The organism is Acinetobacter bouvetii, assembly GCF_902753875.1.
Classification (GTDB): domain Bacteria; phylum Pseudomonadota; class Gammaproteobacteria; order Pseudomonadales; family Moraxellaceae; genus Acinetobacter; species Acinetobacter bouvetii_A.
In genome coordinates, this window is sequence record NZ_CADDTS010000048.1 from 230687 (window position 1) to 288357 (window position 57671).

At 41.5% G+C, this 57671-nt stretch carries 53 protein-coding genes and 1 pseudogene (2 of these 54 running past the window's edge); 21 read left to right on the top strand and 33 right to left on the bottom strand.

Features of this window, described 5'->3' with window-relative positions:
• From FB6_RS14685 to ureE, 14 genes are all read right to left on the bottom strand, one after another.
• A protein-coding gene (locus FB6_RS14685; protein WP_174560659.1) for an outer membrane protein OmpK crosses the window boundary here: on the bottom strand, positions 1–149 show its start. 571 nt of this gene lie to the left of the window's left edge; only the first 149 of its 720 coding nucleotides appear in the window; the start codon lies at positions 147–149; the stop codon falls past the left edge of the window.
• A gap of 124 nt (positions 150–273) precedes the next feature.
• Positions 274–1632 (bottom strand): nucleobase:cation symporter-2 family protein, encoded by a 1359-nt coding sequence (locus FB6_RS14690; RefSeq protein WP_174560660.1) that lies wholly within the window; start codon positions 1630–1632, stop codon positions 274–276.
• A 30-nt stretch (positions 1633–1662) separates the two neighbouring features.
• The gene (gene uraH / locus FB6_RS14695) at positions 1663–1989 is read right to left on the bottom strand and encodes a hydroxyisourate hydrolase (RefSeq protein WP_174560661.1); all 327 of its coding nucleotides are present in this window, start codon (positions 1987–1989) and stop codon (positions 1663–1665) included.
• A complete protein-coding gene (gene uraD, locus FB6_RS14700) occupies positions 1986–2489 on the bottom strand; it encodes a 2-oxo-4-hydroxy-4-carboxy-5-ureidoimidazoline decarboxylase (protein WP_174560662.1) in 504 nt (167 codons plus the stop codon). Before uraD ends, uraH begins: the two co-directional genes overlap by 4 nt.
• Before the next feature lie 143 nt (positions 2490–2632).
• A complete protein-coding gene (puuE, locus tag FB6_RS14705) occupies positions 2633–3595 on the bottom strand; it encodes an allantoinase PuuE (RefSeq protein ID WP_174560663.1) in 963 nt (320 codons plus the stop codon).
• Between the two features lie 112 nt (positions 3596–3707).
• Positions 3708–4826 (bottom strand): hypothetical protein, encoded by a 1119-nt coding sequence (locus tag FB6_RS16620; protein ID WP_174560664.1) that lies wholly within the window; start codon positions 4824–4826, stop codon positions 3708–3710.
• 52 nt (positions 4827–4878) lie between these two features.
• Positions 4879–6579, bottom strand: a complete 1701-nt coding sequence (gene ureC / locus FB6_RS14715; protein ID WP_174560665.1) for an urease subunit alpha — start codon at positions 6577–6579, stop codon at positions 4879–4881.
• 33 nt (positions 6580–6612) lie between these two features.
• The gene (locus FB6_RS14720; RefSeq protein ID WP_174560666.1) at positions 6613–6924 is read right to left on the bottom strand and encodes an urease subunit beta; all 312 of its coding nucleotides are present in this window, start codon (positions 6922–6924) and stop codon (positions 6613–6615) included.
• A 9-nt stretch (positions 6925–6933) separates the two neighbouring features.
• Positions 6934–7236, bottom strand: a complete 303-nt coding sequence (gene ureA, locus FB6_RS14725; protein ID WP_174560667.1) for an urease subunit gamma — start codon at positions 7234–7236, stop codon at positions 6934–6936.
• Positions 7237–7552: 316 nt separating this feature from the next.
• Positions 7553–8431: an urease accessory protein UreD gene (locus tag FB6_RS14730; protein ID WP_174560668.1), complete on the bottom strand. Its 879-nt coding sequence runs from the start codon at positions 8429–8431 to the stop codon at positions 7553–7555.
• 15 nt (positions 8432–8446) lie between these two features.
• A complete protein-coding gene (locus FB6_RS14735; protein WP_174560669.1) occupies positions 8447–9013 on the bottom strand; it encodes a HupE/UreJ family protein in 567 nt (188 codons plus the stop codon).
• Positions 9014–9026: 13 nt separating this feature from the next.
• Positions 9027–9641, bottom strand: a complete 615-nt coding sequence (gene ureG, locus FB6_RS14740) for an urease accessory protein UreG (protein WP_174560670.1) — start codon at positions 9639–9641, stop codon at positions 9027–9029.
• An 88-nt stretch (positions 9642–9729) separates the two neighbouring features.
• Positions 9730–10395, bottom strand: coding sequence for an urease accessory protein UreF (locus tag FB6_RS14745; protein ID WP_174560671.1), 666 nt, complete (start codon positions 10393–10395; stop codon positions 9730–9732).
• A complete protein-coding gene (gene ureE, locus FB6_RS14750) occupies positions 10382–10864 on the bottom strand; it encodes an urease accessory protein UreE (protein WP_174560672.1) in 483 nt (160 codons plus the stop codon). Before ureE ends, FB6_RS14745 begins: the two co-directional genes overlap by 14 nt.
• Positions 10865–11125: 261 nt before the next feature.
• Here ureE and FB6_RS14755 point away from each other — a divergent pair, with 261 nt between their 5' ends.
• A complete protein-coding gene (locus FB6_RS14755; RefSeq protein WP_174560673.1) occupies positions 11126–11683 on the top strand; it encodes a hypothetical protein in 558 nt (185 codons plus the stop codon).
• 55 nt (positions 11684–11738) lie between these two features.
• Here FB6_RS14755 and urtE read toward each other — a convergent pair whose 3' ends face one another.
• The 5 genes from urtE to urtA form a co-directional block, all read right to left on the bottom strand.
• Entirely contained in the window at positions 11739–12437 is a 699-nt protein-coding gene (urtE, locus tag FB6_RS14760; protein WP_174560674.1) for an urea ABC transporter ATP-binding subunit UrtE, read from the bottom strand.
• Positions 12438–12447: 10 nt separating this feature from the next.
• On the bottom strand, positions 12448–13266 hold the full coding sequence (gene urtD, locus FB6_RS14765; protein ID WP_174560675.1) for an urea ABC transporter ATP-binding protein UrtD: 819 nt from the start codon (positions 13264–13266) through the stop codon (positions 12448–12450).
• Positions 13263–14336: an urea ABC transporter permease subunit UrtC gene (gene urtC / locus FB6_RS14770; protein WP_174560676.1), complete on the bottom strand. Its 1074-nt coding sequence runs from the start codon at positions 14334–14336 to the stop codon at positions 13263–13265. Before urtC ends, urtD begins: the two co-directional genes overlap by 4 nt.
• 4 nt (positions 14337–14340) lie before the next feature.
• Positions 14341–15981 carry an urea ABC transporter permease subunit UrtB gene (urtB, locus tag FB6_RS14775; protein ID WP_174560677.1) on the bottom strand — a complete coding sequence of 547 codons (1641 nt, stop codon included), beginning with the start codon at positions 15979–15981 and terminating at the stop codon, positions 14341–14343.
• 95 nt (positions 15982–16076) lie between these two features.
• The gene (gene urtA / locus FB6_RS14780; protein ID WP_174560678.1) at positions 16077–17360 is read right to left on the bottom strand and encodes an urea ABC transporter substrate-binding protein; all 1284 of its coding nucleotides are present in this window, start codon (positions 17358–17360) and stop codon (positions 16077–16079) included.
• Positions 17361–17806: 446 nt separating this feature from the next.
• Between urtA and FB6_RS14785 the strand changes: the two genes are divergently transcribed.
• Positions 17807–17965, top strand: a complete 159-nt coding sequence (locus FB6_RS14785) for a hypothetical protein (RefSeq protein ID WP_174560679.1) — start codon at positions 17807–17809, stop codon at positions 17963–17965.
• A gap of 78 nt (positions 17966–18043) precedes the next feature.
• Here the strand turns inward: FB6_RS14785 and FB6_RS14790 are convergent, their stop codons facing one another.
• Positions 18044–18841 (bottom strand): hypothetical protein, encoded by a 798-nt coding sequence (locus tag FB6_RS14790; protein WP_174560680.1) that lies wholly within the window; start codon positions 18839–18841, stop codon positions 18044–18046.
• Positions 18842–19117: 276 nt separating this feature from the next.
• On the opposite strand from FB6_RS14790, the gene FB6_RS14795 reads away from it, so the two are divergent.
• Positions 19118–20533, top strand: a complete 1416-nt coding sequence (locus FB6_RS14795) for a PLP-dependent aminotransferase family protein (RefSeq protein WP_174560681.1) — start codon at positions 19118–19120, stop codon at positions 20531–20533.
• Positions 20534–20569: 36 nt separating this feature from the next.
• Here FB6_RS14795 and FB6_RS14800 read toward each other — a convergent pair whose 3' ends face one another.
• The 4 genes from FB6_RS14800 to FB6_RS14815 are packed head-to-tail and all read right to left on the bottom strand — an operon-like array spanning position 20570 to position 25622.
• On the bottom strand, positions 20570–21682 hold the full coding sequence (locus FB6_RS14800; protein WP_174560682.1) for an ABC transporter permease: 1113 nt from the start codon (positions 21680–21682) through the stop codon (positions 20570–20572).
• Positions 21683–21686: 4 nt separating this feature from the next.
• Positions 21687–22817: an ABC transporter permease gene (locus FB6_RS14805; protein ID WP_174560683.1), complete on the bottom strand. Its 1131-nt coding sequence runs from the start codon at positions 22815–22817 to the stop codon at positions 21687–21689.
• Positions 22814–24607, bottom strand: a complete 1794-nt coding sequence (locus FB6_RS14810) for an ATP-binding cassette domain-containing protein (RefSeq protein ID WP_174560684.1) — start codon at positions 24605–24607, stop codon at positions 22814–22816. The genes FB6_RS14805 and FB6_RS14810 overlap by 4 nt, the downstream gene beginning before the upstream one ends.
• 1 nt (position 24608) lies before the next feature.
• Complete coding sequence (locus tag FB6_RS14815; RefSeq protein ID WP_174560685.1) at positions 24609–25622, bottom strand: HlyD family efflux transporter periplasmic adaptor subunit; 1014 nt, start codon at positions 25620–25622, stop codon at positions 24609–24611.
• Positions 25623–26176: 554 nt separating this feature from the next.
• Between FB6_RS14815 and FB6_RS14820 the strand changes: the two genes are divergently transcribed.
• Both FB6_RS14820 and FB6_RS16750 read left to right on the top strand, forming a co-directional pair.
• A complete protein-coding gene (locus FB6_RS14820) occupies positions 26177–26617 on the top strand; it encodes a DUF2147 domain-containing protein (protein WP_174560686.1) in 441 nt (146 codons plus the stop codon).
• A 296-nt stretch (positions 26618–26913) separates the two neighbouring features.
• Positions 26914–27197: pseudogene (locus FB6_RS16750) on the top strand (transposase); the annotation flags it as partial.
• Positions 27198–27307: 110 nt separating this feature from the next.
• On the opposite strand, the gene FB6_RS14830 reads toward FB6_RS16750, so the two are convergent.
• From FB6_RS14830 to FB6_RS14840, 3 genes are read right to left on the bottom strand one after another with little or no spacing between them, the layout of a single operon-like run.
• The gene (locus FB6_RS14830) at positions 27308–28786 is read right to left on the bottom strand and encodes a sulfite reductase subunit alpha (protein WP_174560687.1); all 1479 of its coding nucleotides are present in this window, start codon (positions 28784–28786) and stop codon (positions 27308–27310) included.
• 13 nt (positions 28787–28799) lie between these two features.
• Positions 28800–29390 (bottom strand): PepSY-associated TM helix domain-containing protein, encoded by a 591-nt coding sequence (locus FB6_RS14835; protein ID WP_174560688.1) that lies wholly within the window; start codon positions 29388–29390, stop codon positions 28800–28802.
• Between the two features lie 10 nt (positions 29391–29400).
• Positions 29401–30957: a DUF2271 domain-containing protein gene (locus tag FB6_RS14840; RefSeq protein ID WP_174560689.1), complete on the bottom strand. Its 1557-nt coding sequence runs from the start codon at positions 30955–30957 to the stop codon at positions 29401–29403.
• A 106-nt stretch (positions 30958–31063) separates the two neighbouring features.
• Here FB6_RS14840 and FB6_RS14845 point away from each other — a divergent pair, with 106 nt between their 5' ends.
• Both FB6_RS14845 and yddG read left to right on the top strand, forming a co-directional pair.
• Positions 31064–31954, top strand: coding sequence for a DUF4198 domain-containing protein (locus tag FB6_RS14845; RefSeq protein ID WP_174560690.1), 891 nt, complete (start codon positions 31064–31066; stop codon positions 31952–31954).
• A 194-nt stretch (positions 31955–32148) separates the two neighbouring features.
• Entirely contained in the window at positions 32149–33075 is a 927-nt protein-coding gene (yddG, locus tag FB6_RS14850; RefSeq protein WP_174560691.1) for an aromatic amino acid DMT transporter YddG, read from the top strand.
• A 242-nt stretch (positions 33076–33317) separates the two neighbouring features.
• Here yddG and FB6_RS14855 read toward each other — a convergent pair whose 3' ends face one another.
• From FB6_RS14855 to FB6_RS14870, 4 genes are all read right to left on the bottom strand, one after another.
• Positions 33318–33656, bottom strand: a complete 339-nt coding sequence (locus tag FB6_RS14855) for a hypothetical protein (protein WP_174560692.1) — start codon at positions 33654–33656, stop codon at positions 33318–33320.
• Between the two features lie 204 nt (positions 33657–33860).
• A complete protein-coding gene (locus tag FB6_RS14860; protein WP_174560693.1) occupies positions 33861–35360 on the bottom strand; it encodes an acetyl-CoA hydrolase/transferase family protein in 1500 nt (499 codons plus the stop codon).
• A gap of 109 nt (positions 35361–35469) precedes the next feature.
• Positions 35470–36639 (bottom strand): thiolase family protein, encoded by a 1170-nt coding sequence (locus tag FB6_RS14865; RefSeq protein ID WP_174560694.1) that lies wholly within the window; start codon positions 36637–36639, stop codon positions 35470–35472.
• A gap of 94 nt (positions 36640–36733) precedes the next feature.
• On the bottom strand, positions 36734–38515 hold the full coding sequence (locus tag FB6_RS14870; RefSeq protein ID WP_174560695.1) for an acyl-CoA dehydrogenase C-terminal domain-containing protein: 1782 nt from the start codon (positions 38513–38515) through the stop codon (positions 36734–36736).
• 720 nt (positions 38516–39235) lie between these two features.
• On the opposite strand from FB6_RS14870, the gene FB6_RS14875 reads away from it, so the two are divergent.
• Positions 39236–39835 (top strand): TetR/AcrR family transcriptional regulator, encoded by a 600-nt coding sequence (locus tag FB6_RS14875; protein ID WP_174560696.1) that lies wholly within the window; start codon positions 39236–39238, stop codon positions 39833–39835.
• Between the two features lie 23 nt (positions 39836–39858).
• On the opposite strand, the gene FB6_RS14880 is transcribed toward FB6_RS14875, so the two are convergent.
• On the bottom strand, positions 39859–40794 hold the full coding sequence (locus tag FB6_RS14880; RefSeq protein ID WP_174560697.1) for a LysR substrate-binding domain-containing protein: 936 nt from the start codon (positions 40792–40794) through the stop codon (positions 39859–39861).
• Between the two features lie 277 nt (positions 40795–41071).
• Between FB6_RS14880 and FB6_RS14885 the strand changes: the two genes are divergently transcribed.
• Positions 41072–42679, top strand: coding sequence for a GMC family oxidoreductase (locus FB6_RS14885; RefSeq protein ID WP_174560698.1), 1608 nt, complete (start codon positions 41072–41074; stop codon positions 42677–42679).
• A gap of 63 nt (positions 42680–42742) precedes the next feature.
• On the top strand, positions 42743–44209 hold the full coding sequence (locus FB6_RS14890) for a coniferyl aldehyde dehydrogenase (RefSeq protein WP_174560699.1): 1467 nt from the start codon (positions 42743–42745) through the stop codon (positions 44207–44209).
• A 170-nt stretch (positions 44210–44379) separates the two neighbouring features.
• Here the strand turns inward: FB6_RS14890 and cysK are convergent, their stop codons facing one another.
• Positions 44380–45378, bottom strand: coding sequence for a cysteine synthase A (gene cysK / locus FB6_RS14895; protein ID WP_174560700.1), 999 nt, complete (start codon positions 45376–45378; stop codon positions 44380–44382).
• A gap of 223 nt (positions 45379–45601) precedes the next feature.
• Between cysK and plsB the strand changes: the two genes are divergently transcribed.
• The 11 genes from plsB to FB6_RS14945 form a co-directional block, all read left to right on the top strand.
• Positions 45602–48106 (top strand): glycerol-3-phosphate 1-O-acyltransferase PlsB, encoded by a 2505-nt coding sequence (gene plsB, locus FB6_RS14900; RefSeq protein ID WP_174560701.1) that lies wholly within the window; start codon positions 45602–45604, stop codon positions 48104–48106.
• A gap of 183 nt (positions 48107–48289) precedes the next feature.
• Complete coding sequence (locus tag FB6_RS14905; RefSeq protein ID WP_174560702.1) at positions 48290–48607, top strand: ArsR/SmtB family transcription factor; 318 nt, start codon at positions 48290–48292, stop codon at positions 48605–48607.
• Positions 48608–48708: 101 nt separating this feature from the next.
• Positions 48709–50433 (top strand): SulP family inorganic anion transporter, encoded by a 1725-nt coding sequence (locus FB6_RS14910; protein ID WP_174560703.1) that lies wholly within the window; start codon positions 48709–48711, stop codon positions 50431–50433.
• A 331-nt stretch (positions 50434–50764) separates the two neighbouring features.
• The gene (gene sstT / locus FB6_RS14915; RefSeq protein WP_174560704.1) at positions 50765–51958 is read left to right on the top strand and encodes a serine/threonine transporter SstT; all 1194 of its coding nucleotides are present in this window, start codon (positions 50765–50767) and stop codon (positions 51956–51958) included.
• Positions 51959–51992: 34 nt separating this feature from the next.
• The gene (locus FB6_RS14920) at positions 51993–52667 is read left to right on the top strand and encodes a YoaK family protein (RefSeq protein ID WP_174560705.1); all 675 of its coding nucleotides are present in this window, start codon (positions 51993–51995) and stop codon (positions 52665–52667) included.
• Between the two features lie 14 nt (positions 52668–52681).
• Positions 52682–53218 carry a DUF2058 domain-containing protein gene (locus FB6_RS14925; RefSeq protein WP_174560706.1) on the top strand — a complete coding sequence of 179 codons (537 nt, stop codon included), beginning with the start codon at positions 52682–52684 and terminating at the stop codon, positions 53216–53218.
• A 426-nt stretch (positions 53219–53644) separates the two neighbouring features.
• Positions 53645–54007: a hypothetical protein gene (locus FB6_RS16630; RefSeq protein WP_254592253.1), complete on the top strand. Its 363-nt coding sequence runs from the start codon at positions 53645–53647 to the stop codon at positions 54005–54007.
• Positions 53979–54917, top strand: a complete 939-nt coding sequence (locus FB6_RS14930; protein ID WP_254592254.1) for a GGDEF domain-containing protein — start codon at positions 53979–53981, stop codon at positions 54915–54917. Before FB6_RS16630 ends, FB6_RS14930 begins: the two co-directional genes overlap by 29 nt.
• A 105-nt stretch (positions 54918–55022) precedes the next feature.
• Entirely contained in the window at positions 55023–56876 is a 1854-nt protein-coding gene (locus FB6_RS14935; protein ID WP_174560707.1) for an ABC transporter ATP-binding protein, read from the top strand.
• A complete protein-coding gene (locus FB6_RS14940; RefSeq protein WP_174560708.1) occupies positions 56876–57325 on the top strand; it encodes a MaoC family dehydratase in 450 nt (149 codons plus the stop codon). The genes FB6_RS14935 and FB6_RS14940 overlap by 1 nt, the downstream gene beginning before the upstream one ends.
• Positions 57326–57433: 108 nt before the next feature.
• Positions 57434–57671, top strand: the 5' portion of a protein-coding gene (locus FB6_RS14945) for a helix-turn-helix transcriptional regulator (RefSeq protein ID WP_174560709.1). The gene runs 791 nt beyond the window's last position; 238 of the gene's 1029 nt are visible here — the first part of the coding sequence; the start codon lies at positions 57434–57436; its stop codon lies off the right edge, out of view.

The window sequence follows — 57671 nt, forward strand, 5'->3', positions numbered from 1 at the left end:
GCCGTACTTTGATCGTCTTCACGGGCAATTAGCTCGTAGTCTTTGCCATACAAACCAGAAATACTGAAGTCTTGCCAAATTGGTTGTGCATGTGCGCCAATTGCAGCACTTGCTAGTACAGTTGCAGTGAATAATTGTGTTAATTTCATAGAAGTTTAGCCCCAAAATAGGAAAAATAATTACAAGATTAATAAAGCAAAAACAAAGCCAAGTTTTTTATTTTTTGATAAAAAAAGCCCATGAGATGCATGGGCTTGTATACGCTAGTGAGGGTTAATGGACTGACTCTGCAATATTCTTTGCTGTAACTGTATGTTTGGTTTTAAAAATATTTAAATGATTGAAAAGAATATTTAAAATAATCGCCATTAAACAGGTTGAACTAATGCCTGAGTGAAACAATGTTTGAACCCATTTAGGGAAATTTGCATAGAATGAGTGATCAATAATTGGAATCATGCCGGCAGCAATCGCTGTTGCCACAATAATCAGATTCTTTTGCTCATTATAATCAATTTTTGCCAATGTACGAATGCCACTTGCAGCCACTGTTCCAAAAAGCACCAATCCTGCACCACCAAGTACCGGAACTGGTATCGCTGCAATTAAACGCCCCATAATTGGTAATAAACCCAAAACCACTAAAATCATGCCCCCTGCTGCCACTACAAAACGGCTTTTGATACCTGTGATCGCAACCAAACCTACGTTTTGGGCAAAGGCACTTTGCATAAATGATCCAAAGATCGGTGCTAGTGCACTTGACAACATATCAGCACGTAAACCATTAGAAATACGTTCTGAATCTACTTTTGTTCCTACAATTTCACCCACAGCAATGATATCTGCTGTAGTTTCAGTCATGATCACTAAAGTTACTATCAGCATGGAAATAATGGCGGTCAATTCAAAAGTAGGTATACCAAAAGCAAAGAAACTTGGAAGCTGTACCCATGCACCATTGCCCACTTTACTAAAGTCGCCAAAACCCATCAAATAGGCGAAAATAGAACCAATCACGATGGCTAAAAGAATAGATAAACGACGGATCGCGGCATTCTTGGTCAGGTTTAAACAGATCACAATACCAAGCGTTAAAAGTGCCAAGCTAATATTTTCCACACTTCCCCATTCGGGTGCCTTATTGTTACCGCCCATCATCCAGCGCACAGCCACAGGCAACAGTGAAAGACCAATAATGGTGATCACGCAGCCAGTGACCACTGGAGGGAAAAAGCGAATAATTTTAGAAAAATAGGGCGCCAGAAAGAAACCGATGAGCGAGGCAACGATCACTGCGCCATATACAGCCGATAAGCCGCCACCGGTGGTGACAATGGCTACCATGGTGGCCACGCCGGCAAAGGAAACCCCTTGTACCAGTGGCAACTGAGCACCAATATATTTCACACCAATGGTTTGCAATATCGTTGCCAAACCACCAACAAATAAAGCAGCGGCAATCAGCAAGCCAATTTGCTGTGCCGATAAACCTGCTGCTGTACCTACAATCAGGGGTGGTGCAATAATTCCACCATACATGGTTAATACATGCTGTAAACCGTATGCCGCACTTTTTGCAGCGCCTAAATATTCATGTTCTGGTGCAATGGTTTTGCTTTCTTCAGTCATTGTTTTTCTTCCCTCAAATTAAAAAATGAATTAGCTGCCGCGATATGTGGAGTACGCAAATGGGCTAATCAGTAAAGGAATGTGATAATGCTGTGCAGCATCTTTGACGTAGAAATGGATTACGACTTTAGGGAAAAATGTTTCCACTTCCAAAGCATCAAAATAAGCAGAAGTGGCAAATTCAAGGCTATATGCGCCGCTATTGAATTCAATTAATGCAAAATCAGCAACGGAAACACGCCCATCGGCATTGGTGAAGGCTTCTGCGAGCAGCTCGCCACTTTCATTAAATAGCTTAATGGCTACATTGGCCGCCGGTTGACCAAGATTCGTATCTAAAATATGTGAACTGATCATGATTGAAGCTCCTGAGATAATCTGAGCAAAGCAATTTCTGCCAGCTGATGATGGACAATACGTTTTTCTGAATCAGCATCATTTAACAGACGATAATTCAGTGCTTGTAGAACTTCCCCGCTATTTAAACCAGATGCTTTAATCAGGAAGATGTAGCCATATTTATTTTCATAGGCAATATTGCCTTTGAGCAAGGCTTCTTCTGTTTCCCTATCTACGTTAATAGCTGCTTGCTCACGCTTGGAAAAATCTTGTTCCAGTTCACTCAGTTCAGCTTGTGCTTTTTTTTCACCAATACGCGGATGTTTGTCTAAAGCGGTTTTGATTTCATCCCAAGTCCAGGTCGAAGCTTGCTGTTTAGCAAGTTCCATTACAGCTTTAACGGACTCAAACGGACGTTTGGCCTCAAGTTGTTGCGACCAGCTGGGTATTTGCACACAGTGCTTTAAAAAGGTAATTGCATCTTGTTGAGATGCTTTATTAAATTCAACGAGTTGCACTATTAAATCGCCTAAAATATTGAATGTTTGTTCAAAAACAATTTTGCAATATCAGTGCCAAACTTTGATTTTCTGGATTTTCTACAAAGAGAGAAAATAAAAAAAGAGAAGCTAAGCTTCTCTTTTTTAAAAATTTTTAGACCTTATTCAGCATGATGTTTATACCAGTGTTCGGCAATATCACCACGTCGGCAAATCCAGACCTGCTCATGACTTTGAATATAATCCAGGAACTTTTGTAGTGCTTTAAAGCGTCCCGGACGCCCTAAAATACGACAATGCATACCAATGGAAAGCATTTTTGGCGCAATTTCCCCTTCTGCATACAGCACATCAAACGCATCTTTAAGATATTGATAGAACTGTTCTCCGCTGTTGAAACCGCCCGGAGAGCTGAACTTCATATCATTGCTTTCTAAAGTATAGGGAATGATTAAATGTGGACGTGTTGCACCATTTTTATCAGACAAGCTGCTCCAAAATGGCAAGTCGTCGCCATAGTAATCACAGTCATATTTAATCTGTGGAAATTCAGCCAGTAATTGACGTGTATTCGGGCTATCGCGACCGGTGTACCAACCAATTGGCGCTTGCCCAAACAGCGCTTCGAGTACACTGATCGCCTGATCCATGTGCTGACGTTCAAGTTCAATAGGCATGTCCTGATAATGCAGCCAGCGCTGGCCATGAGAAACCACGTCATAATTGGCTTCTTTAATGGCTTCTACAATGTAGGGATTTCGAGCCAGCGCCATGCCCACACCAAAAATGGTCATGGGTAAATGACGTTTTTTAAACTCGTTATGAATACGCCAAAAGCCTGCACGCGAGCCATATTCATACATGGAATCCATGGACATATGTTTGGCAGGAAAACTTGCAGCCCCAATAATGTCTGAAAGGAACTGCTCTGAACCTGCATCGCCATGTTCTACATGGTTTTCCCCGCCTTCTTCATAGTTCAATACAAATTGAACCGCGACACGAGCGCCATTTGGCCATTCTACTTTGGGTGGTTCACCATGATAGCCAATTAAGTCACGTGAATAGTCTTGTTGTTGAATTTGGTCAATCAGGTCTTGCCCGCGTAAGTATGTTGCTGTCACATCCATTTCCTAATGTGTTATATCAAACAGTAAAAATCTAGGAAGGATTAAGCAATTTATGCGCCAAAGTATGGTGCATAATAATTTAGCGTGCTTATTTATAGTTCAAAACTTACTTTCTAAATTCACTGACGAGTTTAGCCAACTGTTCCATTCCATCGAATGTCGTTGGGATCTTGTCATCTGAAGAAACTAATGGTGAAAAAATAATATTTTCAAATTTTTCAAAGCCTGCTGCATTTTTCTTATGTAATGCTTCTGAATCTTCCGCATAGTTATGAATAAATTGGCACAAAGCCATTCGTAGCTCTAGCTGCATCATTTGTGATTGGATGGAGCGTTTATCCTGTAGAGTAATTTTTAATAAATATAATGTTATTAAAATCAATGTTATAAATGGAATTGAAACTAACCACATACTCGAAGGTATATTTCCATTGAAATAATAAAATGCTGCAACTAGGACTACAAACTCAGCGAAAGGGATTGTGAACATAGTTGTTGCAACGAATGCATATGTATTTTTTGCTTTATCTAATTCATTCTTTTTTTGCTCATAAAGTTGATGAAAACCTTTATTTAAACCTAGGAAATCATACGTTAATTTAGTTTCATTTAATTTTGTCTCTAATTGTGAAATCGTATTTTTCTTATCTTCAAATGAATTATCCCATTTTTCTAATAAGTCACTTGCTTGTTTTAAGTTGACGTTAAATTCGGATAAATTTTTAATTTCACTTGAATGTAATAGCTCTTTAAAAATTTGAAATGGTAAATCTCTTTCTGCAAATTTTACATACCTACCAAATTGTGGATGTCTTAAATATTTATCACTCACAAAAGTATTTACACTTGCAACTTCTAAAGAGATAGAACCATTCACAGCCCCTAAAATAAATGTAAGCTCAGAAAAATAGATATTGATGAGATTCAAACTTAATTCAAATAAATAAATGAGATCTTTATCTTCTTTGCTATTTTTATAAATCTTAATTGCTTTACTCACTTCTGATACGAAGTTTGATACAGGTTGTTTTCTACTATATTCAATGATTTTATCGAATTCACTAAGGTCCATTTTGATATTTAAAACATGTCTTGCGGTCAAAAAGTGACTAGCTAAATTTGTAATTTCATCAGAATTATTTTCAGTTTCTATTATATTTTTTGCAATTAACTCAACCTGTTCAAAGGTGGACTTAAATTCCTGGCTTTCGAATTTAAAAGTCATCTTCACTCTCATTCCATATTAGCAAAGATGACATCTTGATCTATTTATTCATTTAAAACAAGAAGTAACGCTGCGCCATCGGCAGTACTTCCGCAGGTTCACAGGTCAAATGCACACCATCAGCACGCACTTCATAGGTTTCAGGATGTACTTCCATCACCGGACAGTAACTATTGTGCTTCATATCCTTTTTAGTAATCTGCCGCGTATCTTTACATGGCGAAATCAGCTTTTTTAGGCCTAATTTTTCATGTACCCCATCATTAATTGCAACTTGAGACAAGAAGGTAATACAGGTGTTATGCACCCCACGCGGATATGCTCCAAACATCGGACGGTAATGCACCGGCTGCGGCGTTGGAATGGAAGCATTAATGTCACCCATAGGCGCTGCTGCAATCATTCCCCCCTTAATGATCATGGAAGGCTTCACTCCAAAGAATGCCGGTTTCCACAGTACTAAATCGGCCAGTTTCCCTTCTTCAACCGAACCAATTTCATGGCTTAAACCATGCGTAATGGCAGGGTTAATCGTATATTTCGCGATATAACGTTTTACCCGATTGTTATCTTTATAAGGCGTATCACCCTCTAAAGGCCCGCGCTGCACTTTCATTTTATGTGCGGTTTGCCAGGTACGCAGAATTACTTCCCCGACACGCCCCATAGCCTGTGAATCTGAAGACATCATGGCAATTGCACCCATATCCTGCAAAATATCTTCCGCAGCAATGGTTTCGCGGCGGATACGGCTTTCTGCAAATGCTACATCTTCCGCAATTGCTGGATCTAGGTGGTGACAGACCATCAGCATGTCTAAATGCTCATCAATGGTATTGACGGTATAAGGACGGGTCGGATTTGTTGAAGATGGCAACACATTGGCCTGACCAATGGCTTTTAAAATATCCGGCGCATGTCCACCGCCCGCACCTTCAGTATGGTAAGTGTGAATCGTCCGGTTTTTAAATGCCGCCAAAGTTTCTTCAAGAAAGCCACTTTCATTTAGTGTGTCTGTGTGGATGGCCACTTGTACATCGTATTCATCTGCAACCGTTAAGCAGTTATCAATGGCGGCAGGTGTTGAACCCCAGTCCTCATGAAGTTTTAAGCCGACCACTCCTGCTTTAATTTGTTCTGCAATTGGCTCTGGCTGACTCAGGTTGCCCTTACCCAATAAACCGATGTTCATCGGCAGATCATCAATTGCTTGCAGCATGGTGGCTATATGCCAAGGACCTGGAGTCACGGTCGTTGCCGATGTCCCAGCCGCAGGACCTGTACCGCCACCCACCATCGTAGTGGTTCCGGACATGAGTGCTGTTTCCACTTGCTGCGGACAGATCCAGTGAATATGCGTATCAATGCCGCCCGCTGTTAAAATCTGACCTTCACCTGCAATCACTTCAGTTGCAGCACCCAGTGGAATGGTGATATCCGGCTGAATGTCAGGATTTCCAGCTTTGCCAATTTTCCAGATTCGACCATTTTTTAAGCCGACATCGGCTTTGATAATGCCCCACCAATCGACAATGAGTGCATTTGTAATGACAGTGTCAGCCACTTCTAATGACAAAAGCTGAGATTGGCCCATCCCGTCACGGATGACTTTACCTCCGCCAAATTTTACTTCTTCACCATAAGTGGTTAAATCCTGTTCAACTTCGATAAACAGTTCGGTGTCGGCTAAACGGACCCGATCCCCAACTGTAGGGCCAAACATTTCCGCATAGGCACGGCGTGACATTTTCATGATTTATAAACCTGTATAATTCTGACTTAATTTTTATGAATCGAGCTTACCCATCACCCGACCTGCGAAGCCATAAACTTCGCGTTTTCCGGCAAGTGCCACCAATTCCACAGCACGCTTTTGCCCCGGTTCAAAACGGATGGCTGTACCGGCTGCAATATTCAGACGAAAACCTTTGGCCTGTTCACGGTTAAACTGCAAGGCATCATTGGCTTCGGCAAAGTGAAAATGTGAACCGACCTGAATGGGACGGTCACCGATATTGGCAACAGTAATCTTTAAGGTTTCACGCCCGACATTCATTTCAATGTCACTATCCGGTGTAATAATTTCCCCTGGAATCATATTCAGCTCCTACACAATTGGTTGGTGCACGGTGACCAGCTTTGAACCGTCCGGAAATGTCGCTTCGACCTGTACTTCTGCAATCATTTCTGCAATACCGTCCATCACGTCATCACGGGACAATAATGTGGTTCCATAGTGCATCAGCTCACTCACGCTCATACCATCTCGCGCACCTTCAAGTAAGGCAGCAGAGATAAAAGCCACAGCTTCAGGATAATTCAGTTTTAAACCACGTGCCTTACGTCGTTCAGCCACTAAGCCTGCGGTAAAAATCAGCATTTTGTCTTTTTCTGTTGGATTGAGTTCCATATCTCTTTCCTAGTCTATTTCAATGTATTGAATGCAAAATATGTGCAAGATTTGCTCCTTCTCCCTTTGGGAGAAGGCTGGCATGAGGGTCTAAAAAATTCTTTCCTTTAAATAATGGAAAACTTAGACGATTTCCCTCCCTCTCTTGCGAGATGTTGTCTCTCATCCAAGAAGGATGGGAGAACTTTGATTCCTGTAAAAAGATGATGCCGCTAAATCTCCTTTACGGTGTGATTCTCTTCACCCAACTTTAAAAAGAGCGTCTTTCTCCTCCCTTTTTTAAAGGGAGGTTGGGAGGGATTTTTGAGGGAAAATTCTAAGTCCGCCAAATCCTCGGAAATGCCTCATCCTGATCGAACCAGTAACGTCTTAATTTGGCACGTATAGCGGCAAAACCATCGTGACATTGACGGACATCATCGCCCAAAAATCTGGCACAAATGACATCTCCCAATACGGTTAAGGTAATGGGTACATCCATGCGCATGATCAGTTCACGAATCAGGTCGATATGCTCTTCCAGATAAAAACTGGCACGATATTTTTCGGGCGGTACGGCCCAAAAGCTGCCCATCACCGCGTGACCATTCATACCCAAACAGGAACTTAGCCAACGGTCAGCACCTTTAAAATTTAGCGTGTCTGCAACCAGTAATTTATTTGCGCGCCATAGCTGGAAGCGGTTTTGATAAGCACCTTGTATAAATTGCTCATTACGCGCCTGCCGTCCGATCACCAACATGTCCCAACCAATAAAACTGGAAGCTGTATCCAAATGAATATTGGTTTCTGAACTGGCATTCGCACCATCAAACAGCATGGTTTCCTGCGGCAACCATTCAAACATCGCATTGTCATTTAAACGGATATTGATGTGCTGGAAAGCCTGCTTACCATTGGTGCGATACCATTTTCCTGCACCGGGCGTAGTCACCAATGCATGCGCATGAGCATCAACCTGAATATCAAAAGTTAGATGATCACCACCTGCAATACCAGCAGGCGGATGCACAATAATGGCATGACAGATCCCGTTCGATTCAGGCCAGAGCATCTTTTGAATACGAACCGGGCCATGGTGCTTGCGATGCTGCAATATGGTGCGCTGCGTCTGCTGCTGAGCCTGAAAGCCCATTTCCAGACGTGCATACCAAAGCTGATGCTCTGTATCGGTTGTTGTGCTGAGTTGCTGCATAACAATGCTACGTCTTTAAGCCAAACCAATCACGGCAACCACTGCGGCCAAACCACCAATGATCTGTTTGCCATAAGGGACATATTTCTTCACAAATGCCCCAAGACCTAAGCCCATCACATAAATGCTCGACATCGCCACAACCATACCCAAGATCAGCAAAGCCGCATGTCCGCCTTGACCCAGTTCACTGCCATGCGCAACACCGTGGAAGCTGGCTAAAAGCACCGTTGCAACAGGCAATACCTTGTTCGATTTGGTCCATAACGACACAGCTAACAGTACGAGTGAAGCAATGATTCCAGATTCAGCCAATGATGTTGAAATCACGCCTTGGCTACCCACCATGAAACCGAAAATCATGGCGATAACCAGCCCACCCAGCCCCAATAACTTCCAGCGTTGATTAGCCGTCCACATCAGCACACCAAATGCAATCGCCATCATTAAATGGTCTAAGCCGGTAAAGGGATGCACAAAGCCTGCCCAGAATCCACTGTGGTGATCGTGTCCCGGATGAGCCATGGCCAACATTGGTAAAGCTGCGGCAGTTGCGACAAGTAATTGTTTGAATAGACGCATGTTATGTTTCCTTTTAAGCCTTAAATAAACCTTGTTTTTCGATAAAACTGATGATCTCATTCAAGCCATCTTGAGTTTTCATATTGGAAAATAAGAACGGTTTTTCACCGCGCATACGCTTGGCATCCTGATCCATGACTTCAAGGTTCGCACCGACCATCGGCGCCAAATCTGTTTTATTGATAATCAGCAGATCTGATTTGGTAATACCCGGCCCACCTTTACGTGGAATCTTTTCACCACCAGCGACATCAATCACATACAGGGTTAAATCGGACAATTCGGGACTAAAAGTCGCTGCCAGATTGTCGCCGCCACTTTCAATGATAATCAGTTCCAGACCATCAAATTTTTCACATAGATCATCAATCGCCGCCAGATTGATCGAGGCATCTTCACGAATCGCGGTATGCGGACAGCCACCTGTTTCTACCCCGACAATGCGATCCGGCGTCATGGCTTCATTACGGGTCAGAAAGTTGGAGTCTTCTTTGGTATAAATATCATTGGTGACTACAGCCATGTTGTATCTTTCACGCAGCGCCCGGCACAGATTCAAGGTTAAAGCTGTTTTACCCGAACCGACCGGACCACCAATCCCAACCCGTAAAGGACTACGTTCTGACATGATTTTTTCCTTTTTCCTTTTTCATTTTCTAGATACTTACGTTTCAAGCATCTCAAACTGCTCAATTGCTATTTAGACCGCTTGATTTTTACGATCTAAATAACCGTGAATATTGTGTTTCATGCGACATGCTCAACATCGCATATTGCGGCAAGGCACTGCTGATGTCTGCATCCTGTAATGCCAAGGCGGCTTGTACTGCCTGTGGAATTTGATGATGCAACTGCCACAAAATCCGCTGTCCGCTCATTTGCCCCAGCGGGATGGTTTTAACTGCTGCCAGTACCTGGTTTTCCAGTACGGTAAAGGTATAGGCCGTGAGCACATCAGCTAAATCCAGTCCTAATTCGCCACATAAATGTGCATATACAGGAACAAAACCCTGCTGCTTTTTGACACTTGGCGTTTGCTTTAGTACATCCCTAATCCATGCATTCAAAGAAAATGCCAATTGTTGCGACTCGGCCAATAACTCTTTGGATTCACGACTGGCCCGATACAATTCTGCCCAATAGCCGAACTGTTCAGCGTCATCAAAAGATTCAACCAAGCGTTTCAGGACCGGTAATTCAAAACGCACCATTAACAGCTCAAGCACTTCTTCAAAATAGGCAATGCTGGATGTTTCATCATGAATCATGCCCTGATCAATCGCGCTCTCTACCCCTTGGGAATAGCAATATGCCCCAATCGGCAAGGCCGTAGAGGATAAAGTCAACAGGCTGAGCAGTTGTGAGGCATTAGTGATGGACATGGTGCAAGGCTTTAATTGGACTTAAACGATGATCATGCTGGTGCTGTGCATATGCCCCACTTTCCGGTTCAAAAGGATGGTCAACTTCATTCACCGTTAAACCCAGACCAATAATCATTTCTGCCAATACATGATCTGGCTCAAAATAAAGCGCTGTAGGTGTCAGCATAAGCGGTACATGACGGTTGCCCAAATGATAGGCTGCTTTTAATAATTCAAACGGATCTTGGCTGGAAACCTGCATTAAACGTTCAGCCTTTGCATCAACACGAAGCACATCACCCTGTTCAGTTGCGATAAAAGAACCGCTTCGCAAAATGCCGGTACGTGGTAAATCTGCACCAATATCGACCCCATTATTTAAAGTTGCACGAAAACGGCTCTTTTGGCGTGTATCAAAGGTGAGTTCCAAAGACTCAAAATTGCGTTCAGATGCAATGTTTTCCAAACGTTGCGTATAAATTTTCATATCCACCCTGTTTATGCTTATAAATTCACCACTTGTTCCAAATTGAGACCAAATGTTATTTTGAATTAAAAACTTGCATCAAAATAATGCAGTTATCGTGCCAACTTTATTTTGAACAGATGTTTAAAAAGAGAGGAAATCTCTGTAGGTATATTTTGATATTTATTTAATAAAACATTGTTATTAAAAACTATTTGTAGTAGTCGTGAAGTGAATAGGAATTAACTAGGAAAGAGACGCAAAATTTTTGAGTAAGTTATCGTGTCAAACAACTTAATTGCTATTACTAATTTAATTATCAGCCTTTTAACTCTAGTTGTTGCTTTCTCTGCACTACATTCATGGAAACAACAGTTTAATAAAAATTTGCTCCTTGATTTTGTTTTAGCTGCTTTAGATTCAGTACATGCAATATCACAATTGAATTTTAAAATGGTGCAAAAATTAAATGACTATTCAGAGAAAAATATAGAATTTATCCGAGATTCGGAATATTTTCTAAACCCCATTCCGTCAGATCATTCAAATTTAATAGAAAATTTTGAGATAAAAATCGCAAATTTGAGTAAAACATTAAATCGTTTAAATGCTCTTAAAAAAGAGCATGATTTTGAAAAACTAACAGAAGAATATCTCATGTGCATATATGAAATAGGAGAATTCTTTTTATCTGAAGAGCTTGTCGGTTTTAATCATCCTGAGGGTCGAAAGCAAAATGTAAGACGTTGGAGCACAGATTGGTTAGATAAAGCTTATGATAAAGAGCATTTTTTAGAAATACAGATAGAAGAATGTCTTATAAAGATGTTAAAAATTTGAATCCCTCCAAACCTCCCTTTAATAAAGGGAGGCTTCTTTCGCTCTTCATTTAGTTTTAAATCGCCACCAAATCCCGAATCCCTTTCTCCGGCATTTCACTGCCTACGCCCTGAGCGATCACCTGCCCGCGAGCCATCACGGTATAAGCATCTGCCAGTTCTTCAGCAAAATCATAAAACTGCTCCACCAATACAATTGCCATATCGCCACCATCGGCAAGTTTGCGAATCACTTTACCAATATCTTTAATAATGGAAGGTTGAATCCCTTCAGTGGGTTCATCCAGAATCAATACCCGCGGTTCAGAAGCGAGTGCACGGGCAATCGCCAGTTGCTGCTGCTGACCACCAGATAAATCTCCACCCCGGCGATATTTCATTTCATCCAGTACCGGGAAAATCTCATACAGATGTTCAGGCACTTTACGTGTTTTCGCACCGCTAAATTTTGCCATGCCAATTAGGATATTTTCTTCTACGGTTAAAGTCGAAAAAATATCACGTCCTTGCGGTACATAAGCCAAGCCTGCACGTACACGCTGTTCGGGACTCATTTTTGAGATGTCCTTGCCATCCAGTAGAATCTGCCCCGACTTGATTGGCAAAATGCCCATCAGGCATTTCAGCAAGGTGGTTTTACCTACCCCATTTCGTCCGAGTACCACGGAACATTCACCGACCGGGGCATTAAAAGATACATCACGCAAAATATGACTGCCGCCATAAAACTGATTGACGTCTTTGACTTCTAACATGGTCTGCTCCTTAACGTCCTAAATATTTTTCAATGACATCTTCATTGGCTTGCACTTCGGCCAAGGTACCTTCGGCCAAAATGGCACCTTGTGCTAGAACTGTGACTTTTTCACTGATGGTATCGATAAAACTCATATCGTGCTCGACCACCACCAAGGTGTGATTCTTTTTCAGTTCCAGACACAGTTCGGCCGTACGTTCAGTTTCCGCATCGGTCATGCCTGCAACCGGTTCATCCAGCAGAATCAGTTTGGGACGTTGCATCAGCAACATGCCAATTTCCAGCCACTGCTTTTGACCATGCGATAGCAAGCCAGCAGGCTTATTCACTAGTTGCTGCAAGCGAATTTGTTCAAGTGATTCATCCAGTGCATTTTGTGCATCCGGATCAAGCTTGCTAAAGAAACTCTTTTTGACCCGTTTATCTTTGGGTGCAGCTAGAAGCAGATTTTCCATCACGGTGAAATTTTCAAACACAGTCGGTTTTTGAAATTTACGGCCAATGCCTGCTTCCGCAATTTGCTCGGTACTCATTTTCGCTAAATCATAGGTTTGACCAAAAAATGCCGAGCCTTGTGTTGGACGTGTTTTTCCGGTAATCACATCCATCAAAGTGGTTTTTCCTGCACCATTGGGTCCAATGATGCAGCGTAATTCACCTTCTTCGATGTAGAGCGATAAATCATTTAAGGCACGAAAGGCATCAAACCAGACACTGACTTTTTCCAGATACAGGGCGATACCATGACTAAAATCTGCGCCCTGTTCTTTCGGACGCCCATAACCTTCTGAAGCATGTCCACCATGAGGCTGTATCATTTCAATCATTCGCTGCGCTCCTTTTTAAAACGGTCAAACAGACCAATCACACCTTTTGGCAGGAAGATAGTCACCACAATAAATAACGCGCCCAGAATCAATAACCATGCTTCCGGATAAGCCACGGTGAAATAGGTTTTTACTCCATTAATCAAGCCTGCACCCAAGATCGGCCCGATTAGCGTGCCACGTCCACCCGCGGCCACCCAGACAGCCATTTCAATCGAGTTCACCGGGTTCATTTCACTGGGGTTGATAATACCGGCTTGCGGTACATATAGTGCGCCTGCAATTCCTGCAATCACCGCAGATAACACCCATGCAGAAAGCTTGTACCACAACGTGCGGTAGCCCAAATATTGCAACCGGTTTTCGCTGTCACGGATGGCACCCAACACACGGCCATAAGGTTTGTTCATGAGATGGCGTAACCCGATAAAGCACAGCAATAACACCAAGGCAGTAATAAAGCACAGGCTGGCACGCATTGGTGCAGACGTAATATCCATGCCTAGAATAGTCTTGAAGCCGGTAAAGCCGTTGTTGCCGCCAAAACCGGTTTCATTCCGGAAGAATAGTAGTGCTGCGGCAAAAGTCATGGCTTGAGTAATGATGGAGAAATAAACACCCTTGATTTTTGAGCGGAAGGCAAAAAAACCAAACATAAATGCAATCAGTCCTGGAACTAGCACCACCAGAATCATGGCCCACCAGAAATGATTGGTGCCGACCCAAAACCAGGGTAATTCAGTCCAACTCAAAAAACGCATGAAATCCGGTAAGCCATCGCCTGCGGATTCACGCATCAAGTACATACCGAAAGCATATCCGCCCAAGGCGAAGTACAAACCATGACCCAGACTCAAAATGCCGGCATAGCCCCACACCAGATCCAGTGCCAAAGCCACCAGCGCCAAACACATGATTTTGCCAATTAAGGTGACCCAATAGGCCGAAAGATAAAAGGCTGAATCGGTTGGCAATAAGTGTAGCCAAGGCAAGATCAGCATCACTGCGAAGCATACTGCAATCGCAGCGGCACTCACAGGTTGATCAGATAACATTGAAGTGATTTTCATGTGCTTACTCCACAAAACGACCTTTAATGGCAAACAAACCTTGTGGGCGTTTTTGAATAAACAAAATCACAAGAACCAGAAGAATAATTTTGGCCAGCACTGCACCCATGCCAATTTCTAGCACCGTACCGCTGATTCCTAAGCCCAATGCCGCAAGCACTGCGCCCCACACTTGTCCGACACCACCGACCACCACGACCAGGAAGGCATCAATAATGTAGTTTTGACCCAAGTCTGGACCGACGTTGCCAACTTGTGCCAAGGCACAGCCAGCCAATCCTGCAAGACCAGAACCCAGACCAAAGGCCAGCATATCAATGCGGCTGGAACGAATGCCTACGGCACGTGCCATCTGACGGTTTTGCGTCACTGCACGAACAAACAGACCAAAACGGGTTTTATTAATCAGGTAAACCAGTAGCAATAACACCGCGACGGTAAACACAATAATGGCAATACGGTTATACGGCAGCATCAGGCTTGGCGTAATTGATACCCCTCCTGATAGCCAGGAAATATTCGACACTTCTACGTTTTGTGCACCAAAAATCATGCGCACCAGTTGCATCAAAATCAGGCTGACGCCAAAAGTCGCCAACAAGGTTTCCAATTGACGTCCATACAGTGGACGAATCACGGTACGTTCAATCAACATCCCAATCAAAGCACTGACCAGAAACGCAGCCGGAATGGCAGCAATCAGATACCAGTCCACCAGCCCGCTGAAATGTGATTTAAAGAAACTTTGCACCACATACGTGGTATAGGCTCCAATCATGATCAGTTCGCCATGCGCCATATTGATCACGCCAAGCAGGCCATAAGTAATCGCTAATCCCAGCGCAGCAAGCAGTAAAATACTGGCGGTGCTGAGGCCAGAAAAAACGTGACCTGTCCATTCACTGGCTTGGATGCGGGTTTTGATACTGCCTTTGGCATCTAGTAATACCGCTTTAAGATCTGGATGCAAATTGGGCTGGCTCAGCTCTTGCTCTACCAATGCCAACACATCTGGACGGTTGGATTCTTTTAAAGTTTTTACTGCCTGTATTTTGTCTAATACATCGTTTGATTGATAATCCAGACGTGCTTTCAGCTGTGCAAAGCGTGCTTTGACTGACTGACTTTTTTCATGCAGATACATCTGGTTAATTGTATTTATATCCAATTCAGACAAATTATTTTCTAAGATATCTATCGCTTCTAAACGCTGAGAAGCATCCTCTGATTTTAATTTTTTTTGTGCCTGAGCAAATGTTAAGGCTTTATGTAAGGTATTCACCAAAGTCACTTGCGATAAATCTGCCGGCCAGGATTCAATCGGCTTGTGATCTGGATAACTGAACAGTTTATCTTCTGCTTCAAGAATATAGGTATGGCCAGTACTGTCCGTATAAAGTTGATCCTTTTCGACAAATTCAGCCAGCTGATCCAGCTGTTCAATACTGGCCGGCCATTGATTAAGTAAGGCACGACGCTGGGCAAAATCGCCACGGACAAATTGCTGAATCGCATCTTTTGCTGAACTCACTTGAGTCGTTTGTGCTGTATCTATTGTTGTTTGCGTTTCAGCATGACTCACATTGAGCCATAAGCACTGACTCAAAATCAAAAAAATAGCTGCAAAATTTAGGCGAGTGAACATATGTGTCCTCCCTATTTATGAATGTAAAGCGGTCCCGAACGGGAAATAAAAACCAAGAAAAAGCCTGCTGCCGAAACAGCAGGCTAAAGAGGACATTATTTAGGAATATATGGACTCCATGGTTCTGCCGGAATTGTTTTCGGCGTTTTATAGACCACATCAAACTGGCCATCCCCACGAATCTGGCCAATCATCACCGGTTTATGTAAATGATGGTTAGTTGCATCCATTTGTAGCTTGTAACCTGAAGGTGCATCGAATGTTTGACCTGCCATTGCTTCACGCACTTTATCTACATCCGTCGAACCGGCTTTTTCTACCGCCTGTTTCCACATATTGATACCAACATAAGTCGCTTCCATTGGATCATTGGTGACGATCTTGTCGGCATTTGGCAATTTGTATTCCACTGCATACTGTTTCATCTTGCCAATAAACTCAGTATTTTTAGGATTTTTCACCGACATGAAGTAGTTCCATGCCGCCAAATGTCCGACCAATGGCTTGGTATCAATGCCGCGTAATTCTTCCTCACCCACTGAGAATGCCATCACTGGAATATCAGCAGCTTTAATACCCTGATTACCCAGTTCACGATAGAACGGCACGTTTGAGTCACCATTAATAGTTGAAATAACAGCAGTTTTCTTACCGGCTGCAAATTTCTTCACATTGCCCACAATAGTTTGATAGTTGCTATGACCAAATGGCGTGTATTCTTCCATGATGTCCGCATCAGCCACACCTTTAGACTTCAGGAAAGCACGTAGAATTTTATTGGTGGTACGCGGGTAGACATAGTCTGTGCCTAACAGTACAAAACGCTGCGCCTTACCACCTTCTTCACTCATCAAGTATTCAACAGCTGGAATCGCTTGCTGGTTGGGTGCAGCGCCGGTGTAGAAAATATTTTTTGACTGTTCCTGACCTTCATATTGCACTGGATAGAACAATAATCCATTCAGCTCTTCCACCACAGGCAATACTGATTTACGCGAAACTGAAGTCCAGCAACCAAAAATCACCGCCACTTTGTCTTGAGTAATCAGTTGACGGGCTTTTTCTGCAAATAGTGGCCAGTCAGATGCTGGATCCACGACAACAGGCTCTAATTTTTTCCCCATTACCCCGCCATGGGCATTAATTTCGTTAATGGCCATGAGCGCAGTATCTTTTAAAGAAGTCTCTGAAATGGCCATGGTGCCAGACAAAGAATGCAAGATCCCTACTTTGATGGTATCACCGCTAGCTGCAGGCGCTTTTTCTTCAGCTGCTGGAGCTGCCGCCTTTTCCGCTGGTTTAGAACAACCGGTTAATGCAATGCTCCCCATCATTGCTATAGCAAGCAAGCTTTTTGAAAATTGTTTTTGTTGGAACATTTTAAGTTTCTCCAAACCTTTTAAGGTATTTTTAGTTAATTTGGGAGAAGACATTCAAATTTTGTGCCAATATTTATTTATTAATTTAATTACTTGAATTTAAATATTATTTTTAATTTTTTAAATATTCATTGAATGAATCAACGCACCAATAAATCATCTGTGCGCTAAAATAGGTGATCGATTAGGCAAATCATGGTCATTAAAATTAATCGCAACTTTATTAATGTTAGCCACTTATTCCATCCCGCTCTTTTCTAGTTCTATCATTGATAACGCATCTAAGATACCCACAGGTTCTGAGCCAAAAGTAATCTTTGTAAAAGCATAATTGATCAGTATTGCGATCATATATACTGTTATATATTTTTTTTAAAATTTTGTATCTTCTTTAATTTTTTCTATAACAGATAATGAAGATGTCATCGAAAAGGTTAAAGATTGTTATGAATGAGCAAAAACCTAGAAAGCAACAGCAGTATGCAGACAGTTCAATTTCAGATAAGGCATTTAAACGAGCAATTATCTGGTTTGGTATTTACTGCACTTTGTTCTGTATTGGCGTGGCATTTGTCGTTAATCTTGATAATGCATATATGCCATAGAATAGAATATCTTTATGATATCGGATTGTTCATAGCAGCCATAAATATTGACTGCTATTCCATTCGGTTAGGATCAGTTTAAATTTTTTGATTCTGTATTTGGGTCTGTATATATTCACCATAGACCGACATTTTTTCGTAAATATGTTCTGAATAAAACATATCCTCAATTAGCTGTGTCGCCAAATGTGGCTGATAGAAATGGTTTAATTTGAGTATTTCGGTATTCAGTTCAGCAAAATGAGCACATAAATCAACATATTCCTTGGCTTTATTTTTAAATAACAGTTTAGCCATACTTAATTTTTCCAGATCAATCGCTTCAGTATTTGCTGATGTATCAATGACGTGGATTTTGACAGCAAAAAATTCTTCAATTTGCTTTAATTTTGTTAATTTAATGCTAAGTGGTGTAATCAAAATAATCGTCTGTACATGGGCTAAACATAATGCCTTGATCAAACTCAGATAGAAAAAGTCAGCCTCATTCAGGTCTGAATCCAAGAGCTCAACACCTACATTTAAGCTATCAATAGCCTGATTTAAATCAATTTTAACCAGCTTTTCTGCATTGTAGTATTGCTTAAAAATAGCCAACGCTGAAGTCCTCGCCGGAGTGCTGTAGATCACCTGCTGATTTAAATTAGCCAAAATAAAGGGAGCAAATAAATAGGCTAAATTATTTTTCTTGGCGTTGATATCTGCTTGTGCGATATACAACTGGTGTGTTTTCTGCAATGGCCTTAAAGCTTTGGCTGCTAAAAGTTGATCTTCAATATTTATATCATTTTGATTGAGTTGTTCTATCACTTTTGGGGAAATGGCCTGTCCGTCAATGAATTCATCAATGTTTTTTAATTGATCTGAGACAAACATAAATTCACCCTAAGCGATAAAAAAGCAGAGATAAGAAAACTTTTAAATCAGTCATTTTTTAATTCAAGAATGACTATTTTAAAAATGCATACAGCATTTGGTTGATTATTTCATATTGAGAACAGTTTGCAAAAGATACAATTTTTTTTGAAAAAAATATAACAGTTGGCAGAATCTGTTATATTTTTAAAATCCTGAATTTAACATCTTCAAAGTTATGATTTTAAATGCACGCAAATGATGTAAATACTTTCACATCATAAGGTTTTTAAATTTATGTATAAATCTGAAAAACTGGCCAACCAGCTTAAACTACTGATTGAAAACGGTTCATTAAAGCCCCATGAAAAATTGCCTTCACTGCGGGTACAGGCGCAGATTTCTGGTTTAAGTTTATTGACCGTAATGAATGCCTATCAGGAACTTGAAGCTCAGGCATTAATTTATTCGAAAGAAAAATCAGGTTATTACGTTTCCAATGCCATCTCGGAGCAACCCGATGCACGTCCGATGGTTATTTCCCTGAATTCTAAAATTGAAATTAATTCTTTAATTTTTAAATATTTAAAATCGATTCAAGGTCATCAAATTATTCCTTTCGGTTCTGCCTTTCCCAATAGTGAACTGATGTATTCCAAAAAACTGATTCAGATCATGGGACAAATCACACGTAATAAAAAAAGTTATGATCTGAGTGATAATCTTCCACCGGGTAATTTTCAACTGCGAAAATTAATCGCCCAGCGCTATTGCATGCAAGGCATTGCTGCCGACCCAGATGATATTGTCATTACTTCAGGTTGTCTGGATGCATTGAATCTTTCTTTACAAAGTATTGCTAAAGCGGGCGACTATATTTTATTGCAGCAAAATATTTTCTATGGCGCCTGGCAAGCTGCGGAACGTTTGGGTTTAAAAGTTATTACCATTCCGGAACATCCCCAATATGGTTTTGATCTGGAAGCTTTTGAACACATTATTAAAACCTATCCGATTAAAGTTTGCTGGCTCATGTTGAACAGTCACAACCCGATTGGATTTACTGTCAGTGAAAACATCAAAGCTAAAATTGCCGAATTACTGCATCAGCATGATATTTATTTGATTGAAGATGATGTGTATGAGGAATTGTATTTCGGTAAAACCAAACCGTTATCCATGAAGTTTTATGATCAAAAAAATCTGGTGCTGCATTGTTCTTCTTTTTCTAAAACACTCGGTGCTAGTTTCCGCGTCGGTTGGGTTTTTGCCGGAAAATTTTCACAGCATATTCAGCATTTACAGCTAATGAGCACCATCTCAGTCAATTCAATTCTGCAAAATGCACTGGTTGAATTTATCTCACATCATCATTATGAAAAGCATCTTCGAACGTTAAGAAAGCATTTACAGCAAAATAAGCTCCAGTTTTTTAAATATTTGGAACATAAACTTCCCCCAACTTGTACGCCTTATTTTTATCCCAGTGGTTATTTTATTTGGATGAAGCTGCCTGAAAATGTGGATAGTATGACGGTTTATCAGGAAATGATTGAGCAGAATATCGGGGTCTCGCCGAGTCCACTATTTAATATTACCGCGCACAAACCGCATTATCTGAGACTAAATAGTTCTTTTGAATTAAGCGAAACGCTGAAACAGGCACTCGACACCCTCATTACCTGTATTGAAAAGCATCAAAATTCATCTTAATCGAGTAAGTTTTTTTTACCTATAACAGGCTTTTATCTATAAGCGATTTTTAAACAGCCATGCAGCCAATGGCAAAGACAGAATGGCAATCACAATCATCGGTACAAAATCCATTTTCACCTGATCAAATTGTGCACCTTCCAAATAAACCCGTTGCGCCAGATCTATACCAAAACGTAAAGGATTGACATAAGTCGCCATTTCCAGAATCTGGGGCATATTCTGTACCGGTGTTAACAGGCCAGATAACAGCATCAGCGGCATAATCAGTAAAAAAGTAAACAGCATGGCTTGTTGCATATTCAGTGCAATCGCAGATATGGACAGGCCAATTCCAACTACAGCGACATTAAAACTGACCAAACCAAAATACAGCAATGCCAGTGAACCGTTCATGGGAATCTGAAACCAGAACATGATGATCAATAAAATAATGCTGGATTGAATGAGCCCAACAAAAATGGGGGGCAAAGCTTTGCCAATCATAATGTGTAGCGGTGTATAGGGCGTCACCAGCAGCTGGTCGAAAGTCCCCTGTTCACGTTCCCGCGCCACCGATAATGCCGACAGCAACAAGGTCTGCATCATACTTAAAGCCGCAATCAGTGAAGGCATGATGCCCCAGCGCGATTCCTGATTAGGGTTGTACCAGGTGCGTGTCTCTATATTGACTGGTGCGCTCACAGCCAGTTCCTGCTGGTTATATTGGCTGACGACTGCATTGATATAAGCTGCGGCAGCGGCGGCAGTAGATGAATTGCGACCATCGACAATCACTTGAATGGGCGAACTTTGTCCCTGATTGAGCTTGTTTTCAAAGTCTGCTGGGATGGTGATCACCGCCAGGGCTTCACGCTGATCGATCAGCTGTTTGATCTGATCTGCATTTTGCAGCGTTGCAGTGCGCTTAAATATGCCTGAGCCGTCCAGCTTGCTTAGTAGACCATAGGCATGTTGTCCCCGGCTTTGATCCAGCACGGCATAATCGACATGATTGACGTCATAGGTTGCCGCGTAGCCAAATAACAGTGCCTGAATCAGTGCCGGTGCAAACAGGATCACGCGATTGGACGGATCTTTAAAGATGGTCAGAAATTCTTTTTTGACCAGCACATTCAAATAGCGAAACCATGCAATCATGTTGTTCATACGCTTATCTCAACTGCTTTTTGAGCGATTTACATGACGCAAACATCAGCACTACGATATAAATCATCAGGATGCTGCATTCTTTTAGCCATAATGACCAGTCATCACCACCTAAAAATAAGGTTTTGATAAGGATCATAAAATGCGTGGCCGGTATGATCTGGCTGATCAATTGCACCAGCAAGGGCAAATTTCGGGTATCAAATACAAAACCGGAGAGCATCATTGCCGGCATAAAACTGGTCAGCAATGCGATTTGACTGGCTTGAAACTGACTCTGTGCAAAGCCCGAAATGGTCAGCCCTAACAACAGTGAAACCAGCAGATATAAAAAAGCCGCAGAAACGATAGAAATTATGGAACCCCGCATCGGCACTTCAAATAAAAAATAAGAGGCGATCAAGCACATGCCGATATCAATCATGCCAATGACCAGATAAGGCGTCAGTTTTGCGATCACCATTTCAATCGGCCGGATGGGCGTGACAAACAAGGCTTCTAAAGTTCCACGCTCACGTTCACGGGCAATCAGCAATCCCGTTAAAAATGCGCCAATCAGGGTCAGAATCAGCACAATTAAACCGGGCACTAAATACCAGGTACTGTTAGCCGATTCGTTAAACCACATGCGCTGTTCAACCGTAATCATGGCGGTAGATGCGCGGATATTTTGCCGATCGGCCTGTATGGCCGCTGCGGTATTGATTGCCACACTGACATAAGCCTGCATGGCAGCAGCAATGCTGGTTGAGCGCCCGTTGAGCAATAACTGTAAATGAGCCTGACCATTGGCTGCATCTTCAGCAAAAGTTGCAGGAATATGGAGAATGGCATCAATTTCTGCGTTTTGAATGGCATGTTCTGCCGCCTGATAACTCTGATATTGCTGGGTCGTTAAATAACGCGATCCTTCAAGGCCTGAAATAATCTGGCTGGACTGCTGTGTCGATTGTTCCACCACCACGCCGACCCGACCATTGCTCAGATCAAAAGACAGACCATAGCCAAAAAGCAGAATCAGAATAATTGGTAGCAATAAACCAATCGCCAGACTGCTTTTATCCCGCACTAACTGGCGCGTTTCTTTCTTGAGCAAAGCCCACAAACGAACAAAAAAGGCATTGGAATGTTTCATGACCTCTGCTCCTGAGGCGGCTGTTTTTGTTGTGTTTGCTGCTGTCGGGCCTGCTCCACAATGCCAATAAAGGCACTGTTCATGTCCTGTGCATGATCAGGGCCTGCGCGTTCACGCACTTGTCTGGGGGAACCCAGTGCCAGCATTTTTCCGGCATCCTGAATCGCGATACGGTCACAGTACTCAGCCTCTTCCATAAAGTGCGTGGTAATGATGATGGTGATGCCCTGATCAGCCAGTTCGCCAATGGTGTACCAAAACGAACGCCGCGCCAGCGGATCAATCCCACTGGTTGGCTCATCCAGGAATACAATTTCAGGTTCATGTAACAATGCAGCTGCCATGGAAAGGCGCTGCTTATAACCGCCGGGAAGATTACCACTTTTGGCATTTGCTTTCAGATCGTATTGTTTTGAGGCTTTTTCAATTTGTTGTTTGAGCTTTTTGCCATGTAAACCATAAGCCCCACCAAAGAATTCAAGATTCTCGACGACGCTTAAATTGCTGTATAAAGCAAATTTTTGCGAAACATAGCCAATTTTAGCGCGCGCTTCTGCACGTGCACGCCGCAGGTTCATGCCTGCGACTTCTAGCGTGCCGCTTGATGCCGCTAATAATCCGCACAGCATACGAAAAGTTGTGGTTTTGCCAGCGCCATTTGGCCCGAGTAAACCGAAAATTTCTCCCCGTTTCACCTCAAACGAGGTATTGGCAACCGCTGTAAAGCCCCCAAATTTACGAACCAGATCTTGGACCTGGATCACCACCTCATCCTCTGTTAATTCGCTTTGCTGCGGCTCAGATAAACGATAATCCGTACTATAGGCTTTTTGATGTTCCTGATTTTGTCGTTCATGCAGAATCAGCATAAAGGCATCTTCAAGGTCTGCTTCACGGGCCTGAGCGACGCAGTTTTCCGGTAATTGACTATCCGGCAACTCAGGATGCTGCGGAGTCGTCATAAAATGGACACTGTCGCCCTTGGGAACGGCATCGATAATGTACTCCGAGTTCTTCAACAAATGTGCTTGTAAACTACGCGCTTTCATGCCAGCCGGTGCTGTGACCTGCCAGGTAAGTCCATTTACCTGCTGTTTGAGCTGATCCGGACTGCCCTGTTTCAGGATCTGCCCTTCATACATGACATATACCTGACTACAGCGTTCGGCTTCATCCAGATATGCCGTGCTGATGATGACACTGAGCTGTTCTTCAGCAACCAGTTGTTCGATAATGCTCCACAAGTCACGACGCGATAAAGGATCGACCCCGGCACTGGGTTCGTCCAGCAATAACAGTTCAGGTGAACGCACCAAAGTACAGGCCAACCCCAATTTCTGCTTCATCCCACCGGACAGATTGCCAGCAAGGCGCTGCTTAAACTGGGTTAAATCGGTAATGGCGAGTAAACGTTCAAAACGTTGCTGCCGAATCTCCTGAGGTACGCCATGTAGGTCCGCGTACAGCTCCAGATTTTCCTGAATACTGAGATCTTCATACAACCCAAAACGCTGCGGCATATAACTGATCCGGTCTTGTATACGCTGTGGATCTTCGGTGACATCAAAACCCAAGACCTTCAGTTCTCCGGAGGTCGGAGGATAGAGTCCTGCAATTAAGCGTAAAAAAGTCGATTTTCCCGCACCATCCGGGCCGACTAAGGCTGTGAGCTGTCCTGCCTGAATCTGCATATTCAGCCCATCTATTGCTCGTGTCTCGGCAGCACCTTTGCTTTCAGATGGAAAGGTTTTTACAAGCTCACGTGCACTGACGATACTGGACTCATTCATCTTATTTTTGCTCAGGTGACACTGACTTGGCTATTCTGACAGTGACCGGTTGCCCCATTTTAAGCTGGTCCTGGGCATCGTTCACATAGACACGGACCTCATAAACCAAGGAGGTTCTTATATCTTCTGTCTGTACTGTTTTGGGGGTAAATTCAGCTACTGATGAGATGTAGCCAATTTTACCTGTCACAGGTTGACCGGGTTTGGAATCTTGAAACACCTGCGCGCTTGAGCCTATTTTAAATAGTCCCAGATCTGCTTCGCTGGCATAGACACGGATCCATTTCGGATTGGTCAAAGCCAGGGTATAAATTGCTTTTTGCGGTGTGGTCATATCACCCACTTCTTGTAGACGCGCACGTACAACTGCATGTGTGGGCGAGCGTAATTCACTTTGGGCAATTTTGTATTTGATTAAATCCAGACTGGCCTTAGTGGCTTCTGCTTGGGCTTGGGTGGCTGCCCGCTCTTCTTTGCGAGCCCCTTTTTGTAAAAGTACTAAATTGGCTTTACGTTCATTCACAGCTGCGAGCGCGGTATTTTCATTACTGGTGACGGCATCCAGCTCCTGCTTGCTGATCGCCTTGCCACTGCTGCTACCATATAAAGCCTGATAACGGTTTAAATCCTTCCGCGCTTTATCCAGTTGTGCTTCGGCAGACGCCAGTTGAGCCTGTGCCTGAGTAATTTGTTCAGGTCGAGTTCCGACATCCTGTTCTACGACAGCTTGTTGTTGTACTTTGAGTTGTGCTTCTGCTTGTTTGGCCTGAATTTCCAGAGCTTGAGTATCCAATACCGCAAGCACTTGTCCGGCTTGAACCTGATCGCCTTCCTGAACTTTCAGTTCCTTGATCCGGCCAGCTTCTTCAAAGGCTAAAGACACCTGACGAATATCGACATTGCCATATAAGGTTAATTCATCACCGGTATTTTTATCCCTATTGAATAACCAATATGCAATTGCTGCCACCACGATAACCAGCACTACACCTATAATAATGACTTTTTTTTTCATTATGATATGCCTTATATTTGTTGAAATATCATAACCATAATTTAAAAAATAAAAGAGAGATTTCAGTTATAAATTTTGTTGCTACCCCCCTTCTAAACCATAAACCAACTTGCTGATGATGCGTCTGCTCCCTAAAAAACTGATTACAAGGAATCTGGGTGAATTGCTAAAAATACTGAATATTAACATTCGCATTGGTTTTCAATTGCAGACGATCATTTATGTGCTTGCACTAAGTTTTAAATGATTTATTTCTCGTTCACATTAGGCTAACTTATTGCATAAATCAGCCTGAAATGATTCAGAGCCTTATATAAAATTGTGAAATGAAGTAAATTTCCAGCAAATTATGTAGAAAAATAAAATATAAATTAAACTTAATTAAAGTGTTCCAAACACAAGCCCATAAAAATCTCCACAATAGCTACCCAATATTTGAATAAGATGGCAGCTACAAATTGCAAGCCTGCATTTTGTTACCATTGAAGTCAGAAACAGAATAACGACTTCAAGCACTTAATAAATGGTTTACTCAAATCTGTTGAGGTCAAATGATGATAAAAACAACGCTAAGCATAATCGGACTGTCGCTCGTTTCCACACTGGCTTTGGCTGCTGATCCCCTACATGGAACCAAATGGAAAACCATTGACGATGTGACCAAGAAACCCTTATCCGTAGTACAATTTACTGAAACATCTAATGGTGTCCTTTCAGCAAAAATTGTAGATGTGCTGGAAGGAAGTGAAGCTCAAAAATGTAGTAAATGTAGCGGAAAATTTCACAATAAACCGTTACAAGGCATCCAAATTGTATCCGGATTGAAAAAAAATGGCGCTCGCAGCTATGATGGCGGCAAAATTACCGATCCTAAAAATGGTAAAACCTATAGCTTTAATGCCAAATTATCTGAAGATGGCAAGACTTTGAATGGTCGTGGTTATATTGGTGTTTCTGCACTGGGTCGCAGTCAGACCTGGGTACGTACCAATTAATTTTTGATAAATTATCCATAAAAAGCGGCTACTGAAGCCGCTTTTTCACTTTGAAATATCTAATTCAGTATTCTTCTGATATTAAGATCATGAAGTTTTTCAATGGAGAGCACTTCACATCAACAGAAAGCGTGAATTTATTTTATGGCTGTAGTAGGTTAGCATTATTATAATCCATAAAAAACAAATATAACCAATTGTAAATTAAATAAAAAATATAGATAAAGCAACTCGATTTTTATGTCCAGTGTTACAGCCAGATTAGCAGCAGACTTATTGGAAACTCACCCGAATGTAGCATTTTTTATACAGATTACTGGCTTAGTTATAATGCTCTAGATGTTGCTGGTTTTATTCATTTCAGAATCAATCATTCAAGTCATTTTGCAAATGCTCATAACCATATCAATGGGATAGAAAATTTTTAAATCAGGCAAAATGAATCTTAAGAAAATACCATGAAATTCTTATAGATGCTTTTTACTTGTTTATTAACACTGAGAAACACAAAGTCTCTTGGTTTAGATGCAATTATGGCATTCCAAGGCAACAGCTAAAAAATTTTACCTTTTTAGACTGAAATTTAAACCTCGATCCTAGTAAATCCTCTGGTTTTATTAGATCGATATTCTTAAGGATTAAATTAAGCCTACTCAATTACTATCTTTTTTTATTCTATTAACCAGTGACTTAATAAACATCGCGCTGATATCGTCCTTCATGTTTCAGCTGATCTAATTGTTCAGCACCTAAAAGACTTAACAGAGTTTGCTCCACTGCTTGTGCCATACCTTTTAAACTGCCACAAACATAGATTGCAGCCCCCGCAGCTATCCACTCTATAAGCTGTGCAGATTTGTGCTGTAAAATATGTTGCACGTAGATTTTTTCCGCCTGATCCCGGGAAAAGGCATAATCAACATGGGTTAAATAACCTTCAGTCTGCCAACGCTGAATCTGATCTTGATAAAGATGATCGAACTGCTGCTGACGTTCGCCAAAAATCAGCCAGTTTTGCTGCTCTCCCCAGTGTTGTCTTTGTGCCAGATGCGCCACCAGTCCGGCAATTCCGGTTCCATTGCCAATCAAGATTAACGGCTGCTGTGTAGGCTTTAAATGAAAGGCTGGATTAGGACGGATTCTTGCCACAATTGGCTGCCCCAAAGCGGCATGTGCAGTGAGCCAGCCTGAACCGATGCCTAAGCCCGCCGGCGTTCTTTCCTGTCGGATCACCAGTTCAATTCTCCGCTGCTCTGGAATACTGGCAATCGAGTATTCACGCATTCCCAACCCATCAAAACGATTGATCCAATCAGTGAGAGACTCATCCGGCAAGCGTTCAGGAATATTTTTTAAATTTTTCAGTTGCAGCAGTTCAACTATTGTTTGAGAGGCAGGCTGCTGCTGTGCACACAGAAATTCCTGTATATCATCCAATGAGTTGCCACACTGAACTTCAAGAATATCGCCCGAAGACCAGTGTATGCCTTCCGAATAAGCCAGCTGGATTTGATAAATCGAGTTGCCTTGGCTGCCGCTATTTAAGCAAAACCGCTGCTTTAAAATAAATCGATGCCAGTGCTGTTCCTCGGCAACCGGACTGAATTGTTGCTGGGTGAGCTGCTCTAAATGTTGTGTCCATCGATGCAAATCAGCCGGATTCAAATGATCGACACACACCATATCAAACAGTGCTTTGGCATGATGCTGCTGTAAATATTCATTTAAACGCTGAGCAAAACCGCAGAAATGCGAATAGCGTCGATCACCTAAAGCTAAAATGGCATAGGACTGATGGGACAGATCCAGAGCCTGCGACTTCAAAATGTCATGGATAAACATTCGTGCAGTATCGGGTGCATCACCTTCGCCATAGGTACTGACAAACCACAGCACTTGATTGGCTTGCTGCAGTTGTTCGGTATGGAGATATTGAATATCCATCACACGAACGGTTTGTCCAATCGCTTGCAACTGCTGTGCTGTTTGTCGGGCAAAATGTTCAGCCTGACCGGACTGGCTGGCAAAAACTATCAAATAACCGTTTTGCTGGAATGCGGTTAACTGTTTTTGCCGGCGATTGTTCAGCATTAAATAAGCGATGATGAACACATACAAAAACAATAAAATGGCAAAGCTAATTAAAATTACAGCAACAGAATGTGTCATCAGAAGAGAGTACCTAAACCGCCGACCAGATCAGTAAAATAATCATCGCCAGACTGATTGCAGTCAGCACCAGATGGGTAACCAAACGGGTTTTAATGCTTAAAAATAGAATGTAACCCGCCAAAGACAAGACAATAAAAATAATGGCACTGATATCAATCAACCAGCTCCAGGCTAAACCTGAATTTTTACCGCGATGCAGATCATTCAGCAAAGACACCGTAGAAGCAGGATTTTGCGTAATTTCGGTATCCCCCGTATCCGTGCTCACAAAAATATCTGTGCTTCCTGCCGGACTTTCCAGACGGATCATCACTTCATTATCCATCACCTCACTACTTTGATAACGTCCCACCACCGTTTGCTGTTGGCGGACATAATTCAAAATAGTATCGCTGGGATTTTCCTGCTGTTTGATCGACTTCAGCACTGTATCCGGTAAAACCAGCGTGCTGGTGGCTTCATTTTTAGCCGGCTCAAACCATTCTGGATGATTCAGTAAAAGGCCCGTGACGGAGAAAAATAACAGGGTAATGAAGGCAAAAGCAGAAAGCCAGCCATGCACATAGCGTGCATGGCGGTAAAAATCACGACGTTGATACACAGCTACAGCCTTAGTTCACTTTTTGGAAATTCAGTTTAACGGCACCAATTTCTTTTTGTGCAGCTAAAGTCTGGCTGGAAGATTTGGCTTTCACATCCAGATCAAAGGTTTGATAAGAATGCTCACCGTGCTCGCGTGAGGTTTCAATATGAATCAGATACTTGCCTGCCGCAACGGCACGACCGGTTTCATCTTTACCATCCCAGGCCAGTTTATAGTGACCCGGTTGACGTGATGGTTTGGCCACGGCATCCAAATTGGTCATTTGGCGTCCATAACGGCGATACCAGACATAGTTGGAATTAATCCATTTCTCATCTTTACCCCAAACTGCCAGGGTACGGACGATTTTTTTATTCGCATCTGTCACCCAAACAGACACATAGGGCGCACGGTATTTTTCAACGTCAATTTTAGGAATGGTCAGGTCAATAATCGCCTGATAGCCGGCTGGCCATTTGGCAGCAGAGGAACTGGCCACTGTACGCATTTCTGCATTTTGTGGCAATTGCACCAGACTGTTCCAACCCGAGCTTTGATGAACATCGCCATTACTTAAGGTCAGTTTGGCTTCATAGCCAATTAAAGCTTCAATCAGCTCTAAACCTTCTTCCGGTTGCATGGCTGCCAAAGCCGTAGCTAAAGCATCGGCATCAGCTGCACATTGCCCCACCACCACACACTGTTCAACCTGTTGTAGCGGCAGTCCTGTTTTCGGATCAAGAAGATGGGTTTGGCCAGCCAGTGTACGATAACCTTGACCGCTCACTGCAATGGCTTGATCATTTAGATTCAACACCTGTTGCGGTGCACTGTTATCGGTATGGATAAAGGCATCCTGTACACCAATGTTCCAGCCTGCTTTTTGTGGGGCATCTCCCCAAACGCGAATATCACCGCCAATATCGACCAGTAAACCCTGAATCTCAGGTACAGCTTGACGTGCTGCAACCAGTGCCCGGTCAATAATGTAGCCTTTGGCATAGGCATCCGGTGCGAATTTCACCGCGTCACTCAGAGCAATGCTTTGTTGTTCTGCATCAAGTTTTACGCTCTCTGCTTTTAACTGATTCAGCACCTGTTGACGGGTCGTTTCATCCAGTTTCATGACCCCTTGTGATTGCTCCCATAGGGTCACTAGCTGTCCTAAGCGTGCATCAAAAGCCCCGCAGGTTTTATCACGCCAATTTTCACAGGCTGCAATCACTTCAAAAAGTTCAGGAGAAACCTTGCCCTGTTTATTGTTGTTTAAGGCTGTAATTTCACTGTCATCTCGCCATGTCGATAACAGTTGATCCAAATGACCAATTTCATTTTCAATAGCATCTAGCGCGCGTTTTGCCTCTTGTTTAGAAGCACCTTGAACGATGACATCCAAAGACGTCCCTAAGATGTGGTCACGATGAAAATGATGAGTCTGTGTAGCAACATGTTCGGCTTGGTAGGTCTGCACAGTTGGTTCGGCAGCATATGCATGCAAAGGAGAAATCAGCGCCAACGCCATAACCAGTGGTGAAAGACGAAAAGCTTTATGCAACGGATAGAAATTTCTTGCAGCAGATGACATGCTGATTCTCCAGAATATTTTTTATGAATATTATTGATAATGATAGTAATTATCAAGTAGATTAGGCACATTAAATTAAATAATTGTTCTCTGGAGTCCTTCGACAATGAATACCTGGTTAAAAATTGCTTTACTGAGCACGCTTCCTGTACTGAGTCATGCACATACGATGAGCCCTTTTTTGCTTCCTGAAGTATTTGATACCAAAGCAGCGCAAAACCTTAGCTTCCAAAGTGCCATTACCATAGAAAAGTTTTTTGTTGCAGGAAATAACTTTAAAACCACTTATGTTATTACTGAACCGAATGGACAGCAAAAACCAGTCAATGCTGCAGCGTCATTAAAACGTTTTAACGTGGCGGAATTTGATTTACCTGAAGATGGAACTTACCGTATTCGTACTCAAGATGCGATTGGCAATAGCGGTAAATATGCGCTGGTAGATGGTCGCTGGTTACGTGTTCGTCCGGTGCGTGCAGGAATGCAAAATCCTGCGCCAACCAAACCGGCTGAAACTGTAACCCCAGCTAAAGCTCCTACTAATACTCAACCACCCCGTATGATTGCAGCAGACCAAGTGCCTGCCAATGCTCAAACGCTTGAAGTCACCAATCACCTGATTGCTGAAAGCTATGTGACTAAAGGCAAACCATCTGCAATTCCTGCTCCAAGCAAGCAAGGATTTGAGTTCAAATTACTGACGCATCCAAGCGAGTTATATGCAGGAGAGTCATTAAAAGCTCAGGTTTTAGTGAATGGTAAACCGGTGCCTAATCTTGAAATTGATGTGTTCAAAGGTGCAAGTAGCTATGAAGCCAATGCAAAACGTGAACAGCCGCATGTGAAGACCAATGCCAAAGGTGAAGTTGAAATTAAATTTGAACAAGCCGGTATTTATTTAATTACCACGTCTTATCCGGAAGCCAATCCTGATGCTACTAAAAAACCAGCCAGCGATAACTTTACTTACGGTTTAACTGTTGAAGTTGCTGAATAAAAATTCATATTTTAGATTGATCTTTAAAATGCCACCTGTTTTGGTGGTATTTTTTATTCAATTCCAAAAACCCTAATTTATAACAAATATTCAAAAGATTAATTGATTCATAAACTGTAACGACGGTAAATTGCTATACTTATTCATCTTTATATTTTCAAGAAATCTGTTCTAACAGCTTCTTTTCATTTTATATGTCTAAAAATCTTGCCACGTTGATCGGCTTTAGTGCAATTTTGCAATGGTCTTCAATTGTTGGCTTACTGAAAAAACTTAGTGCAAATATTGGTGCAGATTTGGCTGTCACCCTGATGTATAGCTTCAGTGCCTGCATCTTGTTGCTGTTATTTCGTATCCCCAATTTAAAACAGATTTCAAAAAGTTATCTTGTATTTGCCACCCTACTATTTGTGGTCTATGAATTGTGTTTTTCTTATGCGATTGCCTTGTCGCAAACACCGCAACAAGCGATTGAAGTGAGCCTGGTCAATTATTTATGGCCCAGTTTGACCATTGTCATGCTGATCATTTTTAAAGAGATCAAGTTTAATGTCTTTGTTATTGTTGGTTTAGCCATCAGCTTATTGGGAATAGTGCTGACTCAGATGGGCAACCAGTCACTAAGCTGGACGACTATCTCTCATAATATCCAAGCCAATCCCACCAGTTATGTGCTGGCATTTCTGGGCGCAAGTTTGTGGTCACTATATTGTGTGATTACCAAAAAATATAGCCAAGGGCATAACCCGATTGCCCTGTTCTTTGTGGCGATTACATTGGTACTCTGGATTAAATTATTTTTCACTCATGATTTTACAGCAGTCCCTGACTTTGACCAAAGCACCTGCCTGTATTTATTATTTGTTTCCTGCGTCACTGCTCTTGGCTATGCCGCCTGGAATGTGGGCATTATTCAGGGCAATATCACCATTTTAGTGACTCTGTCTTATTTCAGCCCCATTTTTTCTACCTTAATTTCCGTGTTGATTTTACAAACCCAACTCTCTAACGAATTTTGGCAAGGGGCAATTTTAGTCACCTTTGGTTCGTTTATCTGCTGGATCTCAACCAATTGGCAAGCCATCAAAACAAAATTATTTGAGGTTTTCAAAGCCTCATAAATTTGAATCAATCACTTTCATTGCCTTATATGAATTAAAAATTGATCAAAAGTGACATCGATTTCATTGCCATCTATGACCAATATTCGGAACATGAAATAGAAGAATTTCGTACGAAAGCGGATTATTTCGTTGAAAATTTTGCAGCGTGATTAAGTTCTTTAAACTAAAAAAGATGTCATGAATCGTCAATTTCATGACATCTTCTTTAGGGATACTTTGTTAATTATTGCTTTAATAAGTTATTTGGCTTTTTTATAGATTGAGCCGGAACCCACCAAATTGCCAGTTTTCTCGTCAATTGCGAAATCAACTACACCGGCACCTGCATTAACCTGAAGAAAACCATTCTTACCGACTGAAGCAGGAACAGGATTTTTCTTTTCAGTTTTACCAGTAGCTTTGTCTTTTAACGTATTGGTAATGAAATAATTATCACCATTTTTGCTAATCACGAGTGAATTTTCAAGTTTTGGATTTTCCAGAGTGTTTTTCCAGTTCCCTTGATAATCCGGTGCTTTGGCACATGCAGTTAACAGGAGCAACAGTGCGATTCCTGAAAAATATTGAATATATTTCAAAATTTTGACCTTGAGTTTTACAAAGTGGCCATTATAAAAAGGATGCTACTTTCGCTTTGAATTGTTCTTGTTGTACAAGCGTTTCAGCCATTGAGTGAATGTTTTGCTTTCGTCATTTTTTGAATTTTTTGTACAGCTTTCATGAAGAAAGTAAAAAACCCATCACGGGATGGGTTTTGTATCACAGCTTAAACCAATTCTGGTTTATGCAGTTTTCTGCATGCTGCCGGTTTCTTCAAATTTTGCATGCCAAGACAAGGCTTCGTCAAGAATATGCGGGGTTTGTCCCCCACGCTGGCAAGCTCGTTCAAAGTAATCATTAAGGGCATCACGATAATCTGGATGTGCACATAAATCGATAATCTTACGGGCACGTTCACGCGGTGCAAGACCACGCAAATCTGCCAGACCATTCTCTGTCACCAAAACATCAATGTCGTGTTCAGTATGGTCGGTATGGCTCACCATTGGCACTACAGATGAAATTGCACCACCTTTGGCAATAGATTTGGTCACAAAGATCGCCAAATGTGCATGACGGGTAAAGTCACCAGAACCGCCAATACCGTTCATCATTTTGGTACCAGTCACGTGGGTCGAATTGACGTTGCCGTAAATATCAAACTCCAGTGCCGTATTAATCGCAATGATGCCCAAACGGCGAATCACTTCAGGATTATTGGAAATTTCCTGTGGGCGCAGCACAATCTTGTCTTTGTATTTTTCAAAATTCTGCATCACATGCTTGGCACAAGAGTCAGACAGGGTCATGGAGCAGCCTGAAGCAAAGGTCATTTTGCCAGAATCGATCAGCTCAAAGGTACAGTCCTGCAACACTTCCGAGTACATTTCCAGATGATGAAAATTGGAATGTTCAAAGCCTGAAAAAACAGCATTGGCAATCGAACCTACACCCGACTGTAATGGACCCAGATTTTCCGGTAAACGCCCTGCTGCCACTTCACCTTCAAAGAACTGAATTAAATGCTTGGCAATTGAGAGCGTATCCTGATCCGGCTCATCCATATTGAAAGAGGTATCTGGAAGGTCATTCAGCACAATGGCAGAAATTTTTTCCGGACTGATCTGAATCCCCACTGTGCCAATCCGATCACCCGCATGAATTAGAGGAATCGGTGCACGGTTCGGACGGGCCTTTGGTACATAAATATCATGTACGCCTTCCAGCACCGGATTGATGGTGTTATCAATTTCGATAATCACATGGTCTGCCATTTCCACAAAGTTCGCCGAGTTACCGCATGAACCGGTTGGAATAATCTGACCATCTTCAGTAATCGCCGTTGCTGCAATCACCGCCACATTAATACGCGGTAAGTTGTGATGACGAATGTTATCTGCCATTTCAGACAAATGCTGATCGATATACATCACTTCACCAGCATTGATGGATTTACGTAGACCCGGGTCAGCCTGATAAGGATAACGGCGCTCAATCGCATGGGCTTCATTTAGACGGCCATCAATTTTGTTGCCCAGACTGGCACCGGTGGCCAGGGTGATTTTTAGCGGATGTATCTTGGCATGTTCGGCCAGCGCCAACGGTACGGTTTTTGCCTCACCTGCACCACCAAAACCACTTAAGCCTACTACAGCACCATCTTGAATGAATTCAATCGCCTGTTCAGCGGACATAACTTTGTCGCGAAGGGAGACTAAGCGAATGCGATCTAAACCGTTCATATTAAAAATCTCAAAAAAATAAATATATTTTTTGCCCCAATCCCAGCGTGCTGGAAGCGAGGCTTTTATGACTTATCCAATATGTTAAGCTCTATTTTAAAGAGACTGTTTAGATCAGTTCAACTGCAATTGCAGTTGCTTCACCACCACCGATACATAAAGCAGCAATACCTTTTTTGCCACCGGTACGTTTTAGGGCATGCAGCAAGGTCACAATAATACGTGAACCCGATGAACCCAGTGGATGACCGAGTGAGCAGGCACCACCGTTAATATTCACTTTGGCCGGATCCAGATCAAAAGCATCTATAGCGGCCATCGTCACCATGGCAAAGGCTTCATTGATTTCCCACAGGTCAACATCCTGAGCATTCCAGCCAGCTTTTTTCAACACTTTTTCAATCGCGCCAACGGGTGCAATCGTGAACTCCGAGGGATGCTGTGAATTTGAAGCATAGGCCACAATTTTCGCTAAAGGCTGTAAACCACGCTCTGCAGCAATTTCTTCTGAAGTGATGACTAATGCTGATGCACCATCTGAAATCGAGCTGGAATTGGCAGCAGTAATGGTACCGTCTTTTTTAAATGCTGGACGTAATGTTGGAATTTTATCGGCCTTGGCATTTAATGGTTGCTCATCTTGCTCAACCACCACAACGCCTTTACGTGAAGACACCGTCACAGGCACGATTTCTGCTTTAAAATAACCATTGTTGATAGCAGTCACTGCTTTATTCAATGAGCTGATCGCAAAGGTATCTTGCTGTTCACGGGTATAGCCTTTCTTGTCGGCCATTTGTTGAGCAAGAACGCCCATAGAAAGACCGGTTTCAGCATCTTCCAGACCTTCCTGGAACATGTGGTCGGTAATTTTGCCATGTCCCATACGGTGGCCGGCACGTGCTTTATCGAGTAAATAAGGTGCATTACTCATCGACTCCATACCGCCAGCGACCACAATCTCTGCTGAGCCAGCTTTTACTGCATCGGCAGCCTGCATCACCGCTTTCATACCTGAACCACAAATTTTATTAATGGTGGTTGCACCCGTAGTGTCAGGTAAACCTGCCTGACGCATAGCCTGACGCGCAGGTCCCTGTTTTAAACCGGCCGGTAGTACACAGCCAAAAATTACTTCATCAATATCTGTAGGTTGTAAACCAGAACGCGCAACAACTTCTTTAATTGCCGCTGCACCTAAATCTGGTGCTGTACATGAAGAAAGAGCGCCTTGGAAGCCACCCATTGCAGTACGAACACCATTTACGATAACAATCATTTTTTCCATCCTAATTTATAAATCTTGTTGTTTGACATGAGCTATACACTTAGCCCATGTCATTTCCATCTTTGTTAAACCCAGGTGATCAATCTTAAGATTGGGCAGTAAAATACTCTTCTGGCAACTGCATCACCACATCGGCACCGGCTTGAATACGTTGTACACGTGCTGCCAAGTCAGGTAAAACTTTGGCTACATAGTAGTCTGCCAAGACCAGTTTGTTCTGGAAGAAGCTTTCTGGTTTCGGTTGAGCGGCCTGACTAATGCGGGCGTACATATAAACAAAGCTGAGCAATCCAACTACATGTAAATAATCTACAGCAACTGCATTGCTGAAGTCTGGTGAGGTTTTAGCCTGGTTTACAATGAAGGCAGTAATGTCTTCAACCTGTGTGCAGACATCCAATACAGCGGCTTTAATCGACAATGCATCATCCAGACCTTGCGCAAATTCACGAATTTCAGCAATGTATTCAGCAACGTATGCACCACCGCATTTGATGGTCTTACGACCAATCAGGTCAATGGCCTGAACACCATTGGTGCCTTCGTAAATTTGGGAAATACGCAAGTCACGAATACATTGTTCCATGCCCCATTCGCGAATATAACCATGACCACCAAATACCATTTGCGCTTCCAGGCTTGAATCAAGTGCCTTGTCGGTTAAATAAGCTTTTGCAATTGGAGTTAACAGTGCAACACGGTCATTGGCTTTACGTACTGCTTCAGCATCGGTTGAGTATTTGGTGATGTCGAGCTGTTGACCCACATACACAGCAAAAGCACGTGATGCTTCGTTGTTGGCACGAACATTTAGCAACATACGGCGCACATCACCGTGTACAAGAATTGAGTCTGCCGGTTTTTCAGGAGATTTTGCACCGGTAGCCGAACGGCCTTGCAAACGATCCGTCGCATATTGTGCAGCATTCTGGTAGGCAAATTCAGCCGCACCAATGCCTTGAATACCCATTGATAAACGTTCGTAGTTCATCATCACGAACATGGCTGCCAGACCTTCGTTTTCTTTACCTACGATATAGCCTTTAGCACCGTCAAAGTTCATGACGCAAGTTGCAGAACCCTTGATCCCCATCTTGTGTTCAATTGAACCTGCAGATACGGCATTACGTTCACCGACCGAACCATCTGCATTGACATGGAATTTCGGTACGATAAACAGTGAAATACCACGTGAACCTGCTGGTGCATTCGGTGTTTTAGCCAACACTAAATGAATGATGTTTTCACACAGGTCGTGTTCACCGCTGGTAATAAAGATTTTAGTCCCGGTAATGTTGAACGAACCATCTTCATTCGGTTCAGCCTTGGTTTTGATAATGCCTAAATCAGTACCAGAATGTGGCTCTGTCAAGCACATGGTACCTGACCATTCACCAGTATAGAATTTTGGCAGATAGGTTTCTTTTTGTTCTTGTGAAGCACGGTCATTAATGGCCATACCTGCACCCACTGTCAGTAATGGATACAGCATGAATGACGGGTTAGTACTCCAAATCATTTCATCAGCCAGTACGGTCAGCATTTTAGGCATGCCCTGACCACCCCATTCTTCAGATGCACCCAAGCCAACCCAGCCGCCATCTGCAAACTGTTTAAATGCTTCTTTAAATCCTTTAGGTGTAGTCACCACACCATTATTGAACTGTGCGCCGCCTTCTTCATCACTTGTACGATTCAAATCCAGGATGACATTTTTAGAAAACTTCGCCATTTCCTCTAAAATCGCATTCGCTGTTGCCATATCTAAATGAGCGAGGTTTTCATTGCCCTGCCAGAATTCATCTGCCTTAAATACATCATTTAAAATAAATTCCATGTCTTTAAGTGGTGCGTTATAAATAGGCATATTGCTTTCCTTATGTGAAGACTTCGCATTTAAAATATTGAAGCGCTTTTTTAAGTTGTAAAACCTATACTGAAATAACGGATTTTTCCAACGTATATCTATCTAAGTAAAATCTGGGCATTCAAGCAGTTTTCAACATCCATGTGGAGAAATGAATGCAGCGAAAAACAGCTTTGAACACTTTACTCATCAGCTCGAGTGTTAAGTAGCTATGCATAATTTCATCATCACTCTTATGAGTGACGAATAAAACATGGTTTCTGTAAATCACTTTAAACTGAACCATTCACCATCAAACCGAAACTTAAATCGTGAATCAAATACGGTTAAATCAGCATATCTGCTCTTTGCGTTTTATGGGTGAGTCCCTTTTTCAACGCCAAAAAACAATAAAATAATTATGGCCCAATTGGAATTTTATTGATGATTATTGACCTCTCAGGTTCTCAATGATTGACTTTTAATTTTGGCTATGCAATTGCAAATCTAAACCGAAGTGAATTCGGGTCTGTTGATTATCCTTCTATATTGCCCCTTTGTACTAAAAAGCAGTGCTTTTTATTTTCTTGCGCCAAAAACAAAGCAGTGCTTTTTATTTTCTTGCGCCAAAAACAGAGCAGCGCTTTGTTTTTGGCTCATATCCGACATTAGTTGAGTTGCCATCTCGCTGGTATAGGTATATGTTGAGTCCGCTTTTTATGTTTTTCTGGGATCTGTCCGATGAATACAGTACGTCAACAAAATTTTCAATTACGCAAAGAGAAAATTTTAACCATGGCGGAAACCCTGTTGTTAGATAACAATCAAGATATCACGCTTGCTGAACTTGCCTCTGAACTTGATATTGCCAAAGGCACCATCTATAAACATTTTAAAAGCAAGAATCAGCTCTATTTAGAACTGATTATTTTGAATGAAAAAAGATTATTGGAAATTTCGAAAAAATATAAAAATAATATTAAAACCTATGTATCCCAGTACATGCTCTATAACATGTTAAATTCCAACCGAACCATTTTATTGCATGTCATTGAAGAGCGATTAACCAATAATGAACGCAAACTGAAAGAATTATTTGAAGAACTGTATCAGGTGCGTGAAGAACGCATTATTGAAATTAAAGACATGACCGATGAATATCTGAAATCCTTCAACAGTGCCATGTCAATTCGTGATTATTTATCCTATATCTGGACCGTCACTTATGGCGCGTCGCTACTGCTCAATTCAACCCATTACCAGAAATCGATTGGTTCTCGTGAACGCCTGATTAAACTGTATATCAACCAGGCCTTAATGACCCCGGATAAAATCACCTGATATCATCACCACAAATAAATGAATTATTGATGAATGATTTTATGCATCGGATCATCTAAAACATTCATTTTCGAAAACAGTTCATAACACATCTGACGTAGCCACTGATGGCTGGTTTTATGATGACAGGACATATGCCAATATTGCTTCACCGCATAGGTCGGAAAGTTAATCGGCGCATCAAAAATCTGTAAATTGCCACGCGACAATAACACTTCACTTAAATAATACGGTACGGTCGCAATCGCATCGGTTTCCTGCACCACCAACCCAACGCCCAGATAACTGGGTAAGCGCATCAAGATATTGCGTTTCAGTTCTAAATTTAACAGCTCATTTTCAATATGGTAATGCCCCATTCCGGCATCAATATCGATATGAGGTTCATTAATATACTGTTCGGTGGTTAGACTGTTTTCGCTCAGTCGCGGATGGTTTTTCGAGGCAATCACCACATAATATTGTTCAAAGAGTTTTTGCTGATAAAAACCATTTTCCAGATTGGGTAGAAAACCAATCGCCAAATCAATTTCACCATTGGCCATTTGATAACTGGTTTCAGAAGTAATGGCACGTACATTTAAACGAATATGCGAAGCATGCTGTTTTAAATATTGCGAAATTTTAGGCAGCAACACCAAATGTGAAACATCGGTCATGGCTATGGTAAATTTTTGCTGTGAGGTAGTCTGGTCAAAATCAACCGTGAAATTATTGATAATTTCGACCTTACTTAGCGCTTCACTGACCAGAGGAAACAGCTGTTTCGACAACTCTGTCGGCACCATTTCGTTGCCAATTCTCAAGAACAATGGATCGTTATAATGCTGTCGAATCTTGTTCAGAATATTACTGACTGTCGGCTGACTCATGGCGAGATAATCAGCTGCGACAGAAACACTTTTATATTTATAAATATAAAGAAAAACGCTCAGTAACTTACAGTCAAGCTCAAACACGAATCATATCCCTGATCTACTATTTTAAATCTACAACATCTTCTGCTTTTTTTTAGCTAATGCCAATGCTCATTTATGCCGAATATTGCATGTACTTTCAATCACGATCGTTAGCAGGAACATTTTTTTCATTAATTTTTATATTTAGCTCCATCCAAACAATCGAATATATATCTTTTCCAATATTGCTTCGGTAATATCAATTCAAACAAGTGATTAATAAAATTAATTAACACTGAACAATAATAGAAAATCAAAAAACAGGAATAGCTTGTCTATGGAACATAAAGCATTTGATTATATTGTGATTGGTGGAGGCAGTGCTGGCTGCGTTTTAGCTGCTCGCTTATCCGAAAATCCGGATATTTCAGTATGTTTATTAGAAGCAGGTGGTTATGGCAATAGCTGGATCGTTAATACCCCTGCTGCCGCTGTGCTAAGTATTCCAACCAAAATCAATAACTGGGCGTTAGAAACCGTGCCACAACCCGGGTTGAATGGCCGTAAAGGCTATCAACCACGTGGCAAATGTCTGGGTGGTTCATCCGCCATTAATGCCATGATTTATATTCGTGGCCATCAAAAAGATTATGATCAATGGGCGGCATTAGGCAATGAAGGCTGGAGTTATCAAGAGGTACTGCCCTATTTTATCCGCTCCGAAAACAATCAGGATATAGAAAACGAATATCACGGTAATGATGGACCATTATCTGTATCCAATTTACGCACCGATAGCATCTGGCACGAACGTTATATCACTGCGGCCAAAGAACAGGGTTATCGTATTCTGGACGAGTTTAATGCGGCAGACCAAGAAGGCTTGGGTGTGTATCAGGTCACTCATATGAATGGTGAACGTTGTAGCGCCGCACGAGCCTATTTATTTCCAAATTTGGAACGTCCAAACCTGACCATTTTAACGCATGCTGCAACAAAACGAATTTTGATTGAAAATAATGTCGCTGTAGGCGTTGAAGTGACCCATGCCGGTCAAGTCAAACAGCTACACGCCCATAAAGAAGTATTGTTAAGCGCAGGTGCCATCCATTCACCACAAATTTTAATGCTTTCAGGTATTGGTCATGAACAGGAACTGACCGAGCATGGCATCAATACCATTAAACACTTGCCCGGTGTTGGAAAAAATTTCCACGATCATCCCGATTTTATTTTTAGTTATACCGTCACAGATACTGCTGGCACTTTTGGTGTGTCCTTGGGCGGTAGCGTGGATCTGGTTAAACAGATTTCGCGCTATCGTAAAGAACGCCGCGGCATGATTAGTACCAACTTTGCCGAATGTGGCGGTTTCTTAAAGAGTTCTACAGACAAAGACATTCCCAATTTACAGCTGCATTTTGTGGTGGCGTTGGTGGATAACCATGCACGCACCTTCCATGCCAGTCACGGCATTTCCTGTCATGTCTGCTTGCTGAATCCTAAAAGTCGCGGCAGCATTAAAATTAGTGGTCCAAGTCTGGATGATCCACTGTTAATTGATCCAAATTTCTTTGGCGAAGCCGATGATCTGGAGGAAATGGTTAAAGGCTATAAATTGACCCAACAATTGATGCATTCCCCAGCCTTAAAAGTGCTGCATAAAAAAGATTTGTTCTGTGCTTCAGTCGACACAGATGACGACATTCGGCATATTTTGCGTGAACGTGCGGATACGGTGTATCACCCTGTCGGCAGTTGTAAAATGGGCGTAGATGACATGGCGGTGGTCGATCCGCAGCTTTGTGTGTATGGTATTGAAAACTTACGTGTTGTGGATGCTTCAATTATGCCCAATGTGGTGAATGGCAATACCAATGCACCAACTATCATGATTGCAGAAAAAGCTGTCGATATGATTCGCGAGAAACAGTTACATGCTTAAGGCCCGACTAAAAATAGGCTCCAACTCCATTTATTTTCTCAGCATGAGTAAAGGATATGCAGGATGTTAAATCAGCAGATTGATCCCAATAGATATCAAAACCAAAATCAAAACAATTTTCAAAATCAGTCATCAGATTTCTCGACAGATTTACAGCAGCTTTTTGCCCAACAGCAACAGGCGTTTAGTGAAAATAGCTACCCCAATATCGAACAGCGCAGACAATATCTGAAGAAATTAAAGCAATTGATTTTAGACAATAAGAGTCAGATCAATACCGCGATTAGTCAGGATTTTTCCAATCGCAGTCATTCTGAAACCGAAATGTTTGAGGTCATGACCAGCGTTTTGGGCATTAAATATGCCCTGAAAAACCTCAGAAAATGGATGCGGCCAAGTAAGCGGCATATCGGAATTCTGTTCCAGCCTGCGTCAGGTTATGTTCTCTACCAACCGGTGGGTGTGGTTGGTATTGTAGTGCCGTGGAATTATCCACTGTTTTTAGCCATTGGTCCCCTTTGTCAGGCACTGGCTGCAGGGAATCGGGTGATGCTCAAAATGAGCGAATATACTCCTGAATTTTCTGCCCTGTTTAAGCAACTCATTGCAGAAGCCTTTCCTGAAGACTGGGTGACGGTGGTGACTGGGGATGCCGATGTGGCACAGCAATTTACTCGTTTGCCCTTTAATCACATCTTGTTTACCGGTGCCAGTGAAGTAGGTAAACACGTCATGCGCGCAGCGGCAGATAACTTGACCCCAGTAACGCTAGAACTGGGCGGCAAATCTCCTGCGCTGGTTTTGGCGGATGCCAATATTCGTGAAAGTGCGCGTCGGATCGCCTTTGGTAAGGCCATGAATGCTGGCCAAACCTGTGTGGCGCCTGATTATGTGTTGATTCCTGAATCATTACAGACACAGTTTATTGCAGAATATTCAGCTGCAATTCAGGAATTTTTCCCTAAACTGGCCGATAATCCGGATTACACCGCCATTATTAATGAACGGCAATTGCAACGCTTGCAGCATTATCTCGATGATGCCCAAGCCAAGAACGCAACTATTCAAACCATCACCGAAGCCTCATCAGGACGGCGTTTGGCACATTATGTATTAAGCAATGTCAGCGATGATATGCAGGTGATGCAAAATGAAATTTTTGGCCCACTGTTGCCGATAGTCAGCTATCAACAGCTAGATGAAGCGATTGCCTATATCAATCAACGACCGCGCCCACTGGCTTTATATTATTTTGGCTACAACAAACAGGATCAGCAAAAAGTCCTGCTGCAAACTCATAGCGGTGGGGTCTGCCTGAATGAAACCCTCGTGCATGTCGGGCAAGAAGACTTGCCTTTTGGTGGTGTCGGCTACTCCGGCATGGGCAATTATCATGGCTATGAAGGTTTTGTGACCTTTAGTCATGCCAAAGCGGTGTTTAACCGCCCGAAATTCAGTCTCATGCACCTGTTCTATCCCCCTTATGGGACCTTGCTTCAACAGCTGATTTTGAAACTGTTTATTCGTTAAAAAAACTGGCTACAGATGCAATATGCAATAAAAAAGCTGAAGATCAACTTCAGCTTTTTTTGTTGCGTGATGGATAATGCTGCTGGATTAGATTTCTTGCATAATTGTAAATACTCTGTTTATTTTCTCCTTCTAGAGAGAAATAAACAGGAATTGATACAAGAACTTTATTAATCGGCAGAAATATCTTCAAACAAAACAGAAGATAAGTAACGTTCGCCGGCATCCGGTAAAATCACCACAATGTTTTTACCTCCGTTTTCAGGACGTGCTGCCAATTGCGCGGCTGCTGCCATCGCTGCACCACTTGAAATCCCCACCAAGATACCTTCATGTGTGGCTGTTTTACGCGCCCATTCAACAGCTTGGGCGCTGTCAATCGCAATTACTTCATCTACTAAATCCAAATCCAGATTTTTAGGAATAAAGTTGGCCCCAATGCCCTGGATTTTATGAGGTCCCGGAGTCAAAGGTTCACCACGTTTGGCTTGGCCAATAATTGGAGATTCCGCAGGTTCAACAGCAACTGAATAAAGCGGCTGGTTTTTCACCAGTTCGAAATAGCGTGAAATCCCAGAAATAGTACCGCCCGTGCCCACGCCCGACACTAAAATATCGACTTTACCGCCGGTCGCTTCCCAAATTTCAGGACCTGTGGTTTGTTCATGAATTTTCGGATTGGCCGGATTTTCAAACTGCTGCGGTAAATAATACAGTTCCGGCTGTTCAGTGACTAAACGTACTGCTTCATCCACTGCACCTTTCATGCCTTTGGCCGGCTCAGTCAGCACCAGATTGGCACCAAAAGCCTTCAAGACTTTACGACGTTCAACACTCATACTGGCAGGCATGGTTAAGGTAATGGCATAACCTTTCGCAGCCGCAACGAATGCCAGTGCAATACCGGTATTACCGCTTGTTGGCTCGACAATATGCATACCTAGTTTCAGCAAACCTTTTTCTTCAGCATCTGCAATCAGTGCAGCACCTACACGACATTTCACTGAAAACGCAGGATTACGGCTTTCAATTTTAGCCAAAACTGTAGCATCTGATGTAATGGCACGATTAATACGAATTAAAGGTGTGTTTCCAATGGCTTGAGCATTATCACCATAAACCGCTATACCTAAATTATTTGGCGTTGGAAAAGCAGAATCAGTACTCATTTGAACTCCTTGAGCTGTTTTTTGATTTTAAAGTCATTCATTCATCATAAGCCATTTAGCCAGTGAAGATAAGTTTTTCTACCCCTATAGCTGTGCAATAGCATATGACTATGTTAACCAAATCATTACAACTTAAATGACTTATTTGTCATCAATAAGGTTTGTATTTATTTAAGCAATTGCACACAATATCTCTCAAATGAAAACTGATTTAGGGAATCAAATGTCTAATAAGGGTTATAGCCGGTTCTATCGACAATTCACACAGAAAATTCTCGATAAAATCGTGACTCCTCAAGTCTTAGGCAATACTGAAGAATTAGAAAAAAATAGACAAAACCAATCAGATAAAAAAATCATTTGTTATGTCTTACAAGATGCTTCTTTAAGTAATACGGTTCTCATTGATACAGAAGCTAAAGCTCGCAAACTGCCTTCTGTTTTTGCGCCTTTTAGCATTCAGGACCTAAAAGAAGACGATTCCATTCTTGCTTTAAATGTTCCTAACTCTAAAAATGAAGCCTATCATTATTCAGCCAAACTCATTCGACTGATTGAAGCTTTGGAAAAATATCCTGAGTATGATATTGAACTAGTGCCGGTAACCGTTTTGTGGGGCCGTTCTCCAGAATATGAAGATTCCTGGTTTAAAGCTTTATTTGCAGATGCCTGGGCTACACCTTCCAAATTAAAACAGGCTTTGAACATTTCTTTATATAGTCGCGAAAACTATATTGAATTTCACAAACCGATTTCACTAAAAGCAGCAATAGAAAAATCTAAAATTGAATATCCGAACTTTTCTCCAGCGCATTCGGTAGTGAAAGAATTAAATTCGAATTTTAATAAATACAAAGAAGCCATTTTGGGTCCCGATTTATCCGACCGTCGTAATCTAATCAATAAATTAATGAAGACTGAAACGGTTCAGGATGCAATTCGTAAAGAAAGTATCGATCATAAAATCAGTATGTTTGAAGCAGAAAATCGGGCCAAAGGGTATTTAACCGAAGTGGTTTCTGATTTCTCTTATTCCACTTTGCGTTTTGCTGAACTGGCATTGACCAAACTCTGGACACAACTTTACGACGGCATTGAAGTACATAATTTCGATACGGTGCGTGAGCTGGCCAAAGATTACGAGATTGTTTATACCCCATGCCACCGTAGTCATATCGATTATTTATTGCTGTCTTATGTGATTTTTAACCGCGGCTTGATGGTTCCGCATATTGCTGCGGGTATTAACCTGAACTTGCCGGTGGTCGGTCAAATCATGCGAGGTGGTGGTGCTTATTTTATTCGCCGCACCTTTAGTGGTAATGAACTTTATACCTCTGTATTTAAAGAATATTTACACAGCCTTTTATCGCGTAATACGCCTTTGGAATACTTTATTGAAGGCGGCCGTTCACGTACCGGTCTGCTGTTGCCGCCGAAAAAAGGCATGCTGTCGATGACGGTACAAAGTCATTTACGTGGTGCAACCAAGCCGATTGCCTTTATTCCCACCTATTTTGGTTATGAAAAACTGATTGAAGGCACATCTTATTTAAATGAACTGAATGGCAAACCGAAAGAAGCCGAATCGATTTGGGGGATTTTGAGTTCAGTTCGTAAAATTGAAAAAGTCTTTGGTCAGGTACACGTCAATTTTGGCAAACCGGTTTTTCTGGATCAGGTTTTAAGCGATAATCAGGCCAAACATATTCAATTAAAAATTCATGATGAATTGCCACAACCTGTCATTCAAACCGTAAATCAGGTTGCAAATTCAATTTTGGAAAATATCAATAAAGCAGTCGTGATTAATCCGATTTCTTTAATTTCACTTATTTTACTGAATGCAGAAAATCATGCTTTAACTGAAAATGATTTAATTAAAAAAATTGATCAATATCGCCAAATATTAAAGCAAACAGAATATGATTCCAGAATGATGATGACTAATTTATCAAATTCTGAAATTATTCAATACGCAGCTAAATTAAAGCAAGTCGAAATTTTTACCCAAAATAATCAAAACTGGATTCGCGTTGCGGAAAGTCAAAAAATTCTGTTAAGTTATTTTAGTAATAATATTTTGCACTGTTTTATTCTGCCGGCATTAATTGCAATGCTGATTCAAAGTTATAAAAAGATATCTATTCATTATTTAATAGATGCCATAAAAAATATTTACCCTTATTTTAAAGAAGAGTTTTTCCTTAAATGGAATAGCAATGAATTAGATCAAGAAATTACATTAGTAATTAAAAGCTTGGAAAAATTGGGCTGGATTATTACCCATACAGACCAGACTATTGCTATTCCATTAGGTGAACAAGCCCAGAACCAGCTATTAGCATTGTCGCACTTAGCGAGTTCCAGTTTAAATAATATGCTCATGATTGCCGCCTTACTTCAACGGTACGCTCCTGTGCAATCACTCAACATCAAAGAATTGGAGAAAATGAGCAAAGCTGTTCTACACAAACTGTCGCAAACTCAACAAATCCAGTCTGGTTATTATTTTGACAGTGCAACATTAAAAAGTTTTATTGCTGTTCTAAAACAAAATGAACTATTAAATATTCAAGAAGAGCATTTTGTTATAAGTGATGATTTTGAAGAAAAAATTTCTGCAATATTTAACTGGTATAATCCTGAAATACGTCAGGCTATTACCGAAGCCAGTCATTTTAATGAAAAAGAATTAAAAGGATTTAAACAATCAAATAAAAACTAATCAGTGATATTTTGCACCAACATAAGGCATTTAAATCAACTTAAATGCCTTATTTTATTTATATAAGAATATCTGATAATCAACTTCATTAAAAACCATTAAAAATGTTACATTTATATAATGTATTGAATTTTTCAAGCATTATACTGCGTATATTCCTGTTGAGTAGTATGGAAATACTGTATGAACACCGATCTTGAAATTGCTTCGATGCATGATTCTATTGATATTGTTGTCACAATATTAAAATCATTAGCTAATACAGATCGTTTACTTATTTTATGCTATCTCGCGAAGCAAGAATTAAATGTGTCACAAATAGAAGAATTAACCCAGATTAATCAGCCTACATTATCTCAACAGCTGATGATGCTACGTAAAAGCGATGTTGTATCTACTCGTCGTGATGGAAAACAGATTTTTTATTCGATTAAAGATCAAAAACTGGTTCAGGTGTTGAATACTCTTTATCAACTGTATTGCCCTAAAAATCTAATTTAATCATATTTTTATAGTTAAATTCGCAAGACAGACTATTCAAGCTAAGACTTCTTAGCATTTTTTATGCATAATATATCTAAAATTGTGATTTAGTTTTAGATATGTCAGATTTAAATACTCGCTTAACGTCGTTATTGCCCGCTTGGCAATGGCTTAGTAAATACAATCAAGCCAAGTTTAAATCTGATCTTCTTTCTGCATTGATTGTCATTGCTATGCTGGTGCCACAAGGTATGGCTTATGCCATGCTGGCAGGACTACCTCCAATTATGGGCTTGTATGCCAGTATTCTGCCCATGATCATATACGCTATGGTTGGGAGCAGTCCTACGCTCTCTATTGGACCTGTTGCCATTATTTCCATAATGACATTTGCAACGTTAAATCCTTTGTTTGAAGTTGGTTCTCCGGTGTATATACAGGCTGCCTGCCTGCTGGCGGTGATGGTCGGTATCATTTCACTGCTGCTCGGGATTTTTAAATTTGGCTTTCTGATTCAACTGATTAGCCATCCTGTGATCAAGAGTTTTATTATTGCTTCAGCTTTGTTAATTGCTTTAGGTCAATTTAAATTTTTGGTTGATCTTCCTTTACAAGCCAATAATATCCCTGAATTTATACAAAGCGTCTGGCAATATATAAGTTTCAGCAATTTGCCATCTTTGCTGTTTGGTATGCTGGCACTCCTTTTTCTGATTTATATTCCTAAAGTTTTACAGTCTAATGCTGTGCAAAGTCGAATAGGTTCAACCGTTTTTCTTTCCAAAGCCTTACCTTTAATGCTGGTGATTGTCTCTATTGCGGCTGTATATCTTTTCGATTTAAAAGCCGTAGGTATTAAAACAGTAGGAGAAATTCCTTCGGGCTTTCCGCCACTGGCTATGCCTTACTGGAATCTGGATCTGGTCATCACATTGCTTCCTGGCGCTGCAATGATAGCTATGATCAGTTTTGTAGAATCCCTATCTATTGCCCAAGCAACCGCATTACAACAACGTAGCCATTTAAACAGTAATCAGGAACTGATTGCCTTGGGTTTATCCAATTTAAGTGCGGGACTGAGTTCTGCATTTCCTGTCACTGGCAGCTTGTCGCGTACCGTGGTGAATGCCGATGCCGGTGCCAAAAGTCCTCTAGCTGGTGTTTTATCATCATTACTAATTGTCGTAGTTAGCTTATATTTCACCAGTTTCTTTCGTGATTTGCCTTTAACGATTTTGGCCGTGACCATCATGGTTTCGATCTGGAAACTGGTCGATTTTAAGCCCTTCATTGAAACTTGGCGTTATTCCAAAGCTGACGGGATTGCCATGTGGATCACTTTTTTTGCGGTGATCTGTATTGATATTTCGACTGGCTTGCTTCTTGGCATCATTTCTACCTTTATCTTGCTTTTGTGGCGAATTAGTCGTCCGCATATTGCCGTGATTGGACTGGTACAAGGCACTCAGCATTTTAGAAATGTACAGCGCCATCAGGTACTGACTTCTTCTAAAGTTTTGTCGATGCGTATAGATGAAAACCTGACTTTTTTAAATGCCAATACCTTTAAAGGTTTTCTGATTAATGCCATTAGCCAGTATATCCATTTAGAACATGTGGTGATTAACTGTTCCAGTATCAGCACCATTGACCTGAGTGCACTGGAAATGCTGGAAGATGTCAATGCCGAATTAAGTAAGCTCAATATTCAACTGCATTTTTCCGAAATTAAAGGTCCAGTGATGGATAAGTTGCAACATTCAAAACTGCTTCAGCATTTAAGCGGTCAGATTTACCTCACCCATTTTCAGGCCATGCAGGAACTTTCACCTGAAGTTTTATAATTTTTTGATTGTTTGCATGAAAATGACCAAATTAAAAATCCGGATCTTGGCGTAGTTCCCTGCAACTCAACTATATCTTGTTCAGCTTTGTAAATTATGTCGCCAGTTTTTATAGCACTTCTTATCAGATTTAGTCTGATTTGAAGCAGCTGTATGCTATGAATATTAAATAAATCGCTAAAAATGCATTAAAAAATCGAAAATATCGACTTTAAAAATAAATAGTTAGTTTTTATATGGAAATTATTTTCTAGTCATTCCATTTTTGGGTATAAAATGGCGACCATCTTTGTGGTTTTTTTAGTCCTCGTATTCCTAACAAGGCACTCGTATGTTCTCTGCTTTAATGCGTCTGAGTTTAGTCTCCCGAATTATTATCGCCATTATTCTTGGTATTGGTGTTGCTGTTTTGTTCCCAAATGTGGCTCCTTATTTGAGCCTTTTAGGTGACTTGTTTATTAAAGCACTTAAATCTGTTGCGCCTATTTTGGTTTTTGTTCTGGTTTTATCCTCTATTGCCAACTTTAAAGTCGGCCATAGCGCCAACATTAAGCCAATTATGCTGATGTATGCTATAGGCATGTTTCTGGCTGCACTCTCTGCTGTGGTTGCCAGCATTGTCTTTCCTAGTACTTTGTTCCTGAATGCACCTGCACAAGGTGATTTACAGGCACCGGGTAGCCTGGTCGAAATTTTAAAGAATCTGCTATTAAGTTTTGTTGCCAACCCGGTAACAGCGATTAGCGAAGCCAACTTTATTGGTATTTTGGCATGGGCTGTAGCCTTGGGTGCTGCATTCCGTCATGCCAGTGACAGCACCAAGGGTTTCTTAACAGATGCAGCCAATGCAGTGAATCAGGTGATTCGTTTGGTGATCAATTTTGCGCCTGTGGGTATTTTTGGTCTGGTTGCCGTTACCTTTGCAGAAGTAGGTTTAAGTACATTTGAAAGCTATGCACAACTGCTGGCTGTATTGATTGGTACTATGTTCTTCGTGGCATTGGTGATTAACCCATTGATGGTCGCCTTTGTAACTCGTGCCAATCCTTATCCATTGGTATTTCAATGTTTGCGTGAAAGTGGCATTACCGCATTTTTCACTCGCAGTTCGGCAGCGAATATTCCGGTCAATCTGGATTTAGCCAAACGTTTAGGGGTCAATGAATCCACTGCCAACGTGGCTATTCCACTCGGTGCAACCATCAATATGGCGGGTGCTGCAGTAACCATTACTGTGCTGACCTTAGCTACTGTGAATACTTTGGGAATTTCAGTCGATTTCACTACCATGCTGGTATTATCTGTGCTTGCCACAGTGTCTGCTTGTGGTGCATCAGGTGTTGCGGGTGGTTCTTTATTGCTAATTCCTGTCGCTTGCGGCCTGTTTGGCATCAGTTCTGATATTGCTATGCAAGTAGTCGCCATTGGTATGGTGATTAGCGTATTACAGGATTCGACTGAAACTGCATTAAATTCTTCAACAGATGTATTATTTACTGCTGCTGTAGACCGCGGTTTGGATTAAGATAGTCATTATTAAGTAATTTTTTTATGACGTTATGCCTTTTCAAACTTTACCGCTCTGGGTTCAATTAGGTGCTTTTTTTCTTGCAATGAATGCAGGAATGATTAACGTCCTCGGACTGGTGACCGTGTTGCACCAGTCCGTTTCACATATGACCGGCAATGTCAGCATGCTTGCCATGGCACTGATGCACTGGCAACCTGACCTGATTCTCTATTTAAGCCTGGTGGTGCTGTGTTATGTGATGGGTTCCTTTTATAGCGGATATATACTGGGAAATAGCCACTTCAGCTTGGGACGCCGTTACGGTCTGCCTTTAAGCTTAGTGGCTTTTTTTATTGTACTGTGCTGGTTCTTTTTGCCCTACTACCCGCGTTATGCCTTGCTTTGGGCATGTGGAGCCATGGGAGTGCAAAATGCCATGATCAGCCATTACAAAGGCACCATTATTCGCACCACCCATTTATCTGGCGTACTCACCGACTTAGGCTTAGCCTTGGGATATCTCTTACGGGGTTTAGAGGTCGAGCGTAGGCGCATTATTCTGCATTTAGTCATCTTATTTGGATTTTTTATCGGTGGTCTGGTTGCAAGCCTGATTTATCCTTATTTAAAATTAAACGCATTCCTGATCCCGGCGATGTTAAGCTGGACGCTTAGCTCGCTTTACTGGGTCATTTATTTTCGTTATCGACGAATTCAAGAGTAGTATCGGAATTTATTATGGTCAAAAATGCATTACAGGCTCAATTGCTTAAAGCGGGTTTAGTCGATAATAAAAAGGCTAAAAAACTGTCTAAACAGGCGGTACATGAGCAACGTACCGGGCAAAGCAATGAAGCTGAACTGAAAGCAAAAATTGCGCAGGATCAGCAACAAAAACTGGCTAAAGATCAGGCGCTAGATTTAGAGAAAAAGCGCCTGTTACAAGGCAAAGAATTAAAAGCCGCGATTATTCAAATGATTAATCAAAATAAAATTCGTGATACAGATGGCGAAGTAGCTTATCAGTTTATTGATGAAAGCAAAGTCAAAAAGATTTATCTCAATCAGCAAATTTATAATGCCTTGGTCGCAGGATCATTAATCATTGCCAAAGAAGCTGAGGGTTATGCTGTGTTACCTAAAGCTCTGGCAGACAGAATTAACGACAAAATGGAAGGCTTTATCATTGTCAATAATTCTGAAAAGAATGAACAGATCACAGATGAAGAAGATCCATATGCAGCCTATGTCATTCCGGATGATTTAATGTGGTAAGTCACTATTCATATGCATGAAAATTTGGGATATGCCAAGATTTGTCTTGGTATATCCCTTGCAACCCCTGCAAAATCACAATCTTTCTAAAATAATTGCAAATACTATTTTGCAGTTAAGTGCTCATTTTTCTTTTTGTGGGTTTTCTGCAAGCTTCAATTATTTCTTCGTTGATGTATATCAGCCATGAGTTATTAAATAATTAAAATTTAATCATAAAAATAAATGCATATTGTCAACAACAGGATTTTGATACCTGAATCATTCATTTTTCTCATACCATAACCATAGATGGCTTAAATCAGAATCTAGAATACGGCTTAAAAAAATTTACTTATTGATATATTAAAATGTATACAAATACGGTTTCATTTGTATATTATTTGTTAATAGATGCAAAAAAACATCAAAAATAGGAACTTGATCATGGAAGGAAACTCTAACCCTTCTAAAAAATCAGTGATTACACCTTCAGAGCCCTTGTTTGACTCTATGAATCAAACACCAGTCAAACATACACTTATCAATGCCGAATCGTGTGACACTCAAAGTCGTGCATGTATGGAGCAAGCCCTGAGTGATCCAATTGCACGTATTCCTAATCAGTTCAAAAGCGCCTACCATAAATTTCAGTATTACCATCAAAAAAAATATTTACGACAAGTAAATTATTTTGCTCAGTTGGCTTTTCTTATTTATTTCTGGGCTGACTATGCTGAGATTGCCGGATGTAGAAATTCTTTCTGGCATAATTCGAATCATGGCTATCTTGAGTGGCTTAACACTTAACTTTTTTTTATTTAAATATATTAAGCAGATTCAACTGCTAGATATGATTTTACCTTTTTCCACCTGTGTATCTACTATTTTATGGTTTGAGATTCTCCTGCAGTCCACCAGTTCATTGGTTGCGACATATCAATATGCAGCAGTCATTTTCATTGTTTTAGGTAATCTTTGCGTTCAGGTACATTTTCGGCCATCACTGATCAGTACAGCCATGATTACGGCAGCAATTCTGCACGGTATATGGCGCTTAAATACATTCAATGAATTTATTATTTTTCTCTTCGTCTATGTGCCCATCCTGCTATTTAGTATTTATATTTGCTGGAACAATACTCTAAATTCACGTAAAAACTTTTTAAGGGCCTTACTGGATGACTGGAATTATCATACATTACGAAAACTTGCTCATACAGATGAATTAACCCAACTGAGTAACCGCCGACAGTTTGTTTATGCCGCTGAACGTAGAATTCAGGCCACTGCTGATACCGAGAGTACTAGTCTACTGATTTTTGATGTAGATCGCTTTAAAAGTATTAATGATCAATTTGGACACGATGTAGGTGATCAAGTATTGTGCTGTATTGCCGAAATTGCTCGTAAGGAAATGCGACACAATGACATGCTTGCACGTTTTGGCGGAGAAGAATTTATCGTTTTACTACCACACACTTCTCAGTCCGATGCCTTGAAGATTGCTGAACGTTTGCGTCACAAGATGGAACAACATACGATCCAGTTAGATCATCATGCACTAAACTTTTCAGTTTCAATTGGTGTTTCCAAGATAGAACAAAATCAGACTGATTTAAGTCATTTAATTAAACATGCCGATATTGCACTATATGAAGCAAAACGTCAGGGCCGTAATCGTGTGATCCACTATAACTGTATGGACTTTTGCAGTTAGCCGCTTTAATGCTGTAAATCAGCATGGTTTACACAACCTGAATCCTTTAAACTGGGTTAAAAATCAAGTTTTGATCAATTACAGTAAAATTCTCAGGTTGCCTGCATGCTTAAATGGTTTGAAAAACTCGTCGATCCTTATCCCAACCAAGGCTTAAACGAACCACTGCCCACCCGCTTTTTTCCTTTTGTCTGGCAAGCAGCCAAAGGCGTGCGTCCCTATTTGTTGTTGTTGGTGTTATTTACTGCAGGCGCTGCGAGTTTTGAAGCCTTTTTTTATTCAAAAATTGGTGATTTAGTTAACTGGTTAAGCAAGAGCCAACCCGATACATTTTTAGCTGAACACAGCCAAAATCTCACCCTGCTGACCTGCATTCTACTGGCCAATATTTTTTTCGCAACTCTGCAATCTATTATTAAGCATCAGGTTTTATACAGTACTTTTCCCATGCGCTTACGCTGGCGTTTCCATAATTTACTGTTGCAGCAAAGTCTGGATTTTTTCCATAACGACTTTGCCGGGCGTTTATCGGCCAAAGTCATGCAAACCTCTTTGGCAGTGCGTGAATTCTGGGTGATTTTGGGTGACATGCTGGCCTATGTGCTGATCTATTTTGTGACCATCAGTCTGGTCTTGGGTGCCATTTCCCCACTGCTGATTTTACCTCTGTTGCTTTGGCTGGTGCTGTTTATCTGCGCTGCCTGTTTTTTTATTCCCCGTTTGAGTCAAATTTCAAGTAAACAGGCCGATGCTCGTGCCGTCATGACCGGTCGCGTCACAGATGCCTATACCAATATTCAGACCGTGAAATTATTTGCCCATGCCGGCCGTGAAAGCCATTATGCAAAAGAATCCATGCAAGGCTTTATGGTCACGGTCTATAAGCAAATGCGTCTAGGTGCACAATACGAAATCAGCATCAATTTATTGAGCGTAGTGCTATATGTAGGCGTTTTAGGCACCGCGATTTGGCTCTGGATCAATGGTCAGGCAGAACTGGGGATTATTGCCGCGACGACCGCGATGATTTTAAAACTGAATAGTATTGCTGAATTTATGATGTGGCAAACTTCGGCCCTGTTTGAAAATGTCGGGACCATTCAGGATGGCATGAAAACCATGGGCCGACCTATCAGCATTCAAGACAAGAAAGATGCGCAGCCTCTACAGGTACAGCATGGTGAAATCAAGTTTGAAGATGTCAGCTTTGCTTATCAAAATAAAAACGTGATTGAGCATTTTAATTTAACCATTCGACCGGGTGAAAAAATCGGGATTGTCGGTCGTTCTGGCGCAGGAAAATCGACCTTAATTCAACTGTTACTGCATTTTTACAACATCAACCAAGGTCGTATTTCGATTGATGGTCAAAACATCCAAGATGTGACTCAGGACAGTCTGCGTAAAAATATTGCTTTTGTGACTCAGGATACCTCTTTATTACACCGTACTGTGGCTGAAAATATTAAGTATGGTCGCCCGAATGCAACAGATGAAGAAATGTTTGAGGCGGTGCGTAAGGCCAAAGCCGAAGACTTTATTCCATCGCTGACCGACCTGCGCGGCAAAACCGGTTATGAAGCCTATGTGGGTGAACGGGGCGTGAAATTGTCAGGCGGACAACGTCAGCGTATTGCCATTGCCCGGGTATTTCTTAAAGATGCCCCTATTTTGATTTTAGATGAAGCCACCAGTGCGTTAGATTCTGAAGTTGAAGCGGCAATTCAGTCCAGTCTGGATGAGTTGATGCAGGATAAAACCGTGATTGCCATCGCGCATCGATTATCCACCATTGCCCAGATGGATCGTCTGGTGGTGCTGGATGAAGGCCGAATCGTTGAACAAGGTACGCATGATGAACTGGTCGCATTAGGCGGAATTTATGCGCATTTGTGGCAAAGACAAAGCGGCAGTTTTTTGATAGAACAACAGACATTAAAGAAAAAGGATATCCATTGATGCTGTATTTGGAAGATATAAAAGTCGGTGACCGTTTCATTAGCCGCGAATATGAAATGACTTTAGAAGAAATCAAACAGTTTGCACATGCTTATGATCCGCAAGTGTTTCATACCGATGAAGATCAGGCCAAAGCGCATCCTGTTTTTCAAGGTATTGCAGCCAGTGGCTGGCACACTTGTGCCGTCACCATGCGTTTATGGACCGAATGTTTTCCGGTGGCGTATGGCTTGATTGGTTCAGAATCCAGTCTGCGCTGGCCACGTCCGACCCGTCCTGGCGATAAGATTCATGTCGAGGTCGAAATTGTGGCAATTACGCCATCAAAAAGCAAAACTGACCGCGCTATAGTCAGTTATGTGACTCAGGCCTTGAATCAGAATAATGATGTATTACTTATATCAACCACTAAAATTCTGGTCTTTAAAAAGGATGTTCAGCCTGAATGAGCTTCGGGCTTTAAAAATATTGTCGAACAATTTTAACAAGATACACGTTCAATTCATGCCAATATGGCAGCGACAAATAGAAAAACGAATGAATGCAATGGATGGCGCATGAAAACGATTTCTCCTAGACAGGATCAAGGAATACCCGGTGTTTACGGGCTACTGCTGTTAGATGTAGTGTCCCGTTGGGGCTACAATGCAGAAGCACTGTTTACCCCGTTTCATTTAAACAGTGAACAATTGGCCGATCCCAATTTTCGTATTCCCACGCCTGTTGCAAATGAGCTGATTAAACATGCATTACGTTTAACTGGTGAACCGACGCTGGGTTTTCATTTGGGTACCC

Coding starts and splice junctions, on each gene's coding strand:
- FB6_RS14690 (WP_174560660.1), bottom strand. CDS start 1,632: ATGACTGAAGAAAGCAAAACCATTGCACCAGAACATGAATATTTAGGC.
- uraH (WP_174560661.1), bottom strand. CDS start 1,989: ATGATCAGTTCACATATTTTAGATACGAATCTTGGTCAACCGGCGGCC.
- FB6_RS16620 (WP_174560664.1), bottom strand. CDS start 4,826: ATGACTTTTAAATTCGAAAGCCAGGAATTTAAGTCCACCTTTGAACAG.
- ureC (WP_174560665.1), bottom strand. CDS start 6,579: ATGAAAATGTCACGCCGTGCCTATGCGGAAATGTTTGGCCCTACAGTT.
- FB6_RS14720 (WP_174560666.1), bottom strand. CDS start 6,924: ATGATTCCAGGGGAAATTATTACACCGGATAGTGACATTGAAATGAAT.
- ureA (WP_174560667.1), bottom strand. CDS start 7,236: ATGGAACTCAATCCAACAGAAAAAGACAAAATGCTGATTTTTACCGCA.
- FB6_RS14730 (WP_174560668.1), bottom strand. CDS start 8,431: ATGCAGCAACTCAGCACAACAACCGATACAGAGCATCAGCTTTGGTAT.
- FB6_RS14735 (WP_174560669.1), bottom strand. CDS start 9,013: ATGCGTCTATTCAAACAATTACTTGTCGCAACTGCCGCAGCTTTACCA.
- ureG (WP_174560670.1), bottom strand. CDS start 9,641: ATGTCAGAACGTAGTCCTTTACGGGTTGGGATTGGTGGTCCGGTCGGT.
- FB6_RS14745 (WP_174560671.1), bottom strand. CDS start 10,395: ATGTCCATCACTAATGCCTCACAACTGCTCAGCCTGTTGACTTTATCC.
- ureE (WP_174560672.1), bottom strand. CDS start 10,864: ATGAAAATTTATACGCAACGTTTGGAAAACATTGCATCTGAACGCAAT.
- urtE (WP_174560674.1), bottom strand. CDS start 12,437: ATGTTAGAAGTCAAAGACGTCAATCAGTTTTATGGCGGCAGTCATATT.
- urtD (WP_174560675.1), bottom strand. CDS start 13,266: ATGATTGAAATGATACAGCCTCATGGTGGACATGCTTCAGAAGGTTAT.
- urtC (WP_174560676.1), bottom strand. CDS start 14,336: ATGAAAATCACTTCAATGTTATCTGATCAACCTGTGAGTGCCGCTGCG.
- urtB (WP_174560677.1), bottom strand. CDS start 15,981: ATGTTCACTCGCCTAAATTTTGCAGCTATTTTTTTGATTTTGAGTCAG.
- urtA (WP_174560678.1), bottom strand. CDS start 17,360: ATGTTCCAACAAAAACAATTTTCAAAAAGCTTGCTTGCTATAGCAATG.
- FB6_RS14785 (WP_174560679.1), top strand. CDS start 17,807: ATGAATGAGCAAAAACCTAGAAAGCAACAGCAGTATGCAGACAGTTCA.
- FB6_RS14790 (WP_174560680.1), bottom strand. CDS start 18,841: ATGTTTGTCTCAGATCAATTAAAAAACATTGATGAATTCATTGACGGA.
- FB6_RS14795 (WP_174560681.1), top strand. CDS start 19,118: ATGTATAAATCTGAAAAACTGGCCAACCAGCTTAAACTACTGATTGAA.
- FB6_RS14800 (WP_174560682.1), bottom strand. CDS start 21,682: ATGAACAACATGATTGCATGGTTTCGCTATTTGAATGTGCTGGTCAAA.
- FB6_RS14805 (WP_174560683.1), bottom strand. CDS start 22,817: ATGAAACATTCCAATGCCTTTTTTGTTCGTTTGTGGGCTTTGCTCAAG.
- FB6_RS14810 (WP_174560684.1), bottom strand. CDS start 24,607: ATGAATGAGTCCAGTATCGTCAGTGCACGTGAGCTTGTAAAAACCTTT.
- FB6_RS14815 (WP_174560685.1), bottom strand. CDS start 25,622: ATGAAAAAAAAAGTCATTATTATAGGTGTAGTGCTGGTTATCGTGGTG.
- FB6_RS14820 (WP_174560686.1), top strand. CDS start 26,177: ATGATAAAAACAACGCTAAGCATAATCGGACTGTCGCTCGTTTCCACA.
- FB6_RS14830 (WP_174560687.1), bottom strand. CDS start 28,786: ATGACACATTCTGTTGCTGTAATTTTAATTAGCTTTGCCATTTTATTG.
- FB6_RS14840 (WP_174560689.1), bottom strand. CDS start 30,957: ATGTCATCTGCTGCAAGAAATTTCTATCCGTTGCATAAAGCTTTTCGT.
- FB6_RS14845 (WP_174560690.1), top strand. CDS start 31,064: ATGAATACCTGGTTAAAAATTGCTTTACTGAGCACGCTTCCTGTACTG.
- yddG (WP_174560691.1), top strand. CDS start 32,149: ATGTCTAAAAATCTTGCCACGTTGATCGGCTTTAGTGCAATTTTGCAA.
- FB6_RS14860 (WP_174560693.1), bottom strand. CDS start 35,360: ATGAACGGTTTAGATCGCATTCGCTTAGTCTCCCTTCGCGACAAAGTT.
- FB6_RS14865 (WP_174560694.1), bottom strand. CDS start 36,639: ATGATTGTTATCGTAAATGGTGTTCGTACTGCAATGGGTGGCTTCCAA.
- FB6_RS14870 (WP_174560695.1), bottom strand. CDS start 38,515: ATGCCTATTTATAACGCACCACTTAAAGACATGGAATTTATTTTAAAT.
- FB6_RS14875 (WP_174560696.1), top strand. CDS start 39,236: ATGAATACAGTACGTCAACAAAATTTTCAATTACGCAAAGAGAAAATT.
- FB6_RS14885 (WP_174560698.1), top strand. CDS start 41,072: ATGGAACATAAAGCATTTGATTATATTGTGATTGGTGGAGGCAGTGCT.
- FB6_RS14890 (WP_174560699.1), top strand. CDS start 42,743: ATGTTAAATCAGCAGATTGATCCCAATAGATATCAAAACCAAAATCAA.
- cysK (WP_174560700.1), bottom strand. CDS start 45,378: ATGAGTACTGATTCTGCTTTTCCAACGCCAAATAATTTAGGTATAGCG.
- plsB (WP_174560701.1), top strand. CDS start 45,602: ATGTCTAATAAGGGTTATAGCCGGTTCTATCGACAATTCACACAGAAA.
- FB6_RS14905 (WP_174560702.1), top strand. CDS start 48,290: ATGAACACCGATCTTGAAATTGCTTCGATGCATGATTCTATTGATATT.
- FB6_RS14910 (WP_174560703.1), top strand. CDS start 48,709: ATGTCAGATTTAAATACTCGCTTAACGTCGTTATTGCCCGCTTGGCAA.
- sstT (WP_174560704.1), top strand. CDS start 50,765: ATGTTCTCTGCTTTAATGCGTCTGAGTTTAGTCTCCCGAATTATTATC.
- FB6_RS14920 (WP_174560705.1), top strand. CDS start 51,993: ATGCCTTTTCAAACTTTACCGCTCTGGGTTCAATTAGGTGCTTTTTTT.
- FB6_RS14925 (WP_174560706.1), top strand. CDS start 52,682: ATGGTCAAAAATGCATTACAGGCTCAATTGCTTAAAGCGGGTTTAGTC.
- FB6_RS16630 (WP_254592253.1), top strand. CDS start 53,645: ATGGAAGGAAACTCTAACCCTTCTAAAAAATCAGTGATTACACCTTCA.
- FB6_RS14930 (WP_254592254.1), top strand. CDS start 53,979: ATGGCTATCTTGAGTGGCTTAACACTTAACTTTTTTTTATTTAAATAT.
- FB6_RS14935 (WP_174560707.1), top strand. CDS start 55,023: ATGCTTAAATGGTTTGAAAAACTCGTCGATCCTTATCCCAACCAAGGC.
- FB6_RS14940 (WP_174560708.1), top strand. CDS start 56,876: ATGCTGTATTTGGAAGATATAAAAGTCGGTGACCGTTTCATTAGCCGC.